The organism is Brucella sp., assembly GCF_032066345.1.
Lineage (GTDB): Bacteria > Pseudomonadota > Alphaproteobacteria > Rhizobiales > Rhizobiaceae > Brucella > Brucella pseudogrignonensis.
Window position 1 is genome coordinate 1 of the sequence record NZ_DAMBKZ010000006.1, and the last position, 56,198, is coordinate 56,198.

The following is a 56,198-nucleotide window of genomic DNA, read 5'->3' on the forward strand; positions in this document are numbered from 1 at the left end:
GACAGTATATCGATAATGGGATGAACCACGCTCTCGACCATGAATGGCGCATGCTACAAAACTGATCTGCAGCCCTCCATCAGATGTAGCTTCTGTATGAGGTACTCTGAGTGCTTCGTTATAGATTGTGGCCTACCTCGCTCTCCATTCGATCGACGGCCTCGATATTCTGACCGGCGAAAAATATATCCAGAAGGGCGGCGGCAACTTCGCCCGTTGGCAGCAACACATCATCGATTGGCACGGGAACCTGTACGAGGGCGTCAAGCGCGCCCCGGCCGTCGGCGAAACCGAATATCTTGTGCTGAGCACAACAGGCCCTCAGCCACTGCGCGAATTGGGCCTGACGCCGTTTGCGATGTGCGCGGTCGCCATGGAGAAGTTCCCGGAACATCGCTGGCTCGCGAAAGCAGGTCGCGACATGATCGGAGATATCGGACATCTGACGTACGATGTTCACATCTATGCGCCGATGACGTCGCCTCCGCAAGCGCGCGGTGAACGCCGGTGCCGAATGTCACCCTCTACATCTCGGAAGACAGGATGCCGCCGGAAGAGACGCTCTTGGCGCTCACGGAGCGATGCACAGCGCTCTGCACCGGCATCCTTCGGGCGGCCTTGGAGAATGTGCATGTCATTTTTGTCACCGTTCGGCATGGCCGGGGGCATCCGGCCTTTGTCGAGATCCAGTATCGCCTCGAACCGTTCTGGACAGCGGCTATGAAGCGGCGAGCATCCACGCACGCAACTGAACTCACGCCAGAGACGAACCATGACGATGACCGATTTTCCCAGCCAGACGGTTGGCGACCTGACCCTCACAGCCATCAGTGACGGCTATCTCCACGCCAGTTTCGGCCTACTCTCGAATATCGATGCTGACGATGCCTCTCAAATGCAGGAGAATGCGGGGATACTGGACCACACCGCTATCCACATCAACTGCTATCTGGTGCGCGGAGGTGGTCGCACGGTCCTGATCGATGCCGGCGCGGGCGGTTTCAAACAATGGGGCGGCCGGCTGAAGGACAACCTCGCCCAGGTGGGCATCCAGCCTGCCGCTGTTGACGCCATCCTGTTGACGCACGCCCATCCCGACCATGTCGGCGGCCTGATCGACTCCTCAGGCGAAGCCGCATTCCCGAATGCCGAGCTCATCGTGTCTCAACAGGAAGTCGCGTTCTGGCAGGATGACGGTAATCTGAGCCGCGCGCCCGAGCGTGCCCATGGCAACTTCATCTTCGCCCGTCAGGCGTTTGCCGCTTATCGTGGCAGGTTGCGGATGTTCGAGACCGGAGACGTGCTTCCCGGCATGACGGCAGTTCCGCTCCCTGGTCATACGGTAGGACATACCGGCTACCGTCTTGAGTCCGGTGGCCAGAACCTGTTGGTCTGGGGCGACATAGTTCATTTCCCAGAGATCCAGATCTCACGGCCGGATGTGTCGATTGCGTTCGATCAGGATACGCATCTCGCCGCAGCGACACGCTCGAGATTGCTGGATATGATCAGTTCGGAACGGCTTCTGATCGCTGGGATGCATCTTGGTGAGCTCGGTTTCGCGCGCATAGAGCGAACGGGTGGAAATTACCACGTCGCCTATGAGGAACGAGCACCGCGCACTCCACATGCGTGACAGAAGGTGTTCACGCTCGTTCGGTGTTTAGGACCAACTTCCTGCCCAAGTCCTCCAGATCGCTCAGAAACCAGCACGACGATCCCTGATTTGATTCATACACGAAGTCCTTCAGCGCTTTGCTTCGCGCGCAAGCACTTGAAATGTCGCCGAGGACTGCCAGACGCAGTTGGTAATTGACGAATTTCTGCACGAGCAGCCCCGCAAATCCCGTTCGGAGATCGAAGAAATTCTGCGTCAGTCGCGCTGCTGGCAATGCAACCAGATTGGCTCTGTTGCCAAAAGCGGTTTCGATGAGGCCGTTGATGTCAGCCTCTGTAGAAATTTGCGGACCATTCACGTCAAAGGAGAGTACGCGTAAATTGCCCAGGATTGTAATGACTTCGCTCATGGAATGCGTCCGATTTGCTTGTCTCGAAGAAAGTTGAAGACGGTTTCCCGCTGATTGGGGAGGTGATGAAAGGCGTGTTCCAGATAATGGAGCTGGGCATTCGCCATAGTGCTCTCCGCCCGCCGCCTGGTCTCGTTGGAATTGATGAGAGCATCCCGCCCCCCAATAATGATGAGGACCGGCATCTTCAGGCTGCTGAGATCTGCATCTGAGACAAGCGGAATCGTAATCGACCGTGGGCGGACTTTCGAATGAATGCTGGAGACGAGATCCATCAAAGGTCGCGCCCTGTCGGCCAACGCTTGCGGCTGCGGCCCCATGACCATAGCGCGAACCTTGGCCTTTCCCCAGGACCCGAGCAGCAGAAGCGGCAAGGCTTTCAGGAAGAACGACTTATGGCGGCCGATTCCTGCCGGACAAAGCAACGCGAGACGATCCACACGGTGCGGCCGGCGGACGGCGTAATTCAGAGCAAGCCACCCTCCGAAAGAAACGCCGACAAAGGCGGCGTTTTCCAGATCCAGCCCGGCAAGCACGTCGTCGAGCCACGCCGCGTACCTACCGCCTTCCACGGGAAGCTGTTTAGCTGTACTCAGTCCGGGCTCCCCGATCACGTCAACGGCATAGACACGAAAAGACTGCGACCAGAGTTCGGCATCGAACATCCAGATCGCCGAATTGGTCAGCGCTCCATGCAGGAGGACGAGCGGAGGCGCATCCTTGGGGCCACACGCGACGACAAAGGTGGAACCCTCTCGTGTATCGACCCAGAGGTGATCGGCAGCAACGGGCCATTGACCAAGAACGTTCCGATATTGATCGACGAGCATGGCGTCGAGTTTCGACATATTCGATATCTCCGTCGTCACCTGACCGCCTCCAGTTGCCAGTCCAGGCTTCTCAAGAGTTCGGAGGTATCGGATGCGGAGCCGATCATAATCAGCTTCAAATGCCGCAACTCCGCATCATAGACGGAATTGAATTGAACACGATCGGGGCTGCGCTCCTGAGAAAGCAGCATCGCCTGAATGGTTACCCTCAGGCGACGCGACAGCTCGGGGGAGACATCCGGCACATCAACAACACAGGATACTCGCGCCGTGATCGGCTGCTGCGGAGCCCGCCCCGCGCCGGCGAATGTATCCAGGTTGGATCGTAGAATTCGATAGGATTTACCGATCTTCGTGCCCTTCAGGCGTCCTTCGCGGATGAGCCGGAGCACGGTTTTCGGGTGCAGCGTCAAACGCTCCGCCGCCTGACCGACAGTATAAAACTCTTCATTCATGTTTCCTAAAATATCCTTATTATGCCACAAAAAGGGAACTTATGGGCATAATAAGCAGCATTGACGAACTTGGCAAGGCGCAGCACTCAGCGCGACCTGTTAGGTATTCCCGTCTCGAGCATCTCCGGGGCTGAGCGCCAACGCCGTTTCTCGCCAACCAAGTGCATGGTCAGGCAACGGATTTTATATCGGACGGGATCGATATCGTTGCGATAGCCGCAACGATAGAGGCGATGCCCGCCAGAATGAATGTCGTGGACAGCGATAACGTGATCACCATGCCTGCCAAGGCGGAACCTACATGACGCGACCGAGCTGTTGCGGATCGGTTCGACGCTGGCGAAGCGTCAGAAGAGCAACATCGGTGGGACCGGACATGACGCCGGCAAGAATAAGGCCGATCGCCAGCCCGCCAAACCCAAACTCAGCTGCCACGGGCCATGACGCCAAGGCCGTAATTACCATTCCGATAGCCATAATGTGACGCTCTCGACCGGTCGTTCGCAGGTGTCCTGCGAGAAGTGCGCTAATTCCGCCAGCAATCCCCATCGCAGCCCACAGGAAGCCTGTCACCGAGCTACCAACCGAGGCGTCATAATGGCTACCGACGAAAACTGGGACCACAACATAGAGCACGCCCCAGGTGACCTGGTACATCGAATAGGAGATGGCGAGGCCGCGCAGCGTCGGTTGTCTGGCGACGATCTGAATGCCTTCCACTGTTGCATGAACGAAATCTGTCTGGACGCCAATCCGGGAAGGAGCGGTACAAAGGACAGGCAGATGGCGGCAGCCGCGTAAGAGAAGGAGATCATCGACATCGCGCTTTCAGGCCCGAGCCAAGCGACGATAATGCCGGCCATCGCGGGCCCGACGACATCGACGACGGCATAGATCGCTGTATCGAGCGCATTCGCACGATCGAGCGCATGGGAGGGCACCAGGCGAGGCAACAGCGTTCGCGTACCCGCCGCGCCCAACGGGCCGGCCAGAGAGAACAGGATTACCAGGAAAAGCAGAACTGGCGGCGTTGCCCAATCGAGCCAGCCAACGATGCTGATAGCGCCAATGAATGTTGCGCTGGCAATCATGTCGATCCTGACCGCGATCGTCGGACCTAAGCGGTCGAGTTGAACGCCCGCGACCGGACTAACCAGCAAACCCGGAACGATTGCCGCGAACGTCAGCCAGCCGGCCAATGCCGGTGAAGAGAACCGCGCGAGTAAAAACAGCACTAACGTAAGGATGAACATACGCCCGGCCAGACGAGACAAGGTTGCAGCACAGATAAGAGGCATCAAGCCTGGAATTCTGATGAGTCTCTGTATGAACTTTGCTGCTCCATGGGAATCTCCGTCATGACCGGAAGGGCTGATAGCGCAGGCTCAGGCATCGCCCGATCACAGATTATTTGCATTGCCATTGACGCCTCTACAACCATCAAAGTTAGCCAGCGCGCGGCCAAATGACAGCCTGCGCAACAATGACATCTTGCCCGTTGAAAGTAGCGGCAGGAGAGCCGTGCAGTTGGAAGCCAATATCCAGCGCCTCTGAAATACGGTGACAGAAAGTCGCGTCATCTTTGCCGGACAGAAGGCGATATCGTGGGAGGTTATGGGGTGGTTTCGTTGCAACGAATTCAGGAGCATCTTTCACATGTCGTCCAACATCTTTTCCATATCTACGATCGTAAATCCCGGCCTCGCCGTATTTGGCCGGCGGCCCGTTTCTCGATAGCCGAGCTTCAGATAAAGCTCGATGTTTCTCACCATGAGCGCGTTGGTGTAGAGCGTCTCTTCCCGGCAAGGCCTTTCGGTGGCTCCGATTGGAATTTCTGTAAGCGGAGCAAATTGAGTGGCAAATTTATGTTTCTGATTCCAAGTCAATAACATTTACATGAGCAGCATGCCAAGCGCGCCCAGATACGCTCGTATGCTGAGTTGGATTCAAGAACAGCCGTGCTTCAACCCGACAGCTTCAAGCGGTTAACGATCGGCAACTTCCTGCACCGTCACGCCAGGGCGCAAGCTTTCAGAAACAATCCCGGCTTTTAAGTCAGCTAGCCAATGGCGATGGCTATCGCGCTTACTCTGATCCATCGAGAGAACTCCGTTCTGTCCATTCGTTAACTCTCAATGACAGAACACAAAATTAAACAGAATGTGGGGTCAGAACACCGGTTACGATGCAGACGATATCTCGACGTTCGGATCCGGCCTGTCAGAAATTCAAGGATGCAAGCGAATATCGAGCGCCCTCATCTCGCTCGTTCAATTTGCTTCAAGGCTGGTCACTCGAACATTTTGGCGATTACGGCTTGTTCGGCTTCCTCCCATCGACGCACGTCCTTGGTCACCTGCTCAATCTCTTTGTCACTGAGGTGGTGCGCACCGTCCCGGTCGATACGACATAGACTGAATGGCTTACCGACGGTGGGGGAAGAAAGGTCAAGCGCTTCCAAAACACGCAGGACGGCCGCGCAACCGAAGCGCATCGACCGATCGGTCAAATTGAAGTGAGACAGAAGCGAGCCGGCTTGCTGTGCCATAGCCGCACCACTGCCGATCGCGTGGAATCCGATATCAGCGTAGTGCCCGATCATGCCAGAAGGCGTTATCTCAACAATCCACGGCTCACCTTTGCGCCACCCGGCAGCCATCACGTAGGCCGATGGGGAGCCGCCACCTTCTTCGCCCGGAACGTCCGAGATGAACGTGTCGTAGTGATGGCGCAGGATCGGGAGCACCTGTTCTTGCAACGCGCGACCGATATCCGGGGCCTCCAGAATAGCCGCACTGTTTTCATTGAAACACCGTTCGACGTCGACCAGCACCGATCGCGCGCCACTTCCGCCCCAAGCCGCTAGCTCGCCCAAAGGGTGCAGCTTCTCGGCCGGGTATGTCATGCCTCTCCCCTTGTCCGTAATCTGAGAGTCAGAGCCAAGCACGACTCCATCTTGGCAAACGGTAGCAAGGACGACGGTCATAATTTCAAACCTCTCGAGTCATGTTTTTTGGAGAATCCGGCTGGATTTGCATTAGCCGCGGTTCGCTTTATGACAACAGCGCGATGCCGCCTGAAGTTGTGCTTAATAGGAATAACCCATTTTCCCTTCTCGATTTTGAGTCTAGAGAGAACACGCGTGTAGTCGTATCGTTCCCACATTGCGTAGTCAAAAGGTGCTGGCAAGGCTCAAACTATCGAGTTCTGCCGTGATTTGACCCATTTTTGCGTCTTACTGTGATCCACAGGAATGCATTTAGGATCCTGAAATCGCAGCAAATTCCTCACGATGGACTGGAGCACCGCGGAACACAAAAGTGGTTCAATTCATCGCGCAAATCAACAGCTGTGCCGACTGGCGACAGGGCAAGACGCTCATCCAAACGCCAACGCGTCGCTGACGCGCGCCAGCGACGAAAGCAAGTACGTGGGGCAAATCCGGTGCGATGTTTCTGATTTAGAGTTAGAGTCAGAGTCAAGAACAGCCCGCGACAAGATATGCACCTAGAATTAGTTCGGACTAGCACCTTTGGCAGTCTCAATAGCGAGCTGCAGAACGCGTCAGTGCACTCCTGTTTTTTTATGTGTTAGTCAGCTCCAATGGCCATTTCTGAGCGCCATGAATAACAGTAATAATTTCTACTACCCCAGACTGTAATCTGTATGCGATAACATAAGGAATATCTGCGAATACATATTCGCGGGTGCCTTTTATACGGCCCGGCCGGCCCATCGAGGGGTAACTTGCTAAATTCTCCACTGCAGAGACAATTCGCGTCACAATTCTAGCAGCAGCGTCGGGATTGTCTTTTGCTATATAGGCACCTATCTGGTCGAGCCGACGAACGGCGCGGCGCGTCCAGCGTAAAGTAGGAGCAGTCATTCGCGACGACCAGCCCCAACATACTTCCCTATGACTCTGCCTAGCTCTTCCGAAGTAGCGAATTCATGGCGATCGGCTTCTGCGATTCCTGCTTGAATCTCCGCCAATTGCCATTCTTCCCGCACCACATAATCTTCGATAGCTTGTGCGGCAAGATAAGCACGTGATCTATCAGACAGCGCGGCAATTTTATCCAGTTTTTTGACGACGTCGTCCTGCACGCGGACCGTAAACGCAGCAGTCATGATTAGGTTCTCCTTGGTTCATTCAGATTATTTATGAACCATTGCGGTTCGTCAAGGCAGCACAATTTTACTTCATTTTCTCAACCACTCACGATTGTGATTTGCGCCGCAATAATCGAGCACAGGTCGAGGATTGATTGCCGGTCAAGAACCCATGCTCTTTCAATTCTGACGTTTAGAAAAAAGTCCGAGGCGGCCATTCGGGTTTTTTGCTGTAAGTTGGAACAGCTGGCGTCAGCATGTAACGCCGCCAGCACCAAATGCATAAAATCTTGCCTAGGTTTTCAGGCGGGTTTGTGATTTGCGACTGGAATGGTAATTGTCCGCTCCCGCCCTCTAGCCTCTTCTGCCTGTGACGGCCCTGGTACAGGCAAGCACCATATCTTGCGCCCGTTTTCTGGGCTTTTTTTCTCGGTCGATCCGTTATAAGGTTTTGGCAGAAACTTATAACGACGTAGTTCAACTCGCCGCCGGTACGACCAACTCATTCGAAAAGGCTAAGAATGAAAGAGATCGACATCAGCTATAGAACGATGTTCGCGGAGTTGGCGCAGCGGACAATGGATGCACAATTCGTAGCAGACTTTCCTTTAGAAGGATGGTTTGTGTCCGTAACTGTCAAGGATCGCGATTATTGGTATTTCGATTGTCCTACCCCCGAGGGTAAAGACAAACGAAGCTACGTCGGCCCCGCGAGCGACGAAGCCATCGCTAAGCGGGTAAGAGCCCACAAAGAGATCAAGGACAATATCCGAGAGCGTAGACGCATGGTCAGCACGCTGCGACGCGCCGGCCTTCCCGGTCCCGATCCCTTTGCTGGTGACGTCACGAAAGCCTTGGCCGATGCTGGGTTGTTCCGGCTGCGCGCTATCTTGATTGGGTCGGTGGCATTCAGCACCTATGCTGGAATGCTCGGTGTCCGGCTGCCCTCTGCCGCGCTGCAGACAGGCGACGCGGACTTCGCTCAGGACTTCGCAAATTCGGCTGGTGTCCAAGATACTCTCCCGCCAATCCTTGATATCCTCCAGTCAGTCGACCCTGAATTCCGAGCGGTTCCGCACCAGGCCGATAAGGCTAAGGTGGTCGCCTTCGTGAACGCAAAAGGCTATCGGGTGGAGTTCCTGACCGGAAATCGAGGATCAGAAGAATACACTGGCAAGCCGTCGCCCATGCCCGCTCTAGGCGGCGCATCGGCGGAGAATCTGCGGTTTCTTGATTATCTGATCTACGAGCCTATCCGCACAGTGCTTCTTTTCCGCGAAGGCATAAACGTTCTCGTTCCTGCTCCCGAGAAGTATGCCGTCCACAAGCTGATTGTCTCGTCGCGAAGACTCACTGACACGTTGGGGCGTTTGAGGGCTGACAAAGATCTAACGCAAGCCGCTTTGCTCTTTGAAGCCCTCGTGCAAACGCGCCACGGAATTGAGCTAAGCGATGCTTGGGAGGAAGCGTGGGAGCGCGGTGATGCATGGAAAGAGGGTATTGTCAGCGGCCTATCTAGACTACCCAAAAACGGAGTAGAAGCGTTAAGAGAGGCACTCGGGTCCGATTATGTCGAAGGCTTACTAAAAAGGTGATCGACCAATTTCGCGAGAAACAAGAGACGGCAAGAGACCAGTCTATGATTACCAGTCAAGAATCCTGGCTCCAACCCAAAGCCGACGAACCACGTTGCCAAATGCGTTAAAAGCAGAATTGCAAAAAGTTTTGCTTCGACATGCCATAATGGAAGGCATGATGCACCTGGGGCAGCTTTTCCATGCTAACACTACCCGACTTGCCATTCCCCTGCTTCCTCGGGAATGGTTGGAAGATCGTCGTACACGAATGGAAAATGGGTTGAAAACACTAGCGCGCGCAGCGCGCAACGGGACAATCTCTGGTCGAACCATCAACACGCTACGAGTGAAGGGTTGGATGTTTACGCTTCTGAGCCTGATCTGCAATCTGCGGCGCGTAACGAACATAGAAGAACACCGCATAAAGGATGATACTTTGGGGAAATGAAAACCTTTGAAATCAATCGCCATAGCCAGTCACCTCACTCAATTATTCCCACAGAAACGACAACAGCGCAGCAGAAATGAAAATTTCGCGCCAGAACCCGGGAAGTGCTTCGGCTACAGAGTCCTCCCCGAACTCATTTCCCGATCATTCGTAGAACGGAGCCTGATCTCCCCTTGTGGCGTCTGTTATTGATTTTCACGGAGTAACCTCATTCAGATTCGAAATTCGTGGAATAGGATTGGTTTTCATGACACAATGCGAGTGAAAAAGAATTTCAGGGGAAAGTATCAAAAATTATGCTTCTTGGGCAAAAGAAGCCATTTTCAGGCCAAGTGAGCTTTTTTCACGACCGTCGCCTACCGGAACGAGCAATCCCGGTCGGATACGCGTCCCTAATCGACGCTTTCGAGCTCGCTGTTCACGTGCCGATCAACCTCGCCGCCATCGGTGCGCGCCACAAAGTCTATAAAGCTGACGACTGGAAGCTTTATACGCCACGCCACCAACCAGACGCTAGTCTCACAGGCCATCTGACCTTCGCTTTACGTTACGAAGGTCTGGACCTGGCCGTCCTTAAAGCCCTGTTTCAGGCTACTGGGCCAAGGCCACTTATCGACATTGTGCATGCAGCGCCGACCGGTGCGTATGCGCTGCGTCTCTGGTTTCTTTATGAATGGCTGCTCGACACCAGGCTCGATCTCGATGATGCAACCCGGGGCACATACGCCCTGATCGTCGATCCCGATCTGCAATGGGCAATCGATGGGACGACATCCTCTCGCCATCGGGTGAAGAATAATCTGCCGGGCACACCCGCCTTCTGCCCGATGATCTTCCGCACACCCAAGCTAGAAGCTTTTATCGCCCGAGATCTCGGCGCCTGATCGCTGAGGTGCCGGCGGATTTGCTTGCCCGTACTGCTGCCTTCCTGCTCCTTAAGGATTCACGGTCGAGTTTCCAGATTGAAGGCGAAGACCCTCCCAGGGACCGCATTCAACGCGGGGGACAGGTTATCGCGGAGGCCGGTCGCCATCCAATCGACCGTGCCGAACTGGAACGATTGCAGCGCCTCGTCATTGGCGATGCGCGTTTCGTATACCTTGGCCTGCGCGCTGATAGCGGCTTTGTCGGAGAGCATGATCGCCTGAGCGGCGCGCCCATTCCGGATCATGTCAGCGCCCGGCATGACGATCTGCCGACTCTGATCGAAGGATTGACCGCATTCGACCGCGGTGCAGCACGGCAACTGGACCCGGTATTAGCCGGGGCCACCCTTGCTTTCGGCTTCGTCTATATCCATCCGTTTGAGGACGGAAATGGACGCCTGCATCGTTACGTCATCCATCATGTTTTGGCGGAACGCGGTTTCAATCCGCCTGGGGTGGTGTTTCCTGTCTCGGCAGTCATTCTCGACCGCATTGATGAGTACCGTCAAGTGTTGGAGACCTATTCCCGTCGCCTGTTGCCTTTTGTCCGCTGGCGACCGACCGAGCGAGGCAATGTAGAGGTGCTGAACGAGACTGTCGATTTTTATCGATATTTCGACGCAACGCCCCATGCGGAATTCCTGTTCGAATACGTGGCGCGTACCATTGATGTTGACCTGCCAGCAGAGACCGCCTTCCTGAAACCTATGATAGTTTCAAGAATGAGGTCTCGCGCATGATTGACATGCCGGACAGACTGCTCGATCTCCTGTTCCGCTTTCTAAGCCAGAATGGCGGTAAGGTGTCGAAGCGTGCTCGCGAAACGGAGCTTGCCGGCCTGACTGAAAAGGAGGCTGCGCGTATCGAGCTCATGTACACTGAATTGCTGCAGTCCTGATTGGGCTTTACCAACGATACGGCTGGGTTCGCCCCATTAAACGGTGCGAATTGGTTGGCCTGTTTCTGATTTTGAGTATGAGTATGAGTATGAGTATGAGTATGAGTATGAGTCAAATATCGCCCGCGACAGGATATGCACCTAGAATTAGTTTGGACTATCAGAAAGGGCTGCGGTCGTTATTGTGGATTTCATGATCAACCTCGGTTTTCCGTAACATACGGATTTTCCGCAAGTCTTAGAACAGATGGCGTCATTCTATGAACAAACCAACCCAGTGCCTTCAAATATTGTAAGCTGAGCAGAACAACTCGATACGATTGATTCTGTGTTGCCGTTGAACCGCCGCGACATGCTGGCCGCAAATGCCCGTGTCAGCGAGCGGATCGGATTGAATTCCCACTTTCAGCATCCGCAAAGTAGATTCCGGTCACACGGAAGCGTCCGTTAATCCTTTTGCATTGAACAATCACGTCGATCGAGATCTTGAGCAGATTGCGGATGTCGTCCCGGTCGAGGTCCCTTCCGCCTTCGGATTCCATAACGAGAAGCGTGAGCTGCTCGAATGCGAGATTCGGGGAGTCCGCATGCACCGTGGTGATCGAGCCGGGGTGACCCGAGTTGATGTTGCGGATATAATAGAAGGCGGTTCCGTCGCGCAGTTCCTGCAGCAGCACTCGATCGGGACGCATGCGCAGGCAGGATTCCAGGAGCTCCTTCGCGCCCAGCCTGGCCACGCCCTGGCCGCCCTTCGAATAGAATAGCCGGACATGGTTCGGCTGAGAGATAGCCAACTCAGGCGTATCCTCGATGCTGATGAGCCTTTCATCCTTTGGAATGTGCTGGACCAGAGCCTTCGACAGTGTAGTCTTGCCTGAGCCTGTGGCGCCCGAAATGATGATATTCTTTCGCGCAAGCACCGCCCCTTCCAGAAACGCCCGATATTTACCCTCGCGATAGATCTTGAGCAGCGAGTCTTCTGCGGAGTTATGGTCCGTGCTCTGGACGACGGCATCGAACAGGCCGCCATTCTCCATATCCTGAATCGACAAGGACACCGATGACGGTTTGCGGATGGTGATGGAGACGGTGTTTCTCGTTGTTGCCGGCGGGATCACGATCTGGATGCGTTCGTCGTCCGGAAGGGTCGCGGAAAGGAGGGGGCGGGTCTCGTCAATGCCCTGATTGGAAAAGCTGGCAACGGCCCGCGCCAGACGCATGAGCTTGTCGAATGAAAGGTCCGGCAGCTCGTGGCGCTGCCAGCCTTGCGACCCCTCCGTCAGCACTTCGCCGGGCCGATTGATGACGACCTCATAGAGGCTCTTGTCCCTGAGGAAGGGAGCGAGCGGGAGGAGGAGTTGGCGAACGACGCCGGCATCGGAATTTTCCGCCATCCCCTGCCCTACTTCGTCACGAGATCGGATTTCGGGTGAAAATCACCCATCACGGCCCGGTCGTAGATCGTGTTGCGCGGCTCGGTCACGCGCAGGCCGTAAATACTGGAGAAATCCAGGTCGCGTGCAACGAAGATCGATACGAGCGAACCCTGGTGCTTGGTCAGTGTCGGCGGAATGTTGATAGACTGCTCGACGGCGATCGCGGCCGCCTCCTTGCCGGCGCTTGTCGTGCCCTGTGCCTGAACATCGCTGCGCTGCAATTCCTGACCGGCGTAGGTGGCGACGTCGCCGACCACGGACAGAAGCAGGGCGCTGCCGAACCGCTCCCACCAATGGGTGTCGACATAGCCGTCGAATCCGGCGCGTCCGATGGCGTCTGTCGCCGGAGAGGCCAGCGTGATGATGACGCCGGTCGGTGTCTTGGCACGGTTCCAAAGCACGAAGAGGCGGCTCTGCCCGCGGCGAAGCCCGCCGCGATATTCGCCGACGACCTGGGTACCCTTTTCCATCAGAACCACGCGGCCATTGTCGGAGAGCACGTCGCGCGTGATCACGCAACTGGCAAAGCCCGGTTGGTCCGACGACAACGCCGTCTCGAGCGCGCAGGGAATCGAGGTGCCCATCGCGACAATGAAGTTGCGATTGCCGAGATGCCCGGCTTTCGAGCCCTCCAGCACCGTGGGCTTCAGCATCCGGTTGAAACGCTGATCCTCGTTTTCGCCCTGTCCCCGTCCACCGAACGCGCCATCGACCGGAATGAAATTGGGATCGTTGGTTGGTGCCGCGCCTGTCGGTTGGCGGTTGCTGTTGCCGGTCTGGCCGCCGCCGAAGGCCATGACCGGCGCCCGCCGGGCGGCTTCGAGCAGTTCATCGACGGCAGGGGCCTCTTCTGCTGCGACCGCCGGCGTCGGGAGCTTGATCTCGGGCACGGGCAGCACGACCGGTTCAGGTTCAGCCTTGGCCGGCTCGAATTCGGTGGTCTGCCGGATAACGTTCGGGCCAGGTTGCTCGGTCTCTTCCTTTGGCGCTTGCCGCATCGACCACATGGCAAAGCCCATAAAGGCGACGATCGCGAACACGACAGCGCCGCGCTTCACGAGCGGGTTGGTTTCCTTCTTGTGCGTCGCCGAGGTTTCTCCGCGTTCGCCCGGGATCGTTGCATTTTCAGTGTCTGACATAATGCCCTCCCCTACTGGCCCGCGGTCGGAGCCTTGACCACGCGCTCGACCGAGGGCGAAGTGGTGTTCGTGCCCGGATCCACGCCGACGGGTGAATAGGCTTCGTTGAAGATGCAGAGCGTGTCCGACCCACGGCGCAGGATGAACTTGCGGCTGATCGCATGAACCAGAACGAGATCGCCCTGCACGGTCTTCGGCACCAGGCTCTCCGTCCCGTCAGAGTTCTCGATGTAGATCGCCGGCATTTCCTGATTGTCGCTGAAGGCGAACGTCGTCACCTTGCCGTTGTCGTAGACGGACTGCGGCTCGATCGCCGCGGACCCTTGAGCCGAATAGCGCCAGTTGCGCGGACCATACTGCTCGTGAATGCCGAGGACCTGGTCGGCATAACCGGCCTCGGCGGCGCGCTTGCGCGCCTCTTCCTCAAGGCGGCGGCGCGCGGCTTCGTCGGCCGGGTATCGATACTTCACATAGAAGTAGGTGTTCTGTCCGGCGTCCACGGAGCCGTCCCGCACGACCAGCTCCATCTGGTAGCTGCGCTTGGATCCGTCCCGCCGCGTTGTGACCACGGAAATGTTCGTCGCCGGCTGGTTCTCGCGCGGCTTAAGGAACAGGATATGCCCGGCTGGCGCGACCTCCCAGGCAACCGTGTTGCCCAGCGCGACATGCGCGATTTCTTCATCCGGGGCGAATTCCACCTGCACCGACGATCGGATCGTCCCGACGACGCGCGTAATATTGTAAGGCTGGTAGTTGACGAAGCGGACGCGATTGTCCTGCTGCGCACTGGTCGGAATCTCGAGTGCATGTGCCGGCGGCATCACCAGCAATGCGATGGCGGTAGCAACGAAAAGTCTTGCTTTCTTCAATTGAAGGCCTCCGGATCGGCCCGGTACTCGCTCACCACGAACCCAAGTGGGTTCACCAGCCGGTCGCTGGAGGATGTCGGGGCATTGGCATAGGAATAGGTGATCGTCGCGACCCAATGGGTCGTGCGGATATCGTCACCCCGTGTGATGGTTCTCGTGTATCGGACCGAAACCACATTGTTATTGATCAGCGAGATCGACTTGATCGCGATGCGTGACGTCGACGAGCGCCCGTAGACGTTCTGAGGCGATTCCGGATTGCTGCCACGATACCAGGATGAGAAGCGCTGCTGCTCGGCGGAGTTTGACATCAGCGAGGCAATGCGAAAATTCTCCTCGGCATCCGACCAGACATAGCCCTCGCGCGCCCGGACATAGCGGGCAGCGAAGTATTTGGTCACTTCCTCATCATAGGTGCCGGCCGCCGAGGACAAAGCCGATACGACCTCAACGATGCCGGTCGAGTTGTCGACGCGGATCACGAATGGCTCGACGGTCTTCAGCGGCGTCAACGCCACGACCGCTGCGACCGACACGCAGGCGAGAAGACTGGCGACCGTCGCCACGAACCAGGCAAGCCGCCTCGACCGTTCGGCCGATATCATCCGATCCTGATCGAAGCGTCGAGATTTATCGAAATATTCCTTGAGGCTGTCCGTCGTGACCATAGCCTTACTCCGCCTGGCAGGCGCGGAGAGATCCGGCCTCATCAAAACCCGCGAATGCCGGGTGAACGCCCCCGCTGTTCTGCTTCAGTGTGAAAGCCAGGGCGGACGATGTGCCTGCGGCAAGCGAAGAATGCTGCTGGCCGGGCACCTGCTTACCACTCTCCCATTCCCACATCGATCTATTGAGCGGCCGTTTGGCGTAACTGTCACATTTGGGCAGCGGATAGCTCAGCGTCGCGCAGCCGCTCAACGCAAAGAGTGAAAGACATAACAATAGCGTTCGCCCCATCGATGTGGACCTTTCAAAAGTGCAGGATCGTCGGTCAGGAAGAGCCTGAAAGCCGGAATTTTTGGTAAATTGTCCTGATGCCCCCACGGGCATTCTTCATGCCCCGGGCGAGAATGCCTTCATGTGCATCACGCGCCGCGCCGTAGCCATAGGTGAGCGACGCGCCGCCCGCAGCAAGCGCTGAGGCGATTGCCGGGAGCTGATAGAACACGTAGAGCGCCGCAAGGCAGATGGCACAGAGCGCGATCGGCCGCATCAGCACATCGGAATAGGCCTCAATGGCAAGAAAAATGGAATCGATCGTGTCGATCAACAACGAGCCGATGGCGACCACCAGAACCTGCAGGATAACGAAATTAACGAGCTGGCCGAGCCACGCCTCGGTGAAACGCCGCGTGGCCTGGAACATGGCAAGTGCAATAAAAATCGGCCCAATGGCCAGAACGATCGCCAGTGCGAGCCTGGCATAGAGGGAAACGATGTAGCCAATTGCCGCGACGGCAAAACTCGCCCCTATCACCAGCATGCCGCCGAGGCCGGTCACGATGTCCACTGGCCAGTAGGCGCGCGCCCAAACCTCGCGCGCCGATTTCTGGCCCTTGTCTAGTAAAGCATCAAAGGTGCTTGCGGTCGGTGTGGCACCAACATTGAGAGCTTGGGATATCTCGCGTGGAAGTGACTCGAAAAACAGGTCGGCAACATAGATTTGATACTCGGCGGCATTCCTGACCAGCATCAGGATAACGGCGAGTTTCATTGCACGAAATGCGAAATCCGTGATTGGCTCCTGGACAGAGCCTCGCAGGATAAGGAAGCCATAAAGCATCACGTAGAGGGTCAATGCCACTGTGATAGGACCAACCACCCAATTGGCGATGTTCGATGTACCGATTGAAATAAAGTTCTGCAACGGGTTCTGGAACTGCCCATCGACAAAGGCGAAGATATTATACATTTCCCCCGTTAGCCCCCCAAAGCCTTTTTCATTCGTTGAAGGCGCGCCTTGCCATCGGCAGCAGCTGCATTGACACAGTTGGGCGTCTGACCAAGTTCACCTGGATTGTTGCGGCACTTCTCGACATGCTCAGCCAACAGCGCATCGTTTGCCAGAAAGTCGTCGACCGAATAGGTCTTTTCCGCCTGGGAGCATCCTGTAAGCATTCCGATGATCAGAAAGTTGACAAAAGGTCTCATTGAAGCGCCGCCCCCATTTCATCCATACGCTTCTTCCAGTCCTCCGCATGCCGTTGCTGCTCGACCTGGACATGGACCTGCTGGACCATTTGCAAGCCTTGCATCCGTAGAAGATCGGTCTGCAGAAAGGCGCTTTCGGCCTGAATTCGTGTCTGCAGGTCAGCAATCTCCTTGGCGTCGCTCGCCGAGGAGATCTTCTGGCGAAGCTGGTCGATCCCTTCGATACGTTTGGTCGCCGTGTCGTAGATCTTCTGGCCTAGGGACATCTGGCCAGCATTGCGTTTCTGGATTCTCTCGAGTTCATGTGCGTAGAAATCATTCGCCGACGACTGATAGGTCGAATTGCTGTCGGTAAACTTCGACGCGGCATCGCCGAATTGGCCGGAATCATTGCCACTAAGAAGGCTTTCGATGGCGACAAAATCCTGCGGCAGCGCCTTGCGGATTTCGGGCTGGTTCAGAAGCGAAGCCACATCCGCCATGTCGGTCAGCTTGTTCAGGGAGCCGAACAATTTCTCGGCCTGATTAATCTGTTGATTGAGCGCTTCATACTGCTGCTTCATTGCATCGAGCTGGCTGGCCCATCGCAGGATCGCCGTCTTGTCGACGACAGGAATTCCCTGTGCTCCAGCGCCAGCCGACAGGGCGAGAATGGCCACCACCGCCATCGTAGATTTGCGAATTCGCATCAGACTGCACTCCTTCGTTGATGAAATAGAGGAATCCAAACTGCCGGATCGTCCCCCGATCGGGCCCTTATCGTGTCGGCGAGTTCGACATTCGCCGTTCGGCCAGAGAGAATGGCTAATTCGTCGTCGAAGCCGCTCAGATTGAGTTCGGCGACGATACTGTTATGGCCCTGCTTGACGATGAAGCGTCGGCTCTCATTGGAAAGCTCACGCGCGATCAGCTCGTATTCCCTTTTGGTTAGCTTGAATCCGCCGACATAATCCACATGACTGCCACGTGAGTTCGGCATGAAAACCTGCGTTGGGCACTGCTCTATAATCGTATGGGCGATCGGGGAATTGATAGCGTCACGAGGGCTCTGCGTGGCGAACAACATCAGGCCATTCTGCTTTCGGATGGTCTTGAGCTTGTTCTGGGCCAGGTCCCTGAAGCCCTCGTCGGCAAGGGCCTTCCAGAATTCGTCGATGACGATGATGATGCGACGGCCGTCAATAAGCTGCTCGACCCGATGGAAGAGATAAGCCATCAGCGGCGTACGGATTTCCTCGTTATCGAGGAAGTCCGTCATGTCGTAGCCGAGGAACTTCGCCCCAATACCGATCTCGTCGGCGTCATTATCGAAAACCCAGCCGAGCGGACCTCCCTTTTCCCACCGGCGCAACCGCGCGGCGATACCTTCCGGATCGGTGTTGTTGAGGAAGGTGCGCAATGCGCCAATCGACCGGCGCTCGACAGGAAGATCGGAAAGGCCGTCAATAGCACCGGCGATATCTCGCACGTCGGAAACCGAGAGTTCGCGTGTCTTAGAGCCGACAAGCTTGTTCACCCACTGCGCCAGGAACGCCCTGTTCTCCGGTGTCAGTTCCATGCCCTTAAGGGGTGCGCATCCCGTCGGGCGGCCATTCTTCAACGGCAGATAGGTTCCGCCCGCCGCGCGTACGAAGAGATCGGCGCCGCGGTCCTTATCGAAAAAGACGATATGCGAGTCGAACTTCTCGCCTTGGGACAGTATGAAGTTGAGCAGAACGGTCTTGCCCGACCCGGAAGGGCCACCAATGAAGGTATTGCCGAGGTCACCATAATGAAGATTGAAATAAAGCGGCGAGCCGGACGCAGTTTTCAGCATCGCCACCGCCGGCCCCCATTCGTTACCGTCGCGCTTGCCTGCCGGATAGGAGTGGAACGGCGAAAGGGCTGCAAAATTCTTCGACGTTATGGCGCCTGAGCGAACACGATAGCGGAAGTTTCCGGGGAGCTGCGCCCACCAGGCCGCTTCCAGTCCGAGGTCTTCTCGCGCGACGACCGCGCCGCCGTTGGTCAGATGCGTCCGGCTTTTTGCCAGATTGTCGGTTAGATCCTTCACCGATCCCGCAAACACCGTTAGTGTGAGATGATGGTCACCAAGGACAAACCGGTTCGATTCCAGGTCATCAAGGGCTGCGTCCAGTTCCTCGAGTTGCGACCCGGCCTTGTCGCCGGCGCTGATCATCTGGTTCTGTTTGCGCCCCATCACCGTCTTGCCGTCAGCTTTCGACAAAAATGAGAAGCTCTGCGTCAAGATCAGTTCGTATGGAACGGTGAGCAAACCATCGAACATGCCAGGACGCGTTCGGGCCGGATATTCCTTGAAGCCAAACATGCCGGCATAGCGGGTCGTTCCCTCGTGGCGAATTTCGACGGTTTCGCGGCCGATGATGACACGATCAGAATAGATCGCGGACGATGTCCGCCCCTCAGTCAGCGGCACGGCCTCCCGGCGGCCACCGACCAGCTGGTGCAATACCTCGCTCGGCTCTGAGAAGACAAGTCCGTCCCGCACCTGTAACGACAGGATGCGCGGAGTGAAGCGCTTGAGCCCAGCGGTCAAGTCAACGACAGCATTGTTGAGATGCTTCAGCGCTTCTTCGTCTACCTCAAGTCCGGTTCGCCGCGCTTTGCGCAACTTCGACAGCAAAGCCACCACACGCTCAATCGGGTCTCGGCCGGGATACCAAACCAAGCTCAGATAGAGATCGTTGCGGAACAAGTCCTGGTCGATCATACGGTTTCGGTATTTCTCGTTCAGAGTGCGCGAGAAATCATTGGAAAATGTTCCTTCGGGATAATCGTTGTCGCGGCGGCGGATGACATGCGTCCAAAGAGCCAGCCGCTCATCGGCGATATTGCGATAAAGCGTGTTCAGGTCGCGATGAAGGGCATTCAGATCGAGGGTGTCCGCCGTCTCAAATGACACGCCTTCGAGCGCGATCATAACCATGAGGGCGCGGGAATCGAGGGCTATCACCCGTTCGTCAGCGTGGCGGACATAAGGAATGAACGTCTCTGGCTCGAGCTCGCGCTTCCTTATGATGGTTGTACTAGACAAGGCCGAGATCCCTTTCATCATAACGCCGGACAAGCTTCATCGGTGTAAGGCTTGATCCGCCCCAAAACCTGCTATTACGGGTCCTACCTCGCGTCTCTATCCAGCCAAGCAGAACGCGAAACTTGTTATGATCGTGCTTGACGATTGCCTTGAAGACGGTGTGAAAGACCAATCCCACAAGGACATAGGCGACCGACCCCGCGACGATGAAAAGGATTGTCGTGAAGATCATGTTGATCCCCATCGCCTCCATCGTCACGCCGCCAATCATCGCCGGTCGCGTGCAGGCCAAGAACAGCGTGTCTTGCTCGAGTTCGATCGTCCCAATCATTGTCAGCTGCCTGAAATCATGGAGACGATTTCGGTTGCACCGAAGATAATACCGATACCAAGGACGACGAAGGCGGCTTTGCGGAGGTCCAGATAGCCGAACATCCAGGCGATGCCGACGATAATGACCGCTATGATGGCCAGCAGACGTGCGACATTGCCCTGTAGCATATTGACGATGTTCTGCAGAACACTCTCGATACCGCCTGCTTGGGCTAAGCTCGGCTCGATCAGGGCTAGAGAGAATACGGTTGCCATCGACGCGATCGTCGCGAACGGTTTGATGCGAGCCTGAAGGTTCATGTGTTCATCACTCCTGTTGGTCATTTGAAAAGACGAGGACGGAAGATCGCCTCCCTGAACTGAAGACGTCCCATTTTGGCGCAGGCGGTTCGGAACGACTTCGCGAATGTAGGGTCGCGCCAGTGTCGGAACTCACACTATGGTCCGCCGTCCGCCGCTGGGTCCCGCTTGCCTGTTCTTGAGTTATCTCGATAGTCTTAAGGCGTTCGACCAACCGCTTGCGTTCCGCCAAAACGCGCTTGTCATAGCCGACCAATTCGCCGAGCGAAGGGTCGCCGTGGCCGTAATACGAGCGCAGCATGACCACCTCAGCTTGGGCATCCGTCGCGCCCGCCTCAACCGCCACTCGATAATAGCTTTCGAGCAGTGAGGCGCTTGCTTTAAGGTTGAGGCAGAAATCGAACGCATCGCTTACAAACAGACCAAGCTTACCGAGATCACCGGCATTAATGCCTGCGAGACCGAGATCAATGTCGATGCCATCGGCGATCAGGATTGAGGCGGTTTCAATGGCTTGGGCCTCGGTTCGAGGCTGATTGGTAGGGGGATAGTTGGAATTGATGCGGATCGCGAATGGCTTAAAGCCGCTCTCGACACTTACCACAGCTGCGAGTGTTTCGGTCACAATCTGCGGCGCGCATTGCTGCGCAAGATCGACAAAAATCGTTGCAATCGTCAGAACCACACGCGTTGGCGACCTGCACCATCTATTGTCACATCGACATATCGAGGTTGTTTCCGGATATTGGGACGTTTGGCGACAAAGGCTTTGCAGACTCTCTTCGAATTTTCGAAGTACCATTGGCCTGTCGCCACACTACTGTAATCACTCCTGCACATATGCTTGCTAACGACTTTGGGTTCGATGGACACGCATCCAGCCTCGCTGTGCCCGCGGACGTCCGACCTTGTGACGAGGCGAAACCCGGTATCGCAGTAATAGGGCTCGTAGCGCGGCCGGGACGTCGTGAAACCAATGCCACTACAAATGGGAAAGGTGCGTCCCTTGGCCAGATGTGACCAAAGCCGTTCGATTGGCGAACGGCATTCAGCGTACTCGGTCGGCGAGCCGGGATTGGAAAGGCAAAGCAGCACTTGGCACCCCCAATCATCTGTCCGCGCCACAGATGACGAAAACGTGTATAATGGAGCGCATATTAAAACGCCGGAAAGCACCCGAATGACTGCATGCCTCATGCCATTCTCCCCGTCTATCGCGCCACACGCGGTTTGCCTGCGCGCATTCACCCTTCTTTCATACTACACGATAACGCATAGTTAAGAAGATGCCAAGTCAATTAGAGAGCCGCTGGCACAATGCGATTTTTGCGACCGTGACGACGCACGAGATCATGTCTAAACCGCTGCCCGACGAGACACCAAACTCGCGTCTGCGTCAGCTTGGAATGATGAATCTGCTCTACAGTCTGCAAAAAGCTGAAATGGTGCTGACCATAACTAACGTAACGGAAGTGACTGGTATGACACGAAAAGCTGCGCAGGAGGCGATTGATCCTCTCGTCACTCGCGGCTTGTTAAAAGAATCCTGGGGCAAGACATCCCTTGGTCGAGGCAAAGCTCGGCAATATGAGATTGCACCCGAGATATTTGAAAAGCTGCAAGGTGTTTATGGCGCCTGATCGTTTACGAAAGCACTGCTGATCTTCACAATTATATTTATTACATTACGAAAACGCATACTATTAATCTCACCAGCGGGCGCGAGCACTCTTGGAGTTAGTTCACATTGGCGCGGGATTCAGCAGTGATTCGTTTTATCCAATGCACGCAGGATGGCCCCACCCCGGACGCGATCAAAGTGGGCAATTCATTTCTTGATGCGATCAAAAAGAATGCTTCAACGAGTTACTGTATCCGTCATATCTTTGTCCTAACGCAGGAATAGGGAAAGTCGGTCGTTGAAGATGTAAAAGTCAGGGGGCTGGCAGCATTTCTCTGAACGCTCAGTATGAACTTCGCGCTTCGCTGCTTATCCGAGCAATTCCTGCCTAGGTTCGAGATCGTTGTGACCAGCCAGCAAGAAGAACGGCCACCGCTCTGCTCCTCAAGCAACTCACCGGTGCAGTATGGTTAGAATCTCGCTGTCAACACTGTCATCTCGCAGAACAAGAACAGACGCACACTAAACCCGGATGACAAAGCCAAATACAAATGGCGCATTTTCATCAACTAAAACTCGCACGGCTCTTTAACTATTTTTGGATTGTGTGCTTGAGCACCGTTGTCTGTCCGGTCACAGACCGCGGCTTATCTGTTTGGGAGAAGTTATGTCAAAGAAGATCGTCTAATCAGAATTCCGAAACTACCGTCGTTGTCTTCTGAAATGAAGACGATACCGGCATTTTCTAGCACATTTCTTATGCGTTGGAGAGTCGCTGGGCGCAATTCTTCACCCCGCTCTAAACGCACGATTGTCTGCGTAGATACGCTAGCTGCATCCGCCAATTCAAGAACGCTCCATCCCAAGGCAACCCTTCCAAGTCTCCCCTGGAGGCCATTTATCACCATGTCATGGTGATTTTTGTTGCGCATTGAGAAAACTTCCTGTAGCTTAACCAAGATAGCGGTCGTTTGAGTGTTTGCACCACCCAAACGACCTTACCACAAACCAAGCTTACAGGAGCTCGGATCATGGCTGATTCTGAGAATAGCAGAACTTTGCCCTCACGTACCCATCGAAACATTCTTTCCTCCGTCGAGGAATTCCTTTCCCACAAATCAAATCCGCCATCGCCTGGGCCCGACGACGATCCTGCAGTACTGAAATGGGAAATCTGGCAGAAAGCCTATACTGAATTCTGTCAGCTCTGCCGGTTGCAGCAGCATCTCGAGAGAAAACTGCTTCGGGAGGTCGGCGAACCTTACATCCAGGTGGAAGTACCCGGGATTGGAAGCTGCTCTGTAATGAGCTACCGGGACATAGAAAACATTCTACCCGGCCCATCGCTAGCGGAAGCACGCGCAGAAGCAAACACGCGATTGAAAGAGCATTACTCCATTCTCGAGTTTGCGGACGAACTGACCGGATATACGCGTGCGCTTGAAGCGGAAAGTGAGGCTTCCGAACGAGAAGGCATAGCCGCACATGAACTGTGGGATACACCGGCTCGATCCATTTACGGTGCCATCGCAAAACTGCATGCATTAATAACTCTAGGCGTTCTTCAGCCCGACTGCGATGAATTTCCTTGGCCTCCGTTTCGATCAGTGGCTGCCGATCTTCTAATGATTTTGAAGGAAACAAGTCTCAGTCCTCCCTGCGCGGGCTGATCAACTCCTCGATAGTTACCTCGAGCGCACCTGCCAGTTTCGCCAGATTTTTTAGGGTTGGTGAGTGCTTTCGATTTTCAAGGTTCTGAATCGTCGAGCGATGCAAACCGGAGCGGAATCCCAGCTCTTCCTGAGAGAGTTTTCGCTCGTTCCTTAACCAGAACAGATTACGGGCAAAGATATCGCGGTTTTCCATCCTTGAACTTATTGCGTTCTGTAGAGTATTCAACTACAGAGTAAACTCTACATAATCACGGGAGGGCGGATCAGCCGGGCGAAACAGGCCTGGATGAGGAGGACAGAATTTTTCGCGGGAGAAGCACGAACCCGAAGTGTGGCGTGCTGCGGAACATCAAAGGGAGTAATTCAATGACACTTATAAGCACTTTTAGCCGGGCGCTGGTTTGCGCCGGCGTTAGTATTTCGATGCTGGGAGGCCTGACGGCAATTGAGGCGAGCGCACAGACGTTAAAAGTTGCAACTGCCTACAAGCTTATGACACTCGACCCCCATTATGCGGATCTCAACGAAAACACCTCACTTCTCTCTCATATTTTTGAAAGGCTGGTTTATCAGGACGAAAACATGGAACCCCAACCGGGGCTTGCCAAATCCTGGAAGCGGCTGTCAGACGCACAATGGGAATTCAAGCTTCGCGAAGATGTGAAGTTTCACGATGGCTCGCCTTTTACGGCACAGGACGTCGTCACTACCGTTGAACGTATCCAGCATTATCTCAAGCCCCCAGGCGGCGGACTGGCGGCCTATACGCAAGCCATCAGCAAAATCACTGCAACGGATCCGCATACCGTTGTCTTCGAAACGAGCCAAGCTGATCCCACCCTTCCACTATCGCTGGCGTCAATATTCATTGTGCGACACGAGGACGGCGGCTTCAAAGCAACCGATGAGATGAACCGGGGCTTGGCTGTAATCGGTACCGGCCCTTACAAATTCGACAGCTGGCAATCGGGCGAAACCCTTAAACTGGTTACAAACGATGATTACTGGGGAACAAAGCCTGCCTGGTCTGAAGTAGTATTCCGGATTATTGAGAGTCCTGCTGCTCGCGTCGCTGCCCTCGCCACTGGTGATGTCGATCTTGCCGACTATATTCCAGCGCGTGATGTTAAAATGCTTAAACAGCGCGGAGCAAAGGTTGAAAGCACCAGCGCGGCGCGATCCAATTTCCTGCAATTTGACGTCGGGCGCGAGAAGCTTCCCGGCGTAACCGACAAATCCGGCTCACCAATCGCCAATCCGTTTCGCGATGCACGGGTGCGCAAGGCGCTGACGATGGCGACAGATCGCGATTTTCTCGCCCAGAAAATCCTAATGGGATACGGAAGTGCGGCCTCTCAGCTTTTTCCGACTGGTTTACCGGGCACCTCGGACCAACTTTCCGTCACCAAACCTGATTATGAAGGTGCCAAAGACTTGCTATCCCGTGCAGGGTTAAAGGACGGTTTCAGTGTGGAGATTGGCGGGCCGGGAGGACGTTATCCAGGTGACAGCGAATCCCTGCAAGCCATAGCCCAAAACTGGGCGCGCATCGGGGTTCGAGTAAAACCGGCGGTCGCCCCCTACTCTGTCTACGCGAACAAACTGAACCAGGGTGATTATCCGGCTTGGTATGCTGGCTGTTCCGGCGATGCGGTCACGATCTGTCTCGATGCCGTGCTCGCTTCGAAAAATGACGAACAGAAAACCGGTTCGTTGAATTACGGAGACTATCGCAACGCGGCATTCGATGAGGCATTAGCCAACGCGGAGGCTATCGAGGTCGGGCCGAAGCGGGACGAGGCAATCGCTCGCGCCACCGATCTCGTAATGGCGGACTATCCAATTATTCCGCTCTATCATTTCCACCACATCGCGGGCTACGGAAAGCGTGTTGCCTCTTACACTGTTCACCCACGTGGATGGACAACAGCCATGCAAGCCGTCCCGGCGGGAGAGTGACCATGGGGCTGATCACTGCCATCACTCGCCGTCTCGGACAGGCCGTTGTTCTGCTTTTCGTCATGTCGCTGATCGGATTCATCGGCATTCATAGTGTTGGAAACCCAGTATTCAACATCGTCAACATGGAGACTGCGACTGTCGAGGATATAAGGAACGCGACGATTGCGCTGGGTCTCGACCAACCACTTTGGCAACAGTATCTGATATTTGTAAAATCGCTTCTCACTGGTTCGTTTGGCACCTCCTACATCTATCATCTCCCGGCCTTCTCACTGGTTTTGACCAAGCTGCCAGCAACACTCGAACTGGCTTCTGCAGCAATGTTGATAGCGGCGCCTGGCGGTATCCTGCTTGGCCTCATTGCCGGGCGCAGACAGGGATCCCTGATTGACCGGATTATTCTGAGATCCAGTGTATTTGCAATCAGCGTTCCCGCTTTCTGGCTTAGCATGGTTCTGATTCTGGTCGGTGCGGTCATGATGGGATGGTTTCCGTCGGGCGGTCGCGGCGATACGACACGAATGTTCGGTGTCGAATGGAGTTTCCTGACAGCGAACGGTTTGAAACATCTGGTTCTACCCGCGCTTTCGCTGGCCATTCCAAACATCGCATTAATTGCCCGATTGGCCCGTGCAGGCACCGTGGAAGTGGAAAGTCACGATTTCATCCGGTTTTGCCGCGCAAAAGGCCTCTCATCTGGTCGGATTCTGTTTCGTCACACTCTTCCGAATATCAGTGTACCAATCGTGACGGTGATCGGCTTGCAGTTTGGCGCAATGCTAGCCTTTGCAGTGGTCGTGGAAACGATCTTTGCTTGGCCCGGCGTTGGAAAGCTGCTCATCGATTCAATCCAGCTTTTAGATCGCCCTGTCGTGATGGCAACGCTGACGTTCGTCTCCGTCACCTTCGTTGTGCTCAACGCGCTCGTCGATCTCTTTCACGCGTTCATTGATCCGCGCATACGCCATTCTTCACAAAGGTAGTTGCCATGAATGCCGAAACTCTTCGGAAATTTTGGAAGATCCCTTCCCTGCTTCCCATAACATCTTCGACGGTCATCTTCGCTGTCTTTGCCCTTCTCGCACTTGCGGCACCACTCATAGCACCGCAAAATCCCTATGATCCTCTTCAGATTTTCGCGTGGGAAGCCTCCTCTCGACCGGGAACGACCGGAAGTGGTGGTTATGTGTATTTCCTTGGTACCGACGGATTGGGGCGTGACATCACAAGCATGATTTTTTATGGGCTGCGCATCAGCCTCGCCGTTTCCCTCATCAGCACTGCGATAGCCGGTCTGATCGGACTGACTGCGGGGGTTACCGCGGCATATTTCGGAAACAGAGTTGATGCCATCATCATGCGGACGGTCGATTTGTTTCTAAGCCTTCCTTCGATGCTGATCGCGCTGATCGCGATTGTCGCACTGGGACCAGGCATCGACCGCATCATCCTCGCACTAATCATCGTCCAATGGGCAAATTATGCCCGGGTCGCACGCGCTGTTGCGCTGAGCGAACGTGGGAAATCGTATATCGACGCTGCGCATTTGCTGCGATTACCGACTTTCCGGGTGATTATTCGTCATCTGCTGCCAAACAGCATAGCACCCGCACTCACGCTTGTACCTATTGAGGTCGGACACGCGATCGCGCTTGAAGCCACCCTATCCTTTCTCGGTCTTGGCGTCCCTGTCGATCAACCATCTCTTGGTTCTGCTGTTGCGAATGGATTTCAGTATCTGATGACCGGCCAATACTGGATCAGCTTTTTCCCGGGGCTTGCCCTGTTTGGGCTGATCGCCAGCGTGAACTTCGTGGGAGAGGATATTCGTCGCAGATTTGATCCAAGGAGCAGCACACGATGACCGAAGATATGAGCACGAACGTTCTTGAGATCAGCAATCTCTCTTTACAGTATTTAACGACAAGTGGCCCCGTACCAATCCTGCACAATGTCAGCACGTCTCTCAGCAAAGGCCAGATTCTCGGCATTATCGGCGAATCCGGCGCGGGTAAGTCGACTTTAGGTAATGCTGTCATTGGATTGATGGGATCGCGGTTCAAGCAAACTTCCGGTTCGATCAGGTTTTCCGGACAAGAGTTGAAATGGACCAAAACGAACCCAGAGCGAGCGAGGGGTGGACGAATCTCGGCTATTTTTCAAGACCACACCGCATCTCTGGATCCGCTGATGAGCATAGGCGCTCAACTAGATGAAACAATTCGTCTGTATCACAGTGGACTCTCTCGTCGTGAGATCCGCGAACGCGGCATTGATATCCTCGAACGGGTTGGCATCCCACAAGCGGAGCGGCGATATGACGACTATCCGCACCAGTTCTCTGGCGGGCAACGGCAACGCATCGTAATCGCCATCGCGCTAGCAGGATCGCCGGAAATCATTATCGCTGATGAGCCAACCTCTGCGCTTGATGCAACCGTGCAAAAGCAGATTCTGTTGCTCCTGCGCAAACTCGTCGATGAAACTGGTGTGTCCATCATGCTGGTTACCCACGATATGGGCGTCATAGCCGAGATCGCCGACAAGGTTCTGGTTATGCGTCACGGGAAGGTTGTCGAACAAAACTCTACCCGCGCCATTCTCGACGCACCGCAGAATGAGTATACACGGAGATTGCTCGCGGCTGTTCCCCGTTTGCGTTTATCCGGCGGCCATTCGGGGTCCGATATGTCATGGTCGACAAATATATCTGATCGACGAGAAGCCGGAACAAATCCGGTTGCTGATATTCTTGTGGCGAGCAATATCTCTAAAAGCTTCCGCTTAGCGGGTCTCCCATGGCCTTTTTCACGAACTGCATCACAAAAAGCACTGGACCAAGTTTCAATTCGACTTCAGCGCGGCAGCGTTACAGGCATTGTTGGCGAAAGTGGTAGTGGAAAGACAACCATGGGTCGGATTATTGCCGGGCTCGAGACGGCGAGTGACGGCGAGATTGCAATCGACGGAGCAAAATTCGACGTCTCCAAGAATGGGCGAACGAGCCGAATCCTTGGACGAGTTCAGATGATCTTTCAGGATCCGTCGGTTTCGCTGAACCCACGCATGGCTATCGGCGATACACTTGAGGAGGCCGCTCGGTCGACAAACCGCCTCGCTGACCGGCGGACGACCGGTTCCGAGATCGGAAAGATGATGGACAGGATCGGCTTGGACAGAAATTTTCTGTCTCGTTACCCACACCAGCTTTCTGGTGGACAAAAGCAGCGTATCTGCATTGCACGCGCACTGCTCGCACGACCAGAGATTATCGTCGCCGACGAACCAACCTCAGCACTTGACGTATCGGTTCAAGCAGAGATCGTCGAGCTTCTGAAAGAACGGATTCTGGAAGATAATATATCGATGATCTTCATTTCGCATGATCTTGCCGTCGTTCAGGATCTATGCAGCCACATATACATCTTGAGGAACGGTCGCGTGGAAGATTGCGGTCCCTCAGCAACCGTATTTGCGCAATCGCAAAACGCTTACACACGCAGTTTGGTCGGGGCGCGATCCCGCCGGTTTATCCAATAAAAGCACACACCATCAGCCAAACGTGATCGGCTGTGAACGGGATGACGCAATGTCCACGTTCTTATGGCCAGTCACGCGCATGCCAAAAGGGAACTATCATGAGCAACAGCTTCACCATCGCAGTAACCGGCCAATCCCTCATCAAGCACGACACTCGCGGTACTTCCAATCCAGCGTTTCAGGAAGTCTGTGAAATAATGAAGAAAGCTGATCTGGCTTTCACCAATTTCGAAGGCACGATTGCCGGACGCTACGGTGGCTGGCCTTTGAAGGGGTCGTTTTTCGATTGCAGCCAGCCCGCCGTTCTGGACGCACTGCATGATATCGGATTTCAAGCTCTCTCACTTTCCAACAATCATGCGTTCGATCTGGGCCCCTCGGGCATACTTTCAACTTTGGAAGAAGTCGAGCAACGAGACTTCCTGCATGCTGGGATCGGTCGAAACTATCAAGAGGCTGCGAGACCCGGTCTGGGTTGGATAGGGCAACGCAAGATTGCCATCGTCGCCATGGATGGCGGCCCCGGCCCCGATTTTATGTATGCCGATGACGCCAGAGAGGAACGCCCGGAGCGTCCTGGAATCAACCGCTTGGGCATTTCCCAGCTAATCGATGTTGACGAAACGACGTTCAACGAACTCCGATCAGTGCGTGAAAAGGTCGGCTATACCCAACTAGCGCTGACTAATGACAGTCAACCCAACGACCCCCAGCCGGTTAACGAACTGGAGGAAGTCTGTATCGGGCGAACTGTTTTCCGACGCTCGGGAGATTTCAGGCGAAGTGTAAAGATCAACGATGGCGATCTCGCCGTGAACCTCCAAGCTATTTCCGATGCCACGGGTGAAGGGTGCCTGGTGATTGCCTATTTGCATCATCACCACTGGGCGACGGATTGGCTTGAGGTGCCAGATTGGGTCAGAAGCATCGCAAAAAAATGTGTCGATGCAGGCGCAGCGGCCTTTGTAAGCCATGGAGCGCCTGTGTTGCAGGGAATGGAAATCTATCGGAAAAGGCCGATCTTCTATAGCCTTGGTAACTTCATTTTTCACGTACCGTCAGAAGAAGGCACATGGCGCGCTCCGGAGGTCTGGGAGAGTGTCATAGGTGCATGTTCGTTTGACGATAATAATGACCTCACCGGGGCGATACTTCATCCGCTGATTATCGGTGGTGAGCAATCGTTGAGAGGTGCTACATTCGAGCAACGACTGGTGCCTGAACTGGCGAGAAAGCAAAACGCTGATCGAATCCTGCGCCAGTTCGCGGAGCGCTCTGCCGTCTTTGGGACCAGCGTTGAGATTTCCAGGGACTGCGCGCGTGTTCACGTGTGAACGATCCGCACTTTGGTAAGATTAGGCAGTCTCATAAGGATGGAAACCGCATAGTATGGATATCAACACTGAATTGACGGAGCGTTTTTTCCGATACATCGCGATCGCCAGTCAAAGCGACGCTACGTCATTACATTTGCCGTCCTCTCCTGGCCAATTGGAACTGGCGCGCCTACTGGCCCGGGAATTGATCCTCATGGGGGTTCACGATGTCATCGTCGATGAACAGGCCATCGTCACCGGTATACGGCGTGGCACTGTGCCTGATGCGCCACGCATCGGTTTTATCGCTCATCTCGATACCGCTGATGTGGGCCTGGAGGCGAGCATTCGTCCTCAGATCCATCGCTTCGCGGGTTCTGATCTCTGCCTTAACAAGGAAAAAGATATATGGCTCCGCGTTGACGAGAATCCGGAAATCAATCGATGGGTTGGACACGATGTCATCACAAGCGATGGAACGAGTGTACTCGGAGCCGACAACAAGGCTGCTATAGCCGTTATTATGACACTTCTGGCACGTCTGGATGAGTCAGGACGCTATGGCGATGTTGCAGTCGCCTTTGTGCCCGATGAGGAAATCGGCTTGAGAGGAGCCAAAGCGCTGGACCTGCGAAGGTTTTCCTGTGACTTCGCCTATACTATTGATTGTTGCGAACTTGGTGAGGTCGTCACCGAGAACTTCAATGCCGCTTCTTGCGAAATAACTTTTCACGGGATCAGCGCACACCCGATGTCCGCAAAGGGCAAACTTTTGAACCCTGTGCTCATGGCGCAGGATTTTATTGCGCAGTTCGATCGACTGGACACACCCGAGCATACGGAGGGAACGGAAGGATTTTACTGGATGTCGAATCTTGTTGCAAACGACAGCAAAGCAACACTGCAGGTTTTGATACGCGACTTCGACACCGTTTCATTTGAGGCTCGCAAGCAGAAGATCGCGACCATTCTAGACGCTATGAAACCAAGATTCCCCTCTGGCGAAATCGATTTCCGCATGAACGACGAATATCGAAATGTGGGTCCGTTTTTCTTACAGGATCCTCGAGCTATGAAATTGCTTCTAACGTCTCTCGATAGCACGAATGTGAAACCAAAACTCATTTCAATGCGTGGCGGAACCGATGGTGCAGTTATATCGGAGCGCGGTATTCCAACGCCCAATATGTTCACAGGCGCTTATAACTTCCATTCACGTTTTGAGTTCCTGCCGGTTCCAGCCTTTGTGAAATCGTACGAAGTGGCGGCGATGCTGTGCTATACTGCACCCAGCTTAAGGTGATCCCATGCACTGGAATGGAATGTTAGCCAAACAGACGCTTCAGCCCCTTCTAAGGGCTTGCGCGCCGCGAATGCGAATTGCTGTTGTTCGGTTCCTCCTGAAGCAAATCAGCGGGGGAAACTTCCAGAATATCGGCAAGTGTGGCGAGCATATCGATGGTCGGACTATAAATGCATCTCTCAAGAGAGCTTACATAGGTCCGATCAATACCAGCCTGATGCGCAAGCTTCTCCTGCGACAATCCCTTTGCGTGTCGCATCACTCTGAGGTTGCGCGCAAAAATTTCACGAATTTTCATATTCGCACTCATGCGCGGCGCGGTGCATTCATCTACGGAGTAAACTCGACAAACCGCCGATTGCGATAGGACCTGTGGTTACTCAGGACCATTGTCACAACCAAACATCCGACCTGTTCAGAGGTCGCTAAGCAGAGGATAAGGGGATGCGCGAAACGTACCGCATAGTTTCAGTATGTTCAGGCCCGGCGCGACTTCGTTCCCAGTGGCTGGATTGCCAAACGACGCACCATCAAAACGTCATCAATTTCTCTTCCCTCATGTATGAAGCCAGCCGGAATGCGGCCAGTTTCGCCAAAGCCTTCCCGCCGATAGAAGCTAATTGCCACAGGGTTCTCGACACTTACAGTCAGTTCCAGCTGTGTCACGCCAATATCCCAAGCAAATTTTGCAACCATGTCCAGAAGAGACTTCGCTAGTCCACTCCTACGGAAATCCTTGCGAAGATACACCATCGTGATCGACGCACGGTGAGAAGCCCGAGGCAATTTTTCCCGAACCAGGCCGAGAAGGCCTACCGGTGTAATGTCTTGAAAAATGGCAAACACCGGACTGTTCAATCGCTGCCGCCAGTCGTTGTCCGGCAATGCCGACCAATCACTGTATGCACTCGTAAATGAAGCAGGCTCACAAAGAAGTGCTTCCAGCCGCACACTCCGGAACGCCTGCCAGTCAACTGGTTCGAGGCGGCGGATCGTTGTCATGTGTTTAGTCATCGATCGGCCTCCGGATTTGACGTGGATAATCGAGTCCATTCGACGCGATATGACGATGCGCAGCCTTGCAATCAGAAGGGCAAGCGTGGCCAACTTTCGGATTTGGTCCGAACGCACAATCGGGCCCAAAGCTCGTCCTCTATAAATGAAGGCAGGTCCGCACTCGTTGAAATCAGATTATGGTTGTCGAATGCATTCAGTATCGAATACCTGGCCCGCGGGTCATCACACGTTGCTACGTAGTGTTCCCACGGGGACGTACAGGTAGGCGTAATTGTCCGATGCCCCCAAACACTCGGCATCCGGTCCGATCGAACGCTTCTTGCCAGGGCCTTATTGATGGGAGCCGCAGAGCGATCGAGCGCAGACAATAACGCGAAACGCATCAAAGGATAATAGACCACCTGCCGGCTACCCCCCAGTGCCCTCACACCGGGGAGTATGGCAATCACCAGAAAGACAAGAAAGAGACTTGGCACGATCTCGCCGGCTTCCAGAGCTTGTGCCAAAGAGTGGGAATCGAGGTGTAACTCGAATATTCCGGATTCATCGCGTAACCTGTCATTATCGAGCTTTAACCGCTTTATCTGCCCACCGCATATCCACCAGAAGAAATCCGTGCCGAACCTGAACCAACCCGCCCACGGACCATTATCGAGCTTACGCACCTCTTGCAGAAACGCTCCGACCATACTGGAGGCACCAAAGAAATGACGTGAGAGCCAAGAGTTTGGATCCAGAAGATGGTCAAGCAAAAGCAGGGCGACATCCGCATCGTCCAATTGCAGATATTTGATCTCGCGACCGAAGCAATATGGCCATAGTCGCTGGTTTGCTGCCTTAATTGCTTCCGCTGCAGAACGGAACTCGTCTTCAGGGAGAATGGATTTTAGCTGGTCAACTGAGGAGTGGGCGGCCTGGTCATTTGTGGGGCTCAACATAAAGCGGAAACGACCTTGGGAGCCACAGACACTGTTAGGTTCCATCTTGCTACGAGACAAGCCAAACACATTTATGTTCTGGCTATCGAGCCAAAGCCAGCCAGGACCTTTCTTAGCCTTCTCGATGAACTTAACCGTTGAGGCCGTATAATTAATATACCAGCACTCGGAGTGAGCTCTTAAACCTAACGTGGTAAACAGGTGCGTGAAAAAGGCATCCGGCTCGATAATGAGATGACAATGCGGCCCTGTTTGGAGCACCGGCCGGCGTCGAAGTTGACTTGCCAACATATGTGTTTCTGTCTCGCTATGCCCTAACTTCGACGCTCGCTTGCGAATAAAGGTGCAAAGCCGGCCAAATGCATCTTGCCTGACATCTAGCTCCGCCGTTCGAAACCCATCATGTAATGCAGCCGAATACGCTCCGACAGGACGTTGCCAATAATCCTCAACGAGAGGAACTACGGTATTGAGTCTCGTACGAATGTCAGATGGAAGTATCAATTCCTGTCGCTCCTCTGGCATACCGAACAGCTTTTGATGGTCAATGTCGTCGCTGCAATGATCGCGCAAAAACCATATCCTGCAAGGATGTGGGAAGGTGGGACTGCGTTGCCAACAATCCAGATCAGAACATAAATCAGCAACGCAGTCCCGGTTGCTATGGAATTGATAGCACCTTTCACGCGTCCGATAGTTGCAGTGCTTACAGACTGCTGGACCTGTACGTCCAAACTTATCCTGCTCAGATTGTAAATAGCGCCAAGCAGGACGAGAACGATTGCCACGGGGATGGGAATGGGGAATATCCAGAGCAGCACCAAGGCTGAACCTGAATAGAATAGTAATCCCGGCTGCCTTGACTGCGAAAACGTCGTCCCCACACCAAATGCCAGTACAAGAGATACAAGTATCCCACCGAAGGCCCACGCAGATTCAAACTTGCCAAATAGAATGGCATTACCATTCATCTCCTCAAGGACATAAACTGCGAGGAGAGTGTTGACCAATATTCCAACACCAAAGGAAAAACTATAGACCAGGGTGGGTGAAACCAGTTTGTATTTATTTAGATGAGTTATGGAGAAAGTGTACTTTAGTCGGCCATTGCCGCCTGACTCGATCGGACCCTTATAAAAGGACAAACTCGGTTTAGTCGCCAACAGTGTACCGGAGAGGATAAACGTGCAACTAATCAGCGATAATACCGCACCATAAGACAGGAAATGAAGTAGAATACCGGCCAGTCCTGCTCCAAGGAAAGTACCTGATTGCATCATCAGATATGATGCCGAATTTGTGGTGACTGCACTCCAGGGCAAACGTGGGATTATGGACTGCATGGCAGTCAGATACCCACGATCGGCAACGGAATAAAGTGCAATTGACAAAAATAGCACAGTCACTTCCATTTCCGCTACGATGGCGTAACCAGTTAGTGCAACAATGATAACCCGAACCGCATCCATACCTATCGCTAGATACCTCCGGTCCGCTATGTCGGCTAAAAAGCCGGATAATCCGCTAACCAAAAACTGCGAAAGGGTACTCACAAACAGCAGAAATGGCACAAGCCGCGCATTGTTTCCCCAGCTGAGAGCACACCATATGATGCAGACAAAATATGCGTTGCGTCCAATATTGGAAACAAGCATCCCAGCTAGAAAATGAACCATCATCGCGCGATTGCTTTTGCAGCCAAATCCGCTTTCCAGACTTCCCATCACGATTGCTTAGTGGGCCGACGAAATGTCGGCAGTATGGTGGAAAAACCAGTTAACGAACCTGGTAAGTCTTCATAGACGTATTCGTGCGGTATACAGGGCTCGCACATTCTTGCTGCGAGCTCCTTTAGATTGTCGGCATTGTTGCTCGCCGCAATTGTGTAGAAATTTCCGCTGTTCCAAGTGATGCAGGCCTGATTAAAATGCTCTCCAATTGTAAGAGCCATAGCCTCGAGAGTGACCTCATTTTCATTCATTCTTTTGAGTATTGTTTCTCTCTTCTTCTCCATTTCTAATGTAGAAAAATATCTCGACTTGTAACCATAGTCTTTCTGCAGCTCACGTTGAAGATATTCTTCTTGATTGTCTCGTTTGTGCTTCTCTACGAAAATAAAGATTCCATCCTTTCTCAAATATTGTTTTACAAACCCGATCTGCGCGGAACGATTTGCCGAATACATTTGAAAAGTCGTGTCTTCCAGTATCACGTCAAACTTTCCCGCCAGAGGTTTTAAAATGACATCTGTCGCAAGAAAAGAAGATGTTAACCGGTGGAAAGGACCCAGGAAGAAAGTCGAATATTGCGGTCGCCCAGCCCGATAGAAACTGGCCTTGTTCTCTTCGTTGGGACTACATGACAACGTCAAGATTGAGCCAGCCGCCAAACTGGACAACGTACGCGCAAAAGTACCCTCAGCGGCTCCAAGGACATAATATCCCACTTGACCAGCGGTTTGCGCCTTGCTTATTCCGTATTCCAGCAATGCGTCGCCAAGCCTGATTTCCTCTTCGAGGCGGTAAGGAATACTACTGAAATAATGGGGATCGAAATTACCCCATAATGTCTGATGTACTTTGGCGAACCGTGACAATTGACTATCAAATTGTAACAACCGGTGATCCACTACAGGGATCTTTTGAGGCGCTCCGGATCTGCCGCCCGCTGTTGCAGAAAAGAATGCGAACATTTCGTTGAGCCGGGGCGCCCTCTCGCATTCGTTCAGGAACTTTGATGGAGCTTTTGTCATAGTGTTTTCCTCCTCAACCCTTCGGCGGATGCCTGAACCACAGCCGTAACGGCTATCATGACAAAGTGAACGAACGTGTAGTCGACTTTTACAGAGCTGGTTGCGGCTCGAACCAGGACCAAACCACGGGCAATCAACGAGAGCAGACCAAGAGGGGTGGGCAACATTGACCTCCGCCCGTCTGTCGATGTCTGTAACAACGCAAGGATTAAACTTGCGTCTGTTGGCTGTTCAGCGAGAATGCCAACAAATGTGAGAGAGATAAATCCCGTGAAAGACTTCCCCGATTTCAGGGGGATTGACACAACGCTCATCAACCGAGCGGAGATATGAGCAAGAAACGGATGTTATTTGCCGTCAGTTCCAGAAGAGGGAATAGGCAACAGAAGTTCCGAATTTCTTCGGAAATCCCTAGAAAAAAGGAGGTGGGAATCCCGTATTAACCGCAGCTTCGTCCGATTTATAATATAATTTCATTCACTTTAATAATTATACTTCCTTGCGATTCAACACTATAATTTGATTTCTTATTTATACATTATTAAGAAATTTAATTCTGATTTTATGCTTCACTAATTCCTTTCGGCCGATCTGATCGCCGGTGTTTTCCTTGGGAGGGCTTCAATGGAGCAATATGAATCATCTTTACGCTATCACAATGTCGTTCAGCGTATAAGAACGGCTTCTAATGTTCATCAGGCACTAGTTGCAGTGCAAACCACATATGGCGTTGACTTTGCGACCTACCACCTTGCCCTGACGGTGGCGGACCTCGTCGACGCACCATATGTTCGTACCACTTATCCACCCACATGGGTTTCCCATTATCTCTTGAATGGACACGCGAAAATTGATCCTGTTCTTCGGGAGGGCGTTTTAAGACAAATACCGTACGATTGGCGCGAAGTTGATATCCCGATCGAGGCTCATGAATTTTTAATGGAAGCCCGAAAACACGGACTCGGAGCTAACGGCTATTCAATTCCCATCGTAGATAAAAAGCGGCGCGCGCTGTTCTCTTTGAATTCAAGTAAACCACCAGATCAATGGAACAAAATTGTAAACCAGTGTCGAAAGGAGTGGCAGGGAATTGGATCACATATCCACAAGAAGGCTATCTTTGAGATGCATGGCGAACACGATCCTGTACCGCAGCTCACCAAACGAGAGAAAGAGTGTCTTTATTGGACTGCACTGGGTAAAAATAGCAAGGATATTGCTGCAATACTCGAACTTTCCGAGCATACCTCGCAAACCTACCTGACTTCCGCGAGAAACAAGCTCGGCGCAACAACAATCGCCTCTGCCACGTCGCGTGCGATCCAGCTTCGTCTGATCAGTCCTTACAGCGATAGCAATACCTTAAATTTAGGGGGCTTTTCTCCGGAGATTTAACAGGCACACATCCAACTACATGCTGCTCTTTGTTAATCAATGGGGCAAGCATGTATCTCCTTGTTAAAGAACTCGAGTATCATAAGTACAGCGAATTGCTCGATCAGTCTTTTCGGCTCAGAAAGCGAATATTCGCAGACAAGCTCGGTTGGAGTGTTTCTGTTTCCGGGCCTTGGGAACGCGACCGTTATGACGATCTCAACCCAGCCTACCTTTTATGGTGCAATAACAACTCCACCCGGCTTTACGGCTGTGTGCGGCTGATGCCGACAACGGGACCAACACTTCTCTATGACGTTTTCCGCGACACATTCCCCGATGCCTACAATCTGATAGCTCCCGGGATTTGGGAAGGCACACGCATGTGCATCGACGACGAGGCAATCAGACACGATCTACCGGACCTGAGCCTTGGTGATGCCTTTTCGCTTCTGCTGCTCGCTCTCTGCGAAGTGGCACTGGACAATGGCATCGATACGCTCATTTCCAACTACGAACCTCATATGAGACGAATTTACAGTCGCGCCGGCGCTTCGTTTGAAGAACTTGGCCGGGCGGAGGGTTTTGGGCGTTTTTCGGTATGCTGTGGCGTATTCGAAGTTTCGTTGCGAGTGCTCTTGAAGATGCGTCAGAAAATCAAACTCACAAAGCCACTGTGCAGAAGCCCAAAACTTAACAGCCCGAGAATGCCCGCCTTGTTTAACTTGGCGCCGGCACCGCTCATATCCAAGTCTGGCTGGCAGCAGCTGATGGAGTAATTGCCATGTATCCGCATGTCGGAGAAGCATTCATCCCGGTCGGGCGCGCATCGTATTTGTCAGAGAGACTCTACACGAAAATAGCAAAATTTTGCCAATCTGCCAGTTTCGAAGGGTCCGAGACGTTTATAGAATTCGAAGACGGGTGCGTAATTATCCAATCGACAATCGAGGGGTTAAGCCTCCTTATTTTCGCCGTCGATTTTTTAACCTTCAATGGCATTCGTACACTCGTTGAAGGCGGCCTGCCAAAGGTTGTATTCCGTTCAGTCGAGTCGGTGGAATGGCTCTGAGAAAATGTAAACCCGCAGACGCAGCAGTCACGGTAAAGATGTGTCGGATCGTCGGAACAAATTATGTATCCTTGAAAGCCTGGAACGGGGAGCCGCATTTTGACATCACATGTTTTGGCTCAAAAGCCCTGCGTCGTCCGCGGAGAATTAGTAACGATGTACCGGTATCGGTTAGATCCGCCATTGTCAGCTTGTTGCGTAGACTCAGAAATCGCTGGTGTGCTAGTTTCCTCCGCTCATGTTCCCAGCCGCGCTCGCCTTTCACGGCTTAGATATTGGCTGAAATCCTTAGGAGATCCCGCGCCAACTAAGCTGCTCCAGGCTTATCGCACGCTGATCCAAGCCAATCTGGTATTCTTTTCAAATTCTACTTGGCTTAGTAGTCCTGTGTGGAATGCAGGCATTTGCGATGTAGAGGCACTCAATGTCGACGCACGCTTTTGCCTTGCAACGTCGATAGAGCAGCTTACTTCAAAAAGAGGCTTGGATAGCCTACGCATAGAAATTTTGTCGTCTAATTCCAATCTGCTTCGGGATCTCACTGTTGAGCTGCAAAGTCGTCCATTGAACTTGAAATGCGGTTAGGTGCAAATTGGAGCAGGAAGGAAGTTAAGCGAGGGCATTATCTGCTGATGTGTTAGCTACTGTCGACGTCATATTCGGGAAGCTTCGCATTACTGAAGTGGTCGCGCGTGACTTCCGCGACAAACTGTCAAGTGTAAACGCCCCGTCAGTCGCGCCATATCACCGAGAGGGGCTTTAGCTGATTTAGCTCTGATTGCCCGCAGCGTTCGTTCAGAGTGATTTGCGAACAGCTTCGATGACGATCTCTTTCCGAGTATTCGCCTGGAATAAGGACTACTGCTCACCCTATCTGATCCTCTGCTGTTGGTTATCTGTTGATACTTTTGATGCGGGGAAGTGGCTGCCTCTGACGCTCAGCCATAATCTCCTGCGTACGATCGGCGCGGACCGCCAGTTGCACCACTTTCAGCTTCGGTTGCATGGCTTCGAAGACCTTGCGCTGTGCTGTTGGGACGCGATTGATGACAGCCTGATCGCCGCGTGCGATGGCGCCCGGCCCGAAACGGGCGTCGAGCGCCTTGCTGACTGCCGCGAATTCCGCCCTCACCGCGGCGTCGACCGAGCGCACGAGCGGCGTGATGTCCTTTGGAGATTTTCCGGCCGCGGCCAAGAGGCGAATGAGTTCGGCTTCCGCACGTCGTGACAGTCCGGGAACCGGCACGTTCATACGGTTCCTGTCCGCCTCGACCGCCGCCTTCTCAGCAACGAAGACGCTGCGCCAGGCCTGCCCCAAAGAGCGAATACGCGCGACGGCTGCGTCCAGCCCATGCTCCGCCTCCTTGCGTTCCTTTCCAGACGCCAGAAGCCGGTCCATAATCCGGTCGGAACCGCGCAGCGCGCCATAAGCGGACGGTTCGTTGGCGACGGCCCGGGCAATACGGTCGGGGTCGATACCTTTGGTGACCAGGTCCTCGATGGTTGCCAGCGTGGTCGACGGATCCCGCCAGATCCGCTGCGCCACATCGCCGAGCGCTGCCCGCTTCTGTCTGTAAAGAGCAGCCTCTGCCGTCCGCCGCCGTGCGTCGTCATCCACCGAGGTTTTGAACTCCGTCACGGCCTCGAGCATCGGCAATGTGGGCGGCGCTGACATCTCCGGTGCCCGGGCCGGGTCATAGGCCGCAGGCGCCACGACACGGGACGGATCGCGCTTCTCGGCAAGATACTGCAGCTCGTTGAAACGTCGCACTGCCGCAAACAGTGTCACCAGTTTGTCCTGGTCGTCCCGCGGCATACCCTCCGGCATACGATCGACTATATGCTTTTGCGCGTACTGGTCGGCCTTGTCGGTGAAGGCGCTCCAGCCGAAGCGGGCCGTCAACGCCTCACCTACAGCCTTCATTTCCTGGACAAGGGACCGCTCTTCGGCGGCATAGGCAAAAGCGGTCTTGTACGCACTCTCCCCGCCCTTTTCGCGAACTGCCTCAATCTCCTTGAGCCGTTCCACAGCGTGTGGCGACAGTGCTGACACCGACACTGACATGGCAGACCGACGCGCATATTCGCGGTTCTCAAAATGACTCTGGTCGCGGCTGAAGCTCTCGCCATGACTGCGCACCAGGGGCCCAAGCTCGGCGACTGCCGCGACTGCGACTGCTCGCTCCTTGCGCGCAGCCTGCTCCTCGACGAGGCTGGCACCGCCACGCATGACGCCAAGCACTGACGGGTCACGCACGAGATCTTCGCCGAGGCGTCGAGGATCAACTTCAAATGCAGAGGCTCGTTCATTCAGCTCCACAAGCGCCGCCGTCGGGTCGCGGTAAATGCGCTCGAGAACTGGAAAAAGGATCGCCTCTCGTTCTTTCCATCGGGCTGACGCCCGATGCTCGGTGCGCGCATCGTTTTCCAGCGAATGTGCAAAATGCTCCTGTGGGGGAAGCATATAGCGTGACAGGCCTGGCGCGCCGGCGGCCTGCACGAATACGTTGGCTCGCGTGACCGCGTCGTCAACATACGAGACGCTGCGCTCCCGCTCGATCGCGAAACCGAGAGCGACGCTGGCGCGCTGCCAGAGTTCCGCCAGCCGATCACGCTGCGCGCCGATCCAAGACAGCCGCCGCCCGACCCCTTCTTCCATCCCGGCTGCGATATCGGCGGCATGGTCCATGCCCCGGCGTCGGGCAAAGTCGACAATCTGTGCCTGGTAGCCTGCCTCGCTTTCGTAATCGAGCGTCGTGGTCTTGGCGCCCGACCGCGACAGGCGTTCGACCAGTTGCTTGAACAATTGAGGACGATGGCTTTCCTGCTCGATACGATCCTGCCGCGCCGCCGCCGTCTCGATTTGTTTCGCGGTCCAGACGTTGCGTTCGACCTCACGTACCTCGAAAGTCTTCCTGCCAGTTTCGGGATCGATGATGGGCACGTGAACCTCGACGTTCTCCACGCCGTCCTTGCGCAAGGTCACCGTGTCGCCGAGCCCGATACCGCCGTCCTTGATGGCCTTTGGCAGGCTGACGCCCCAGACACGATGAATCGCATCGTCGTCGGTGCGCACATCGGCAAAGGGGCTAGCGGCGGAACCGGTGTCGCCCCGATAGTGCGCTTCCCCGAGCTCAACCAGTTCGCCCGTAACGCCTGCCGCATGATCAACCCTTGACCTGCCACCCCATTGCTGGCGAGGCGCGAAATCCTCTTGCCCCATATAGAGGTCCGCGCGATCCCGATGGCGCGACATGGCGACATAAGCGAGATGCTGATCCATAAGCCCTGTCGCGAGGACGAACGTGCGATCGACGGTCGCGCCCTGTGACTTGTGAACCGTCGCGGCGTAGCCGTGATCGACATTGCAATAAGTCTCCTGCCCGAATGTGACCTCGCGACCTGCGTCGAGCCTGACGGTCAGCAGCGTATCGCCGCGATCGCTCGTCGTGCGGACCATGGTTCCCAGCATGCCATTCTTCACATGCTGAATAGCGAGATGCTCGGCGCGCCGTTCGAAGAAGCGGGCATTCTCGAGGAAGATCAATCGGTCGCCGACGGCAAATTCCCGGACGCCGCGTTCCGTCTGGAAGGTACGCTCATCGTTCAACGCACCCTGCCCCGCCATGACGGTCCGGATCGCCTCGTTGAGCTTCCTGACGTCGTCATTGGTCTGCGCCAGAACGAGAAGCTCGGAACCGCTCAGTGTGCGGTTCTCACTTTCGGCTTTGGCCCGATAGTCCTCCCGCGCTTGTCCCCAATCCGTGACGATCTGTTCGATTGCGGCATCGCGCGTTTCGACTTCGACGACCCGGTCATGTTGTGCATAAGCGTCGAGCGCCTCTACTAACTTTCCGCGCGCGAAGAGACGCGAGGCGTTACGATCCCATTGTTCCTTCTGACGACGAATGCCGATCAGTTCAGCAAAGCCGACGCGCTCGACAATCGCCCGGAAGGCAGCACCGGCCTGGATCGGCTGGAGCTGCATCGGATCACCGACCAGAACGACTTTCGCCTCAGCGCTTTCGACTGCTTTGAGGACACGCGCCAACTGCTCTGACGAAACCATCCCCGCCTCATCGACAACGAGCACATCACCTTTTTGCAGCTGATCCTTTCCGTCCGCCCAGGCGCGTTCCCATGAGGCGATTGTGCGCGATCGGATACCGGAACTGCCTTCAAGGCCCTCTGCGGCCTTGCCCGCCAACGCTGCACCAATAACACGACGGCCATTCGCCTCCCAAGCAATTCGCGCCGCATCGAGAAGAGCCGATTTACCAGCACCGGCGAGGCCGACGACCGCCGCAATGCCGGTATCGCCAGTGACATGGCGAACAGCGTCGACCTGTTCCACGTCGAGCTTGAATGTCTTTGCAGGATCGCGACTTTCCACCAAGCGGATCGCGTCATCGAACTTTGCGGATGACACCTTGTAACCGGATCGCCGGAACAGCGCCGTCGCCGATTGCGCCATGTCGTATTCCGTGCGGAGCATGCTTCGCGTCGTGAAGACGGCAGTCTCGCTGGCCTTTGCCGTGTCGGGATCGATCCGCTGGGGCTTCAGCGTCACCAGATCCGGCGACGCCATCAGTTGCGCGCGGACATTGGCAAAGATCGTCGGATCGTCGACATAGCGATGCAGCGCTTTGGCGATTTCCCGCTCGTCGAATGTCGAGCGTTCGTTGCTGATCTGCTTGAGCAAAAGGCCGGGCTCGTCGGCAAGGCGATCGGCCATTTCCTGCCGACGCGCCAACGCCGCCGGCGCGAAATACATCTCCTGGCCTTTGCGCGCCAACGCAGCTTTCGCCGGCCCCAGATGTTGCTGAGCGATGCCGTCCAGACCTTGCTGGGCATAAGAGCGTCCGTCGAGGCGGATATCATGACCCGCTAGCGCGAGGTGCTTGTTGGCGGTTTCGGCCCAGGCGATCTTCCACGCCTTCATTGTTTCCTTGTCGCCCGCCCAGACCCGATAGACGATCTTGCCCTTCGGCCGGTCCGGCGTGACCACCCGCAACGGCTCGCCGTCGTCGCCGAGAACCGGCACCTTCTTGGCACCGAAGCCGTCGTCGGTCAGAGGCCGCAATGTGGTCATCAGATGGACATGCGGATTGCCTTGCCTGTCGTGATAGACCCAGTCCGCGACCATACCCTTGGAGGTGAGGTTCTCTCGCACGAACTCACGCACCAGAGCGATGTTCTCGGTCTTCGATAGTTCCTCAGGCAATGCGAAGATCAATTCCCGCGCAAGCTGCGCGTCCGCCCTCTTTTCGGACGTGTCGACGGCATTCCAGAGCACCTCGCTGGCGCGTGCGACCGTTTCACCATTGATCATTGTGCGCAGCCAGGCCGGCGTATCATCGGGCAGCGCCAGTTCCTCATGCACGAGTTCTGGCTTGCCACCCTCGTAGCGAAAGCTGAGGCCGGTCTGCTCTTCCTCCATCCTCGTACGGTGACGATAGGCGGCGGCCGAGACGACGCTTCGTCCCGCTCCCCGACCGATCACCTGTGCCCGTACAAACATTATCGCCATGCGACCCCGAGACCTTCCCTCAAGCACGTCGCGCCAGCGACGTATATTGCGCCCTCAAACCAATCGGACCGAAGGGCCGATGCCGCCTCAATCCGAATGGAGTGCTCCAACGTAGCATCTTTTACTATGCGTTTATATACTGTATAATTGCGATTACCATGAACGAGAAAAGAGAGTATTTTACCAATATGCGCGCCAGAACAACGCTTTCCGAGATCGATACGCAGATAGAGAGACTACGAGAAAAACGCCGATTATTGCTGGCCAAGGCCAATGAGCGATTTGCCCGCGCTGCCGCAAAGGCTGGTTTGGCGGAGCTGGAAATTCCGGACGCAGACCTCGACGATATCTTCGAGGAAATCGCTGCGCGATACCGGACGGGCGGCAAGGGGCCTTCCGGTGCATCTGCTTAAACGCCTCGATCAACGAACGACGGCTCTTGACCGAAGACGGCGGCGGACGATGTCGAATGAGCGCAGAAAAGACATGCGCGAGAAGATCGCACTTGGCGGGTTGATCGTAAGGGCCGGTCTTCGTGAGGCGGACCGCGCTTATCTGCTGGGCGTGCTGTTAGAAGCGGCGACGGTGGTAGCGGGATCGGGAGAGTAGGTGCGCCTGAAGACTGCGGGCGCTTTGGCGTTCCGGGATGCCCCCGCGGACATTGAGGATACGAGGTCGCCCAGAACGCCTACGTCTGAGAACGGCGACAAGGCGTCCGGCGAGTAAGCCCCATAGGAGAACCCGGATATGGCGGGGAAGATTAGATTAAGCGCGGCGGTTCTGTGGGCTATCGTACCGGTCGCGGTAAGTGCGATCACGGTAATGATCACATCACAGAGATGGCCAACGATGGCGGCCGGGATTTCTCCGGAATATGCATATTGGTTCCTCCGATCCGCGCCGATCCCCAATCTGCTCTTCGGCCCAATTGCCGGGTTGATTACGGTATTCGCTCTACCGCTGCATCGCCGTCGCCCGGTGGCGGTGACGAGTCTTCTTTGCTTCATGGGCATCGCCGGCTTTTACGCTATGCGCGAGTTTGCTCGCCTGTCCCCATCCGTAGAGAGCGGCACGGTGACATGGGACGAAGTGCTCTCCTATCTCGACTTTTTTGCGGTTATGGCCGCGGCAGTCGGTTTCGTCATCGTGGCGGTGTCGGCGCGGATATCGGTCGTGGTTGCGGATTCCGTCAAACGGGCCAAACGCGCAACCTTCGGCGATGCTGATTGGCTCTCCATGTCGGCGGCGGGAAAGCTGTTTCCGCCGGATGGCGAAATCGTCATTGGCGAGCGTTACCGTGTCGATAGAGAAACAATCCGCGACGTGCCATTCGATCCGATCAACCCTGAGACGTGGGGCAGCGGAGGCAGTGCGCCGCTATTGACCTATAAGCAGGACTTCGATTCCACGCATATGCTGTTCTTCGCCGGATCAGGCGGGTTCAAGACGACAAGCAATGTCGTGCCGACGGCGCTGCGTTACACCGGTCCGCTGATCTGCCTCGATCCCTCGACCGAAGTCGCGCCGATGGTTGTCGCGCATCGAACTGGCAAGCTCGGCCGCGAGTGCATGGTGCTCGATCCGACGAACCCGGTCGCGGGTTTCAACGTGCTCGACTGGATCGAAACCTCAAAACACAAGGAGGAGGATATCGTCGCGGTTGCGCATATGCTGCTTTCTGAAAGTGCGCGTTTCGAATCCTCGACCGGCAGTTACTTCCAGAACCAGGCGCACAATCTCCTGACCGGTCTGCTCGCCCATGTCGTGCTCTCTCCGGAGTATGAGGGGCGTCGCAATCTGCGCAGCTTGCGCCTGATCGTGTCCGAGCCGGAGCCCTCTGTTCTGGCTATGCTGCGCGAGATCCAGGAGTCTTCGGAGTCGGCCTTCATTCGCGAGACGCTCGGCGTTTTCACCAATATGACCGAGCAGACTTTCTCCGGCGTCTATTCGACCGCGTCGAAGGATACGCAATGGTTATCCCTCGACGATTACGCAGCGCTTGTGTGCGGCTGTTCGTTCAAGTCGAGCGATATCGTTGCAGGCGGGAAGGACGTATTCCTCAATATACCGGCGGCCATCCTGCGCTCCTATCCGGGGATCGGACGGTTGATCATCGGCTCGCTGATCAACGCGATGACGCAGGCCAATGGCGCTTTCAAGCGCCGCGCCCTCTTCATGCTCGATGAGGTTGACCTGCTAGGTTACATGCGAGTGTTGGAGGAGGCGCGCGACCGTGGCCGCAAATACGGAATCACGCTCATGCTGATGTACCAGTCAGTCGGCCAGCTCGAACGCCATTTTGGCAAGGACGGTTCCACGTCGTGGATCGATGGCTGCGCTTTTGCCTCCTATGCTGCTATCAAGGCGCTGGAAACTGCGCGCGACGTGTCGGCGCAATGCGGAGAAATGACCGTCGAGGTGGAGGGCAAATCCCGCAATGTCGGTTGGAGCAATTCCAACAGCAGCAATCGCAAATCGGAAAGTCTTAGTCTGCAACGCAGGCCCCTGATCATGCCGCATGAGATCACGCAGCAGATGCGCAAGGACGAGCAGATTGTCATCGTGCAGGGACACGATCCGATCCGCTGCGGGCGAGCAATCTACTTCCGGAGACAGGACATGGATTCCGATGCTAGCGCAAACAGATTCGTCAAGGCTGCCGGCTAAATCGTGGCCGATATCTGTCGAACGGATCCGCCGCGCCAGTGGGCGCGAACCAGTCGGGGAGGAGAATTCAGCCAACATCCCGAACGCCGTCGACAGGAAAAACCACCACAGCATGAGCGCGGTATGTGGCTTGAAGAACATGCCGAGCGAGAGGGTGAGTATGACGATCGCGGCGAGTACGAAAAAGCCTGTGAAGGCACTAGACCCACAGGCGGCGAAATAGAGCAGGTGCCATGCGGTGTAGCAGCCAGCGCGCCCGACCCTCTCAAGCGTATTGAACTGGAATTCTATGAGAACTGGCATCGGGTACAATTTTGACGACCGGTAGCGAAGGAATACCTTCAACGCCTGGGTCGGCTTTTGTAAAACTAGGATGCACGGTCCTTTCGCAGAGCGTTTCATTACACGTGAAAATGAAAGTATGAGAATCGTCAGAGGGCGAGCTGAGGAGACCACCCAGATGATCACCAGCGGAAACAGAGGACCATGAGCCGGCATATCCGCTTGGGCGGGGGTGATGTCGACGTTGAAGACAGCGCATTCTATGAGCGATTGGAGGACGCCAATTCGAACCGCGAACATCAGCTGCGCGTCTGCCAGGCAGGAGGCGTGCCGATGTATATCGCACGGATTGAAGACCGCATATCATGGAACGGATGCCCCCACAGATGCGATAGTCTGATGATACGTTCTATTTTAAGCTGCAACATGCCAATGAATACATTTGGTTAGCCATGGAGGAAATTGGATGTCTAATTGCCATTCACAGATCACTTTGGCGGAACGTCGCCGGCTATTTGAGGTGAACAGCTTAAAGTTCCTCTCGGCGATATTGCGCGACTGATGGGCCGCCATCGCTCAACAATCTATCGCGAGATCAAGCGTAACAGCTTTCGGGACACCGAGATTCCAGACGATAATAGCTATCATAGCGTTGTTGCCGACAACATCCGCAATGCCCGCAGAACACGGTTGCGCAAGCTCAGACGTTATCCAGAGCTGCGCAAGGTTGTCATTAAACAATTGGAACCTCAGACCGGTCGATCGGGCCTACGAGGTTGTGTTGCGGGGCGAAAGCTTCCTAGAAAGCAGGCTCTGCCATCTTAATCGCTTCCTGTTCAGCCCAGATGGTTTCGCGCTTGGCAAGGGCGAGTTCCAGCGCGGCCTTGATCTCGCGGCGCTCGCCACGATAGACTGCGTTCCGCAGCTCGGCGCGCAACTCCTCGATTACCTGATCTATCGACATCTTCGTTTCCTTGACGTTCTTTGAAAGATGTCAGCGGCGGTGATGGTAAGCCGAAGGGGTCAAGGTTCGCGGCACGAAACCGGCGGAGCCGGCGAGTGGGGGAGTCGAAATGCGCCAGCATTTTTGGGGATACCACGAAGACCTTGAGCCTTTCGGGTCCCCATGTCGGCTTGGACGATCTGAGCAGACTTCCCCACACACGGTTAGCGTCAAAAATACGGGACCAGGCTCGACGCCTGGTTTCGGCTTCATCGGACGCGGGAGGAACCCCGCCTGTGCGGCGGGGTCCCCTGTTGGGAGGCGATCACTCCCGGTTGGAGCGGGTCCAAATCAGATGGAGACCTTCTTCGCCTTCCACCTCGATCAGGGTGGCGTAGATCGGAGCGGAGAAGCTCGGGTCGTCCAGCTTGACCGAGAGGTATTCGCGGCTTTCTGCGGAGACCTTCTGCCAGGCGGCACCGAGTTCGACATTGCCGGAGAATACGCGGAAGTGGGGTCCCCTGTCGGACGGGTTTTCGATGCGGACCAGCTTGGCCTTGACGTTGAGGTTGAGGGTCTTGATCGAACCGCTGAAGCCGTTGCCCGTGGAAGCGAAGGTGCCGATGGTAGCCATGTGTCTTATTCCTTTTTTGTTCGGGCCGCGCCCATCGCGACCTCGATGACGGTCGATGGACCGGAGGCGATCGACCGTCACCCACATGGCTGGAACGAAGTGGAAGGCGGCCGGGAGAGACTTTCTTGGTACGCGAGGAATGGCGGCGGAGCCGTCAGGGGAAGAAAGTCTCAAAGGCCGTTGCCGGGACAAGATTGAGAGCCCGTGCAAGCGGGGTCGTCCTTCGGTCAGACCAGTCACATCGAGGACGCAGGTGGACCTGGCCTTTGTGAAAACTTAAATGAAGACCGGCGTTTCCGTCGTCGGCGTGATCCCCGAGGCATGGCGATCGTTCGCAAATGAGCCTCCCGACTTCCAGTCAGGCTAAACAAAGACCTGGACCCCGGAGAGGAATCGCACCCATAGTCCCTCGACCGCAACGAAACCGGGGCTTGGTTCGGAAGTCCGAACGCTAACTTCGCGACATTTCCGGCCAGGCTGCCCCACGCGCTGAAATCAAGCTGCGTCTCTGTCGCGCGATATCAGGAAGGCCGCCGGCAACCGAGCATTCGGCTTGCGTTTCACACCGGGTCAGCGTCCGATAAAGGCGCCCGTGCGTGCGGGGGCATCCAGCGGCAAGCCTTGGTGTCCGATCGTGGGTACGACGATCAACCCGGCGGGAACCACGCGAGCGCCGGACCAGGAAAGTGCATCGACCTTGAGGTCGTCATCAGGAAGAACGCCATACTCATCTTTGCCGACCCTGAAGACGATGACCGGTACCATCAGCGTCCGGACGGGACCGCCATCCCCGCGATGGCGAAGCCCTGAGCGGCGGTACGCTTAGTTAGTCGGGCCTCGCAGGAGGTTGATCGGAAGGGTCCGTGGTGGAACAAGGAAATTAAGCCGGCAAGAGCCGGACTGGGCTCTGACGGGAGCTGCGCTGCCGGCACGAAAGCGCACGCATATTCAGCCGCAAACCGTAGGGCTTCTGATGCGGCCATCATCGGGGTCTTTGCGAAAAGAGGTGATTCCTGTACCGACGATATTGCCACGCAGTGTCACCCAGACGAGTTCCTCCGCATTTGGCGGACAATGAACTAGGACACCACGGCGGCCACCGCGGACCTGATTGGGCTGGCAGCCCGATTTGCTACGGAAAGTTCGGGGCTGCACTCCAGTAGTATGGGAGATAAGCATGTGAGCAAAGTTCGAAATCCGACACTCCGACAAGTGAGAAGTAACTTCCTCCTGCAGGTTGGCGCTATAGTTTTGTATTAACAGCCGGGGCGTGTATATTGCATTGTCCCACTCAGCTTGGGTAAGCAAAGGGTAAACTGATACCTCCAGTCATTCGCGTATTTCTTCTGGCCAAAACCAGGATACGGCGACCCCATACCGAAGAGTGCAATTGCACGACAAAAGAGAAGTTCATCATGCCTCCCATCCCCCGAATTGTTGTTTGGAACGCTAAAAAAACAACGTGCGCTCCTGTTCTTTACTCTCTCAACAATAAGTAGTTAAAGAAAATGGCAAGCAATATAAGCGAACGGTTACAGAACCAAGCGCTCCCTCTTTTTGGCATCCAGGAAATCCTGGAAAAGCCGCTCGTTAATGAGACACCACAGTCGCGCATTAAACAAATCGGTATGTTAAATGTTCTCTATGTGATGCATCAGGCACATGAGCCTTTAACGCTTGCATCTGTTATAGAAATTACAGGTATGACACGTGGTGGAGTCCTGGAGACCATGGACAACCTCGTTGAGCGCGGCATTCTGACACAAACGATGGGAAAAAACTCCCTCGGGCGCGGAACAGCCAGACAGTTTGGGTTCGCAAAAAGCGTTTTTGAACGACTTATATCCAAGAATGAATAGTTTAATTACTATCCTTTTTCTGGTTTGATCAGGGTTGTGGGGATTATCAGGTTACAGGGGAGGCAACCATCGGCGCACTCTTTCCTGAATGACTCGGGCAATGATCTAAAAGGGATATGGATAAAAACTTGGACTTTTTTTACGGCAAAGTTTCAGGACGGTTTACGTAACCGGGTGGAGCGCCAGTTGATATCCATGATGCGTTTCTAGCTAAACCATCATATCCAGCAATCACCTTCGTTGATAAATTGCTTGGGCGTGTTGGACCAATCACGCGGGTAAAACAGTTCTTTCTCCAGCCTTCCTAAGAACAATAGCCGACCCGGCGAGCGGTGGTGGGCAAAGGAATTTATTGCGCTCCAGGCCGGTCATCGGACCGGAAACAGTGTCTACGGCTGCATCGAGCACCCTAATCCGGGATATGGAATTCAGTGAGATCGGTCAGCCATTTATTATTAACCGACCTCAGTTATATTCCACGTTTTCGTCCGCCCCTGCGCGGTGAGTTTTCGGCATAAGTCAACACTCTCGCCATCAACCGCCGCAATAGGTCCGAAAACATTCGTGCGATCTATAGCGTTTCCGTGACCTTGCTAAGGTTCACTGGTGTGTCAGGATTTAACCCGCGGGCCTGTGCTACCTGTTCAATGCATCGATAATAAGCCCCCAGTCCGACGATCGGATCCAGCAAACTGTTGCCGGTGTAAGCTGTGCGAATGGTTTTTTCCGGCACAAACCCTTCACCAATTGCCACGACATCCGCCCCCAGTCCGACCAATCTTTCAACAGCCTGCCGGCTTGCATTATAGGCTTCATCCTGATTGAGGAATGCCAGGATCGGGAAATCACTGCGGACGAGGCGGATCGGGCCGTGCATCACTTCAGCGAGCGAAAATGCTTCTGCATGGATGCCGCAGGTCTCTTTGGCTTTCAGAGCTGCCTCCAATGCCACCGCAAAGCCGGTTCCGCGCCCAACCGCATAGATTTCATTGATGGCTGCGAGACGAGAAATCACAGCGGGATCGATGGTTGAATGGGTCGTCAGTTCAAGCGCTTCCGGCAATCGTGCCAAGGCGCGGTCAAGCGACTGATCCTCCGTAATCGCCGCCGTAACGGCCGCTAGCGCCGCTGCAGCCGCGATGCAGGATTTTGTCGCTGCAACACTTTGTTCCTTGCCGGCGTTAAGGTTCAAAACAATATCGGCATCGTTGGCCAGGGGACTATCGATCACATTGACCACTGCAACGGTCACGGCGCCTCCCTGTTTGGCAGCTTTCTGCAATGCCACGATGTCTGGGCTCGCGCCCGATTGCGATACTGTGAAGTGCAAGCCGTCCTGCAATTGCAGGCGGGCATTGTAAACAGAGGTGACCGAGGGGCCAATCGACGCCACAGGCAATCCAACACTGATTTCAAACAGATACTTGAAGAACGACGCAGCATGATCCGACGATCCACGCGCAGCCGTTGTGAGCACGCGTGGGGCGCGCTGCCGGAAAATGCGCTTGATTTCGTCGATTGTCGCCGCTTCCGCGCTCAACAGGCGAGAAACCACGGATGACGCTTCCATCGTTTCCTGGCGCATAAGAGATGTCGTAGCCATTGAAACCCTCATTTGAAAATTTAAACTTTGTGGTGGTTTAGCCTTGCAGGGCGGAAGCGCCACCGCGAGCCTGAACCGCGAGGCTGCCACGCTGAACCCCAGCCTCCAGGCAGTCCAAGGCACAGCGTCCATCAATCCACCGATCAATGAAGCCAGCATTAAAGGCATCCCCAGCGCCGGTGGTGTCTATAACCTCGACCTTTTCCGCAGGGAGGTGCATGGCCGTATCCGCCACACGGACCCATGCTCCCTCGGCCCCAGCTTTCAGTGCGACGACGGGAAAATGTTGCGACAGGATGTCGAGTGCTTTGCTGGCATCCCTCTCGCCCGTCAAAGCTTCTGCTTCTGCGCTGTTTGGCAGGAAAATATCGACGCCCGCGCAATTTTTCAGGAAATCAGCGCTATAGATCAAAGTCTCGTCCCAGCTCGGATCGAGGGACACGGTCAAACCGGTCGATTTGGCTTCTTTGATCAGATCGGGAATTTCATGCAATGTGGCATATTCAGCGATATGCAGGTGCTTTGCACTTTCCCAGCGGAGCGCCTCTTCAAGTGTCGATGGCTGTGCTGTTCCCGCGCGACGCGACAGAAATGCACGATCATCTCCGATAACGCTCGCCACCGTGACTTGTGGTCCCGCCTCATCGGACACTTCCAGGAAACGCAGATCGAGACCTTCCATTGTCAGATCGGGCATCAAGCCCTGTGAAAGGCTGTCTGTTCCCAGCCGCGCGACCAGGGCAACCGACCGACCCACATGGGCGAAATGCGCGGCGGAAATGAACGCCCCCCCTCCGGCGACGATTTTCATATCAGCCGCGAATACTTCGCGGCCTGGCTGTGGCAATGCTTCCAGACCTGTGAAAATCAGGTCGCAATAAATCCGTCCTATGCTCAGGACCGCAGGCGTTTTGAACGTGTTTGACATTATAGACGACCGAGGCTCTTTTCTGTCTTGGCATCGAACAGATACAGGCTGCCAACCGGCGCAGAGACGCGCAGCGTTGCGCCAGACTTTGGCACGGTTTTTCCCGGTGCTGTCGCAATGATCGCGGCGCCATCGACATCAAGATGGACAAGTGTTTCCGATCCCAGGGGTTCGACAGCCGTGACAATGCCTTGGAGGGATATCCCGCCAGCCGTGCCGTTTTCATCCACCGTCAATTCATGTGGCCGGATACCGATCAGCATGTCGCCATCACCAGCAAATTCCACGGTCTCGCCGCTGCGGCGGCCCTTGAGAAGGTTCATCGACGGGCTGCCGATGAAGCGCGCGGTAAACACATCCACCGGATGCTCATAAAGCTCTGTCGGCGTGCCAGTCTGTAGAATATGGCCATCGCGCATCACCACGATGCGATCAGCCATCGTCATCGCTTCGACCTGATCATGGGTCACATAGACCGTGGTGGTCTTGAGACTCTGGTGCAGGCGCTTGATTTCGATGCGCATCTGCGCACGCAATTGCGCATCAAGATTGGACAAGGGTTCATCAAACAGGAAGGCTGACGGATTGCGCACCATGGCACGGCCAATCGCCACGCGTTGACGCTGTCCGCCGGACAACGCCGCTGGACGTCGATCCAGATAGGCTGTCAGTCCCAATGAGGTACCAACCTCTTCGATACGTCTGGCTTTTTCCGCCTTGGAAAGTTTTGAGGTGTAAAGCCCGAAACCAATATTCTGGCGCACGCTCATATGCGGATAAATCGCATAATTTTGAAATACCATCGCAATATTGCGTTGCTTCGGATCGCGTTCATTGACCACGTCGCCGCCTATTTTCAGCTTTCCGGCGGAAATATCCTCCAGACCAGCGATCATGCGCAGCGTCGTTGATTTACCGCAGCCGGAAGGGCCAACGAAAACGACAAATTCTCCGTCTTCGATCTGCAAATCGATTTCGCGAACCGCTTCGACCTTGCCATAGCGTTTGACAAGTTTCTCAAGTTCAATGGTTGCCATTAACGTGTCTCCGCAACTGCGCTGAATTTCTCATCAAGTTCCTGGTTGGCTCTGCCTTCATAAGCTTCGTGCTCTGCAGCGCGTGCCGCGAAACCGGCAACATCGCGCTGGTAGCGAGCGAGAGCTTCGGCCATCGGCTGCGGTGCCGGGCCGCCCAGGCGGTCACGGACCGCAACGAAATGCTGCGGTGAGACCAGTTCTTCAAATTTTGCCCGATCAAAGCTTGGTTCGCGCCTGGTCGCTTCACCAAATGCCGCAAGGAAGGGCGCAAAGCCGTCCTTCTCCAGGCCGCCGCCCTGTGCCACCACCGCGCGCGCCACGCTTGCGGCGATCTCGTGCGCCTGACGGAAGGAAAGATCCTCGATCCGCACCAGCGAATCCGCCAGTTCCGTGATGGTAATGCAGGAGCGACGGATATTTTCCGCAACGCGGGCGGGATCGATGCGGATGGCTTGAATGAATGCGGCCAGCAGATCCAGAACGCGCCCAGCAGACGTGAAAGCCTCATAGCCCATCTGCTGGGTTTCGCCCTCACTGTCGTTCATATCCGTGAAGGGCGTATTGTGCATCACATCGAGCACGGTGCGCGCACGCCCCATGGTCTGGCTCGACAAATGACGCATATGTTCAATCGGCACCGGATTGCGCTTTTGCGGCATGATGGAGGAGATCTGCACAAAGGCGTTCGGCACATAAATCTGCCCGACTTCAAAGCTCGTCCAGAACTGGAAGTCCTGAATGAGCCGTCCCAGATGAATGAACATCAGTTCCAGGGCGGAATAGGTCGAGGTGACATAATCAACTGCGGCGATACAGCTGTAGGAATTCTGTAAGGGGGCAGCAAAGCCCAACAGCTCCGAGACGCGCTGGCGGTCGATCGGAAAGCCGGAGGTGGTGATGGCTGCTGCCCCCATCGGAGACTGGTTCACAATCGCGCGGGCGGTTTCCAGCCGTTCGATATCCCTGATGAGGACTTCGGTCGCCGCAGCAAGATAATGCCCGAATGTGGTTGGCTGTGCCGGCTGTCCATGGGTATAGGCAACGATCAATGTTGTCTGTTCGCGTTCAACAGCCGCAACCAGCACGTCCAGCAAATGCCGTGACTTCTTCAACAATTCATCAATGCGCTTTTTCAAGCCGAGTTTGAACAGCGTATGGTCAATGTCGTTGCGTGAGCGTGCGGTATGCAGACGCCCTGCAATATCGGCACCAATCCGGGCCTTTAGTTCTTTCTCGATGAGGAAGAAGAAGTCCTCAACCTCCCCCGTATAGCACAATTGCGCCGGATTGATTTCCTGATCAATGGCTTGCAACGCACCGGCGATCTGTGCCGCCTGATCGCGATCGAGAATGCCGGTTTCAACCAGCATCACCAGATGGGCGCGATCAATGCGCCTGAAACCATCGACATGGTGCGTCTTGGCTCCGTCGAACAAAGGGCGCAACACGGTTTCTTTGTAGATCGGATCTGGAAAAACACTGCTGTCGGTTAATTTCGGATCAAGCTCGGACATGGTTCAACCTTTCAGACCTGCAAGCATGACGCCCCGCACGATGTAGCGTTGTAGCAGCATGAAAACGATCAGCGTT

General features: G+C 55.0%; 58 protein-coding genes and 2 pseudogenes (1 of these 60 running past the window's edge). 21 read left to right on the top strand and 39 right to left on the bottom strand.

Features of this window, described 5'->3' with window-relative positions; genetic code table 11:
- Window positions 1-118: 118 nt before the first annotated feature.
- Entirely contained in the window at window positions 119-460 is a 342-nt protein-coding gene (locus RT142_RS09315) for a hypothetical protein (protein WP_171380379.1), read from the bottom strand.
- Between the two features lie 312 nt (window positions 461-772).
- Here RT142_RS09315 and RT142_RS09320 point away from each other — a divergent pair, with 312 nt between their 5' ends.
- The gene (locus RT142_RS09320) at window positions 773-1,636 is read left to right on the top strand and encodes an MBL fold metallo-hydrolase (RefSeq protein WP_171380378.1); all 864 of its coding nucleotides are present in this window, start codon (window positions 773-775) and stop codon (window positions 1,634-1,636) included.
- A 10-nt stretch (window positions 1,637-1,646) separates the two neighbouring features.
- On the opposite strand, the gene RT142_RS09325 is transcribed toward RT142_RS09320, so the two are convergent.
- The 9 genes from RT142_RS09325 to RT142_RS09370 form a co-directional block, all read right to left on the bottom strand.
- Window positions 1,647-2,027, bottom strand: a complete 381-nt coding sequence (locus RT142_RS09325; protein ID WP_171380377.1) for a DUF4180 domain-containing protein — start codon at window positions 2,025-2,027, stop codon at window positions 1,647-1,649.
- Window positions 2,024-2,875, bottom strand: coding sequence for an alpha/beta fold hydrolase (locus RT142_RS09330; protein ID WP_204162563.1), 852 nt, complete (start codon window positions 2,873-2,875; stop codon window positions 2,024-2,026). Before RT142_RS09330 ends, RT142_RS09325 begins: the two co-directional genes overlap by 4 nt.
- A 17-nt stretch (window positions 2,876-2,892) precedes the next feature.
- On the bottom strand, window positions 2,893-3,312 hold the full coding sequence (locus tag RT142_RS09335; protein ID WP_171380376.1) for a helix-turn-helix domain-containing protein: 420 nt from the start codon (window positions 3,310-3,312) through the stop codon (window positions 2,893-2,895).
- 297 nt (window positions 3,313-3,609) lie between these two features.
- Window positions 3,610-3,969: a hypothetical protein gene (locus RT142_RS09340; RefSeq protein ID WP_353368081.1), complete on the bottom strand. Its 360-nt coding sequence runs from the start codon at window positions 3,967-3,969 to the stop codon at window positions 3,610-3,612.
- Window positions 3,882-4,565, bottom strand: coding sequence for an MFS transporter (locus tag RT142_RS09345; RefSeq protein WP_313028434.1), 684 nt, complete (start codon window positions 4,563-4,565; stop codon window positions 3,882-3,884). Before RT142_RS09345 ends, RT142_RS09340 begins: the two co-directional genes overlap by 88 nt.
- Window positions 4,566-4,758: 193 nt before the next feature.
- Window positions 4,759-4,968, bottom strand: coding sequence for a DUF1737 domain-containing protein (locus tag RT142_RS09350; protein ID WP_171380375.1), 210 nt, complete (start codon window positions 4,966-4,968; stop codon window positions 4,759-4,761).
- A 634-nt stretch (window positions 4,969-5,602) separates the two neighbouring features.
- Window positions 5,603-6,217, bottom strand: a complete 615-nt coding sequence (locus RT142_RS09360) for a proteasome protein (protein ID WP_235820861.1) — start codon at window positions 6,215-6,217, stop codon at window positions 5,603-5,605.
- A 678-nt stretch (window positions 6,218-6,895) separates the two neighbouring features.
- The gene (locus RT142_RS09365) at window positions 6,896-7,198 is read right to left on the bottom strand and encodes a type II toxin-antitoxin system RelE/ParE family toxin (protein WP_171380374.1); all 303 of its coding nucleotides are present in this window, start codon (window positions 7,196-7,198) and stop codon (window positions 6,896-6,898) included.
- The gene (locus RT142_RS09370; RefSeq protein WP_064322972.1) at window positions 7,195-7,443 is read right to left on the bottom strand and encodes a CopG family ribbon-helix-helix protein; all 249 of its coding nucleotides are present in this window, start codon (window positions 7,441-7,443) and stop codon (window positions 7,195-7,197) included. The genes RT142_RS09365 and RT142_RS09370 overlap by 4 nt, the downstream gene beginning before the upstream one ends.
- Before the next feature lie 503 nt (window positions 7,444-7,946).
- Between RT142_RS09370 and RT142_RS09375 the strand changes: the two genes are divergently transcribed.
- Window positions 7,947-9,020, top strand: coding sequence for a GSU2403 family nucleotidyltransferase fold protein (locus RT142_RS09375; RefSeq protein WP_171380373.1), 1,074 nt, complete (start codon window positions 7,947-7,949; stop codon window positions 9,018-9,020).
- Between the two features lie 325 nt (window positions 9,021-9,345).
- Here the strand turns inward: RT142_RS09375 and RT142_RS09380 are convergent.
- A pseudogene (locus tag RT142_RS09380) lies at window positions 9,346-9,473 on the bottom strand (IS6 family transposase); the annotation flags it as partial.
- Window positions 9,474-9,746: 273 nt separating this feature from the next.
- On the opposite strand from RT142_RS09380, the gene RT142_RS09385 reads away from it, so the two are divergent.
- The 3 genes from RT142_RS09385 to RT142_RS09395 are packed head-to-tail and all read left to right on the top strand — an operon-like array spanning window position 9,747 to window position 11,274.
- Window positions 9,747-10,334: a hypothetical protein gene (locus RT142_RS09385; RefSeq protein ID WP_312470774.1), complete on the top strand. Its 588-nt coding sequence runs from the start codon at window positions 9,747-9,749 to the stop codon at window positions 10,332-10,334.
- A gap of 20 nt (window positions 10,335-10,354) precedes the next feature.
- Window positions 10,355-11,116, top strand: a complete 762-nt coding sequence (locus tag RT142_RS09390) for a Fic family protein (protein ID WP_313028436.1) — start codon at window positions 10,355-10,357, stop codon at window positions 11,114-11,116.
- Window positions 11,113-11,274 (top strand): hypothetical protein, encoded by a 162-nt coding sequence (locus tag RT142_RS09395; protein ID WP_313028437.1) that lies wholly within the window; start codon window positions 11,113-11,115, stop codon window positions 11,272-11,274. Before RT142_RS09390 ends, RT142_RS09395 begins: the two co-directional genes overlap by 4 nt.
- Before the next feature lie 374 nt (window positions 11,275-11,648).
- Here the strand turns inward: RT142_RS09395 and virB11 are convergent, their stop codons facing one another.
- The 12 genes from virB11 to RT142_RS24355 all read right to left on the bottom strand — a co-directional run bounded on the left by virB11 (window position 11,649) and on the right by RT142_RS24355 (window position 21,754).
- Window positions 11,649-12,668 (bottom strand): P-type DNA transfer ATPase VirB11, encoded by a 1,020-nt coding sequence (virB11, locus tag RT142_RS09400; protein ID WP_171380372.1) that lies wholly within the window; start codon window positions 12,666-12,668, stop codon window positions 11,649-11,651.
- Window positions 12,669-12,676: 8 nt separating this feature from the next.
- Window positions 12,677-13,849, bottom strand: a complete 1,173-nt coding sequence (virB10, locus tag RT142_RS09405) for a type IV secretion system protein VirB10 (RefSeq protein WP_171380371.1) — start codon at window positions 13,847-13,849, stop codon at window positions 12,677-12,679.
- A gap of 11 nt (window positions 13,850-13,860) precedes the next feature.
- On the bottom strand, window positions 13,861-14,718 hold the full coding sequence (gene virB9, locus RT142_RS09410; protein WP_084479977.1) for a P-type conjugative transfer protein VirB9: 858 nt from the start codon (window positions 14,716-14,718) through the stop codon (window positions 13,861-13,863).
- On the bottom strand, window positions 14,715-15,386 hold the full coding sequence (locus RT142_RS09415; protein WP_007881574.1) for a virB8 family protein: 672 nt from the start codon (window positions 15,384-15,386) through the stop codon (window positions 14,715-14,717). Before RT142_RS09415 ends, virB9 begins: the two co-directional genes overlap by 4 nt.
- 323 nt (window positions 15,387-15,709) lie before the next feature.
- Window positions 15,710-16,630: a type IV secretion system protein gene (locus tag RT142_RS09420; protein WP_064322885.1), complete on the bottom strand. Its 921-nt coding sequence runs from the start codon at window positions 16,628-16,630 to the stop codon at window positions 15,710-15,712.
- An 8-nt stretch (window positions 16,631-16,638) separates the two neighbouring features.
- Complete coding sequence (locus RT142_RS09425) at window positions 16,639-16,869, bottom strand: EexN family lipoprotein (RefSeq protein WP_064322886.1); 231 nt, start codon at window positions 16,867-16,869, stop codon at window positions 16,639-16,641.
- Complete coding sequence (gene virB5, locus RT142_RS09430) at window positions 16,866-17,558, bottom strand: P-type DNA transfer protein VirB5 (protein ID WP_171380369.1); 693 nt, start codon at window positions 17,556-17,558, stop codon at window positions 16,866-16,868. The genes RT142_RS09425 and virB5 overlap by 4 nt, the downstream gene beginning before the upstream one ends.
- Window positions 17,558-19,942, bottom strand: coding sequence for a VirB4 family type IV secretion/conjugal transfer ATPase (locus RT142_RS09435; protein WP_171380619.1), 2,385 nt, complete (start codon window positions 19,940-19,942; stop codon window positions 17,558-17,560). Before RT142_RS09435 ends, virB5 begins: the two co-directional genes overlap by 1 nt.
- Entirely contained in the window at window positions 19,917-20,255 is a 339-nt protein-coding gene (locus RT142_RS09440; RefSeq protein WP_007881583.1) for a type IV secretion system protein VirB3, read from the bottom strand. Before RT142_RS09440 ends, RT142_RS09435 begins: the two co-directional genes overlap by 26 nt.
- Window positions 20,256-20,257: 2 nt before the next feature.
- The gene (locus tag RT142_RS09445) at window positions 20,258-20,557 is read right to left on the bottom strand and encodes a TrbC/VirB2 family protein (RefSeq protein WP_007881587.1); all 300 of its coding nucleotides are present in this window, start codon (window positions 20,555-20,557) and stop codon (window positions 20,258-20,260) included.
- A 7-nt stretch (window positions 20,558-20,564) separates the two neighbouring features.
- On the bottom strand, window positions 20,565-21,242 hold the full coding sequence (locus RT142_RS09450; RefSeq protein ID WP_313028439.1) for a lytic transglycosylase domain-containing protein: 678 nt from the start codon (window positions 21,240-21,242) through the stop codon (window positions 20,565-20,567).
- Window positions 21,233-21,754 carry a hypothetical protein gene (locus RT142_RS24355; protein WP_084479979.1) on the bottom strand — a complete coding sequence of 174 codons (522 nt, stop codon included), beginning with the start codon at window positions 21,752-21,754 and terminating at the stop codon, window positions 21,233-21,235. Before RT142_RS24355 ends, RT142_RS09450 begins: the two co-directional genes overlap by 10 nt.
- A gap of 155 nt (window positions 21,755-21,909) precedes the next feature.
- On the opposite strand from RT142_RS24355, the gene RT142_RS09455 reads away from it, so the two are divergent.
- On the top strand, window positions 21,910-22,197 hold the full coding sequence (locus RT142_RS09455) for a MarR family transcriptional regulator (RefSeq protein WP_231194330.1): 288 nt from the start codon (window positions 21,910-21,912) through the stop codon (window positions 22,195-22,197).
- 646 nt (window positions 22,198-22,843) lie between these two features.
- Here the strand turns inward: RT142_RS09455 and RT142_RS09460 are convergent.
- Window positions 22,844-23,110: a helix-turn-helix domain-containing protein gene (locus RT142_RS09460; RefSeq protein WP_408912964.1), complete on the bottom strand. Its 267-nt coding sequence runs from the start codon at window positions 23,108-23,110 to the stop codon at window positions 22,844-22,846.
- A 99-nt stretch (window positions 23,111-23,209) separates the two neighbouring features.
- On the opposite strand from RT142_RS09460, the gene RT142_RS09465 reads away from it, so the two are divergent.
- The gene (locus RT142_RS09465) at window positions 23,210-23,848 is read left to right on the top strand and encodes a hypothetical protein (RefSeq protein ID WP_064322889.1); all 639 of its coding nucleotides are present in this window, start codon (window positions 23,210-23,212) and stop codon (window positions 23,846-23,848) included.
- Here the strand turns inward: RT142_RS09465 and RT142_RS09470 are convergent.
- A complete protein-coding gene (locus tag RT142_RS09470) occupies window positions 23,826-24,044 on the bottom strand; it encodes a helix-turn-helix domain-containing protein (protein WP_007881592.1) in 219 nt (72 codons plus the stop codon). The genes RT142_RS09465 and RT142_RS09470 overlap by 23 nt on opposite strands.
- Window positions 24,045-24,217: 173 nt before the next feature.
- Between RT142_RS09470 and RT142_RS09475 the strand changes: the two genes are divergently transcribed.
- The 6 genes from RT142_RS09475 (at window position 24,218) to pepT (ending at window position 31,972) form a co-directional block, all read left to right on the top strand.
- Window positions 24,218-25,810, top strand: a complete 1,593-nt coding sequence (locus RT142_RS09475) for an ABC transporter substrate-binding protein (RefSeq protein WP_007881598.1) — start codon at window positions 24,218-24,220, stop codon at window positions 25,808-25,810.
- Window positions 25,811-25,812: 2 nt separating this feature from the next.
- Window positions 25,813-26,796: an ABC transporter permease gene (locus RT142_RS09480; RefSeq protein WP_007881600.1), complete on the top strand. Its 984-nt coding sequence runs from the start codon at window positions 25,813-25,815 to the stop codon at window positions 26,794-26,796.
- A gap of 5 nt (window positions 26,797-26,801) precedes the next feature.
- Window positions 26,802-27,677 (top strand): ABC transporter permease, encoded by an 876-nt coding sequence (locus RT142_RS09485; RefSeq protein WP_007881606.1) that lies wholly within the window; start codon window positions 26,802-26,804, stop codon window positions 27,675-27,677.
- Window positions 27,674-29,353, top strand: a complete 1,680-nt coding sequence (locus RT142_RS09490) for a dipeptide ABC transporter ATP-binding protein (protein WP_007881607.1) — start codon at window positions 27,674-27,676, stop codon at window positions 29,351-29,353. Before RT142_RS09485 ends, RT142_RS09490 begins: the two co-directional genes overlap by 4 nt.
- Window positions 29,354-29,451: 98 nt before the next feature.
- The gene (locus RT142_RS09495; protein ID WP_171380367.1) at window positions 29,452-30,687 is read left to right on the top strand and encodes a CapA family protein; all 1,236 of its coding nucleotides are present in this window, start codon (window positions 29,452-29,454) and stop codon (window positions 30,685-30,687) included.
- 55 nt (window positions 30,688-30,742) lie between these two features.
- The gene (gene pepT / locus RT142_RS09500; RefSeq protein ID WP_039861237.1) at window positions 30,743-31,972 is read left to right on the top strand and encodes a peptidase T; all 1,230 of its coding nucleotides are present in this window, start codon (window positions 30,743-30,745) and stop codon (window positions 31,970-31,972) included.
- Window positions 31,973-32,021: 49 nt separating this feature from the next.
- Here the strand turns inward: pepT and RT142_RS09505 are convergent, their stop codons facing one another.
- The 5 genes from RT142_RS09505 to RT142_RS09525 all read right to left on the bottom strand — a co-directional run bounded on the left by RT142_RS09505 (window position 32,022) and on the right by RT142_RS09525 (window position 36,679).
- Window positions 32,022-32,270, bottom strand: a complete 249-nt coding sequence (locus tag RT142_RS09505; protein WP_007881610.1) for a helix-turn-helix domain-containing protein — start codon at window positions 32,268-32,270, stop codon at window positions 32,022-32,024.
- 179 nt (window positions 32,271-32,449) lie between these two features.
- A complete protein-coding gene (locus tag RT142_RS09510; RefSeq protein WP_235972537.1) occupies window positions 32,450-32,986 on the bottom strand; it encodes a GNAT family N-acetyltransferase in 537 nt (178 codons plus the stop codon).
- A gap of 71 nt (window positions 32,987-33,057) precedes the next feature.
- The gene (locus tag RT142_RS09515; protein WP_162699600.1) at window positions 33,058-34,500 is read right to left on the bottom strand and encodes a hypothetical protein; all 1,443 of its coding nucleotides are present in this window, start codon (window positions 34,498-34,500) and stop codon (window positions 33,058-33,060) included.
- On the bottom strand, window positions 34,428-35,651 hold the full coding sequence (locus RT142_RS09520; RefSeq protein ID WP_146112704.1) for an MFS transporter: 1,224 nt from the start codon (window positions 35,649-35,651) through the stop codon (window positions 34,428-34,430). The genes RT142_RS09515 and RT142_RS09520 overlap by 73 nt, the downstream gene beginning before the upstream one ends.
- Window positions 35,651-36,679 carry a class I SAM-dependent methyltransferase gene (locus RT142_RS09525; protein WP_171380365.1) on the bottom strand — a complete coding sequence of 343 codons (1,029 nt, stop codon included), beginning with the start codon at window positions 36,677-36,679 and terminating at the stop codon, window positions 35,651-35,653. Before RT142_RS09525 ends, RT142_RS09520 begins: the two co-directional genes overlap by 1 nt.
- 624 nt (window positions 36,680-37,303) lie before the next feature.
- Between RT142_RS09525 and RT142_RS09530 the strand changes: the two genes are divergently transcribed.
- Window positions 37,304-38,074: a helix-turn-helix transcriptional regulator gene (locus tag RT142_RS09530; RefSeq protein ID WP_007881627.1), complete on the top strand. Its 771-nt coding sequence runs from the start codon at window positions 37,304-37,306 to the stop codon at window positions 38,072-38,074.
- 50 nt (window positions 38,075-38,124) lie between these two features.
- Window positions 38,125-38,832: an acyl-homoserine-lactone synthase gene (locus RT142_RS09535; protein ID WP_112808267.1), complete on the top strand. Its 708-nt coding sequence runs from the start codon at window positions 38,125-38,127 to the stop codon at window positions 38,830-38,832.
- Window positions 38,833-40,017: 1,185 nt separating this feature from the next.
- Here RT142_RS09535 and traA read toward each other — a convergent pair.
- Entirely contained in the window at window positions 40,018-44,655 is a 4,638-nt protein-coding gene (traA, locus tag RT142_RS09540; RefSeq protein WP_313028445.1) for a Ti-type conjugative transfer relaxase TraA, read from the bottom strand.
- Window positions 44,656-44,813: 158 nt separating this feature from the next.
- Between traA and RT142_RS09545 the strand changes: the two genes are divergently transcribed.
- The 5 genes and pseudogenes from RT142_RS09545 to RT142_RS24360 form a co-directional block, all read left to right on the top strand.
- The gene (locus tag RT142_RS09545) at window positions 44,814-45,068 is read left to right on the top strand and encodes a TraC family protein (protein WP_312471494.1); all 255 of its coding nucleotides are present in this window, start codon (window positions 44,814-44,816) and stop codon (window positions 45,066-45,068) included.
- Between the two features lie 49 nt (window positions 45,069-45,117).
- Complete coding sequence (locus RT142_RS09550; protein ID WP_409558576.1) at window positions 45,118-45,264, top strand: conjugal transfer protein TraD; 147 nt, start codon at window positions 45,118-45,120, stop codon at window positions 45,262-45,264.
- Window positions 45,265-45,402: 138 nt separating this feature from the next.
- Window positions 45,403-47,322, top strand: a complete 1,920-nt coding sequence (gene traG / locus RT142_RS09555; RefSeq protein ID WP_171380363.1) for a Ti-type conjugative transfer system protein TraG — start codon at window positions 45,403-45,405, stop codon at window positions 47,320-47,322.
- 3 nt (window positions 47,323-47,325) lie between these two features.
- Window positions 47,326-47,640: a hypothetical protein gene (locus RT142_RS09560; RefSeq protein WP_161624166.1), complete on the top strand. Its 315-nt coding sequence runs from the start codon at window positions 47,326-47,328 to the stop codon at window positions 47,638-47,640.
- A gap of 507 nt (window positions 47,641-48,147) precedes the next feature.
- Window positions 48,148-48,429: pseudogene (locus tag RT142_RS24360) on the top strand (helix-turn-helix domain-containing protein); the annotation flags it as partial.
- On the opposite strand, the gene RT142_RS09565 reads toward RT142_RS24360, so the two are convergent.
- The 3 genes from RT142_RS09565 to RT142_RS09575 all read right to left on the bottom strand — a co-directional run bounded on the left by RT142_RS09565 (window position 48,404) and on the right by RT142_RS09575 (window position 49,946).
- A complete protein-coding gene (locus RT142_RS09565) occupies window positions 48,404-48,568 on the bottom strand; it encodes a hypothetical protein (protein WP_167659794.1) in 165 nt (54 codons plus the stop codon). The pseudogene RT142_RS24360 and the gene RT142_RS09565 overlap by 26 nt on opposite strands.
- Window positions 48,569-48,872: 304 nt before the next feature.
- Window positions 48,873-49,181, bottom strand: coding sequence for a DUF736 domain-containing protein (locus RT142_RS09570; protein WP_007881644.1), 309 nt, complete (start codon window positions 49,179-49,181; stop codon window positions 48,873-48,875).
- Window positions 49,182-49,751: 570 nt separating this feature from the next.
- Window positions 49,752-49,946, bottom strand: coding sequence for a hypothetical protein (locus tag RT142_RS09575; RefSeq protein WP_007881646.1), 195 nt, complete (start codon window positions 49,944-49,946; stop codon window positions 49,752-49,754).
- Between the two features lie 743 nt (window positions 49,947-50,689).
- Between RT142_RS09575 and RT142_RS09580 the strand changes: the two genes are divergently transcribed.
- A complete protein-coding gene (locus RT142_RS09580) occupies window positions 50,690-51,040 on the top strand; it encodes a hypothetical protein (protein ID WP_064322902.1) in 351 nt (116 codons plus the stop codon).
- A gap of 571 nt (window positions 51,041-51,611) precedes the next feature.
- On the opposite strand, the gene RT142_RS09585 is transcribed toward RT142_RS09580, so the two are convergent.
- The 5 genes in view from RT142_RS09585 to RT142_RS09605 are tightly spaced (at most 37 nt apart) and all read right to left on the bottom strand, a layout consistent with a single transcriptional unit that may run on beyond the window.
- A complete protein-coding gene (locus RT142_RS09585; protein ID WP_007881649.1) occupies window positions 51,612-52,643 on the bottom strand; it encodes an SIS domain-containing protein in 1,032 nt (343 codons plus the stop codon).
- A 37-nt stretch (window positions 52,644-52,680) separates the two neighbouring features.
- A complete protein-coding gene (locus RT142_RS09590; protein WP_007881650.1) occupies window positions 52,681-53,571 on the bottom strand; it encodes a carbohydrate kinase family protein in 891 nt (296 codons plus the stop codon).
- Complete coding sequence (locus RT142_RS09595; protein WP_171380361.1) at window positions 53,571-54,608, bottom strand: ABC transporter ATP-binding protein; 1,038 nt, start codon at window positions 54,606-54,608, stop codon at window positions 53,571-53,573. The genes RT142_RS09590 and RT142_RS09595 overlap by 1 nt, the downstream gene beginning before the upstream one ends.
- A complete protein-coding gene (gene argH, locus RT142_RS09600) occupies window positions 54,608-56,122 on the bottom strand; it encodes an argininosuccinate lyase (protein WP_171380360.1) in 1,515 nt (504 codons plus the stop codon). The genes RT142_RS09595 and argH overlap by 1 nt, the downstream gene beginning before the upstream one ends.
- A gap of 3 nt (window positions 56,123-56,125) precedes the next feature.
- A protein-coding gene (locus RT142_RS09605) for a carbohydrate ABC transporter permease (RefSeq protein ID WP_007881658.1) crosses the window boundary here: on the bottom strand, window positions 56,126-56,198 show its end. It continues 773 nt past the right edge of the window; the window shows 73 of its 846 coding nt (coding positions 774-846); its start codon lies off the right edge, out of view; its stop codon occupies window positions 56,126-56,128.

What these genes read in the sequence shown, in the direction of transcription:
- RT142_RS09320 (WP_171380378.1), top strand. Translation starts at nt 773, where the DNA reads ATGACGATGACCGATTTTCCCAGCCAGACGGTTGGCGACCTGACCCTC.
- RT142_RS09325 (WP_171380377.1), bottom strand. Translation starts at nt 2,027, where the DNA reads ATGAGCGAAGTCATTACAATCCTGGGCAATTTACGCGTACTCTCCTTT.
- RT142_RS09330 (WP_204162563.1), bottom strand. Translation starts at nt 2,875, where the DNA reads ATGTCGAAACTCGACGCCATGCTCGTCGATCAATATCGGAACGTTCTT.
- RT142_RS09335 (WP_171380376.1), bottom strand. Translation starts at nt 3,312, where the DNA reads ATGAATGAAGAGTTTTATACTGTCGGTCAGGCGGCGGAGCGTTTGACG.
- RT142_RS09340 (WP_353368081.1), bottom strand. Translation starts at nt 3,969, where the DNA reads ATGTACCAGGTCACCTGGGGCGTGCTCTATGTTGTGGTCCCAGTTTTC.
- RT142_RS09345 (WP_313028434.1), bottom strand. Translation starts at nt 4,565, where the DNA reads ATGTTCATCCTTACGTTAGTGCTGTTTTTACTCGCGCGGTTCTCTTCA.
- RT142_RS09360 (WP_235820861.1), bottom strand. Translation starts at nt 6,217, where the DNA reads ATGACATACCCGGCCGAGAAGCTGCACCCTTTGGGCGAGCTAGCGGCT.
- RT142_RS09365 (WP_171380374.1), bottom strand. Translation starts at nt 7,198, where the DNA reads ATGACTGCTCCTACTTTACGCTGGACGCGCCGCGCCGTTCGTCGGCTC.
- RT142_RS09370 (WP_064322972.1), bottom strand. Translation starts at nt 7,443, where the DNA reads ATGACTGCTGCGTTTACGGTCCGCGTGCAGGACGACGTCGTCAAAAAA.
- RT142_RS09375 (WP_171380373.1), top strand. Translation starts at nt 7,947, where the DNA reads ATGAAAGAGATCGACATCAGCTATAGAACGATGTTCGCGGAGTTGGCG.
- RT142_RS09385 (WP_312470774.1), top strand. Translation starts at nt 9,747, where the DNA reads ATGCTTCTTGGGCAAAAGAAGCCATTTTCAGGCCAAGTGAGCTTTTTT.
- RT142_RS09395 (WP_313028437.1), top strand. Translation starts at nt 11,113, where the DNA reads ATGATTGACATGCCGGACAGACTGCTCGATCTCCTGTTCCGCTTTCTA.
- virB11 (WP_171380372.1), bottom strand. Translation starts at nt 12,668, where the DNA reads ATGGCGGAAAATTCCGATGCCGGCGTCGTTCGCCAACTCCTCCTCCCG.
- virB10 (WP_171380371.1), bottom strand. Translation starts at nt 13,849, where the DNA reads ATGTCAGACACTGAAAATGCAACGATCCCGGGCGAACGCGGAGAAACC.
- RT142_RS09415 (WP_007881574.1), bottom strand. Translation starts at nt 15,386, where the DNA reads ATGGTCACGACGGACAGCCTCAAGGAATATTTCGATAAATCTCGACGC.
- RT142_RS09420 (WP_064322885.1), bottom strand. Translation starts at nt 16,630, where the DNA reads ATGTATAATATCTTCGCCTTTGTCGATGGGCAGTTCCAGAACCCGTTG.
- RT142_RS09425 (WP_064322886.1), bottom strand. Translation starts at nt 16,869, where the DNA reads ATGAGACCTTTTGTCAACTTTCTGATCATCGGAATGCTTACAGGATGC.
- virB5 (WP_171380369.1), bottom strand. Translation starts at nt 17,558, where the DNA reads ATGCGAATTCGCAAATCTACGATGGCGGTGGTGGCCATTCTCGCCCTG.
- RT142_RS09435 (WP_171380619.1), bottom strand. Translation starts at nt 19,942, where the DNA reads ATGAAAGGGATCTCGGCCTTGTCTAGTACAACCATCATAAGGAAGCGC.
- RT142_RS09440 (WP_007881583.1), bottom strand. Translation starts at nt 20,255, where the DNA reads ATGATTGGGACGATCGAACTCGAGCAAGACACGCTGTTCTTGGCCTGC.
- RT142_RS09445 (WP_007881587.1), bottom strand. Translation starts at nt 20,557, where the DNA reads ATGAACCTTCAGGCTCGCATCAAACCGTTCGCGACGATCGCGTCGATG.
- RT142_RS24355 (WP_084479979.1), bottom strand. Translation starts at nt 21,754, where the DNA reads ATGAGGCATGCAGTCATTCGGGTGCTTTCCGGCGTTTTAATATGCGCT.
- RT142_RS09455 (WP_231194330.1), top strand. Translation starts at nt 21,910, where the DNA reads ATGTCTAAACCGCTGCCCGACGAGACACCAAACTCGCGTCTGCGTCAG.
- RT142_RS09460 (WP_408912964.1), bottom strand. Translation starts at nt 23,110, where the DNA reads ATGCGCAACAAAAATCACCATGACATGGTGATAAATGGCCTCCAGGGG.
- RT142_RS09465 (WP_064322889.1), top strand. Translation starts at nt 23,210, where the DNA reads ATGGCTGATTCTGAGAATAGCAGAACTTTGCCCTCACGTACCCATCGA.
- RT142_RS09470 (WP_007881592.1), bottom strand. Translation starts at nt 24,044, where the DNA reads ATGGAAAACCGCGATATCTTTGCCCGTAATCTGTTCTGGTTAAGGAAC.
- RT142_RS09475 (WP_007881598.1), top strand. Translation starts at nt 24,218, where the DNA reads ATGACACTTATAAGCACTTTTAGCCGGGCGCTGGTTTGCGCCGGCGTT.
- RT142_RS09480 (WP_007881600.1), top strand. Translation starts at nt 25,813, where the DNA reads ATGGGGCTGATCACTGCCATCACTCGCCGTCTCGGACAGGCCGTTGTT.
- RT142_RS09485 (WP_007881606.1), top strand. Translation starts at nt 26,802, where the DNA reads ATGAATGCCGAAACTCTTCGGAAATTTTGGAAGATCCCTTCCCTGCTT.
- RT142_RS09490 (WP_007881607.1), top strand. Translation starts at nt 27,674, where the DNA reads ATGACCGAAGATATGAGCACGAACGTTCTTGAGATCAGCAATCTCTCT.
- RT142_RS09495 (WP_171380367.1), top strand. Translation starts at nt 29,452, where the DNA reads ATGAGCAACAGCTTCACCATCGCAGTAACCGGCCAATCCCTCATCAAG.
- pepT (WP_039861237.1), top strand. Translation starts at nt 30,743, where the DNA reads ATGGATATCAACACTGAATTGACGGAGCGTTTTTTCCGATACATCGCG.
- RT142_RS09505 (WP_007881610.1), bottom strand. Translation starts at nt 32,270, where the DNA reads ATGAAAATTCGTGAAATTTTTGCGCGCAACCTCAGAGTGATGCGACAC.
- RT142_RS09510 (WP_235972537.1), bottom strand. Translation starts at nt 32,986, where the DNA reads ATGACTAAACACATGACAACGATCCGCCGCCTCGAACCAGTTGACTGG.
- RT142_RS09520 (WP_146112704.1), bottom strand. Translation starts at nt 35,651, where the DNA reads ATGGGAAGTCTGGAAAGCGGATTTGGCTGCAAAAGCAATCGCGCGATG.
- RT142_RS09525 (WP_171380365.1), bottom strand. Translation starts at nt 36,679, where the DNA reads ATGACAAAAGCTCCATCAAAGTTCCTGAACGAATGCGAGAGGGCGCCC.
- RT142_RS09530 (WP_007881627.1), top strand. Translation starts at nt 37,304, where the DNA reads ATGGAGCAATATGAATCATCTTTACGCTATCACAATGTCGTTCAGCGT.
- RT142_RS09535 (WP_112808267.1), top strand. Translation starts at nt 38,125, where the DNA reads ATGTATCTCCTTGTTAAAGAACTCGAGTATCATAAGTACAGCGAATTG.
- traA (WP_313028445.1), bottom strand. Translation starts at nt 44,655, where the DNA reads ATGGCGATAATGTTTGTACGGGCACAGGTGATCGGTCGGGGAGCGGGA.
- RT142_RS09545 (WP_312471494.1), top strand. Translation starts at nt 44,814, where the DNA reads ATGAACGAGAAAAGAGAGTATTTTACCAATATGCGCGCCAGAACAACG.
- RT142_RS09550 (WP_409558576.1), top strand. Translation starts at nt 45,118, where the DNA reads ATGTCGAATGAGCGCAGAAAAGACATGCGCGAGAAGATCGCACTTGGC.
- traG (WP_171380363.1), top strand. Translation starts at nt 45,403, where the DNA reads ATGGCGGGGAAGATTAGATTAAGCGCGGCGGTTCTGTGGGCTATCGTA.
- RT142_RS09565 (WP_167659794.1), bottom strand. Translation starts at nt 48,568, where the DNA reads ATGTCGATAGATCAGGTAATCGAGGAGTTGCGCGCCGAGCTGCGGAAC.
- RT142_RS09570 (WP_007881644.1), bottom strand. Translation starts at nt 49,181, where the DNA reads ATGGCTACCATCGGCACCTTCGCTTCCACGGGCAACGGCTTCAGCGGT.
- RT142_RS09575 (WP_007881646.1), bottom strand. Translation starts at nt 49,946, where the DNA reads ATGGTACCGGTCATCGTCTTCAGGGTCGGCAAAGATGAGTATGGCGTT.
- RT142_RS09580 (WP_064322902.1), top strand. Translation starts at nt 50,690, where the DNA reads ATGGCAAGCAATATAAGCGAACGGTTACAGAACCAAGCGCTCCCTCTT.
- RT142_RS09585 (WP_007881649.1), bottom strand. Translation starts at nt 52,643, where the DNA reads ATGGCTACGACATCTCTTATGCGCCAGGAAACGATGGAAGCGTCATCC.
- RT142_RS09590 (WP_007881650.1), bottom strand. Translation starts at nt 53,571, where the DNA reads ATGTCAAACACGTTCAAAACGCCTGCGGTCCTGAGCATAGGACGGATT.
- RT142_RS09595 (WP_171380361.1), bottom strand. Translation starts at nt 54,608, where the DNA reads ATGGCAACCATTGAACTTGAGAAACTTGTCAAACGCTATGGCAAGGTC.
- argH (WP_171380360.1), bottom strand. Translation starts at nt 56,122, where the DNA reads ATGTCCGAGCTTGATCCGAAATTAACCGACAGCAGTGTTTTTCCAGAT.